At 43.5% G+C, this 57,671-nt stretch carries 50 protein-coding genes, 1 pseudogene and 1 other annotated feature (2 of these 52 cut by a window edge); of the genes and pseudogenes, 42 read left to right on the forward strand and 9 right to left on the reverse strand.

Annotated features, from left to right (window positions below; all coding sequences use genetic code 11):
• The 7 genes from GM612_RS07980 to GM612_RS08010 all read left to right on the forward strand — a co-directional run.
• Positions 1–42 carry the 3' end of an ABC transporter ATP-binding protein gene (locus tag GM612_RS07980; RefSeq protein WP_155431856.1) on the forward strand. Its footprint begins 1,065 nt before the window's first position, so 42 of the gene's 1,107 nt are visible here — the last part of the coding sequence; its start codon lies beyond the left edge, outside the window; it ends in the stop codon at positions 40–42.
• Positions 14–964: a carbohydrate ABC transporter permease gene (locus GM612_RS07985; protein WP_155431857.1), complete on the forward strand. Its 951-nt coding sequence runs from the start codon at positions 14–16 to the stop codon at positions 962–964. The genes GM612_RS07980 and GM612_RS07985 overlap by 29 nt, the downstream gene beginning before the upstream one ends.
• 5 nt (positions 965–969) lie before the next feature.
• On the forward strand, positions 970–1,812 hold the full coding sequence (locus GM612_RS07990; RefSeq protein WP_155431919.1) for a carbohydrate ABC transporter permease: 843 nt from the start codon (positions 970–972) through the stop codon (positions 1,810–1,812).
• Positions 1,812–3,149: an extracellular solute-binding protein gene (locus GM612_RS07995; protein ID WP_155431858.1), complete on the forward strand. Its 1,338-nt coding sequence runs from the start codon at positions 1,812–1,814 to the stop codon at positions 3,147–3,149. The genes GM612_RS07990 and GM612_RS07995 overlap by 1 nt, the downstream gene beginning before the upstream one ends.
• Positions 3,150–3,161: 12 nt before the next feature.
• A complete protein-coding gene (locus tag GM612_RS08000) occupies positions 3,162–3,851 on the forward strand; it encodes a glycerophosphodiester phosphodiesterase (RefSeq protein WP_155431859.1) in 690 nt (229 codons plus the stop codon).
• 190 nt (positions 3,852–4,041) lie between these two features.
• A complete protein-coding gene (locus GM612_RS08005; protein ID WP_155431860.1) occupies positions 4,042–5,184 on the forward strand; it encodes an exonuclease SbcCD subunit D in 1,143 nt (380 codons plus the stop codon).
• Entirely contained in the window at positions 5,181–8,279 is a 3,099-nt protein-coding gene (locus GM612_RS08010; RefSeq protein WP_155431861.1) for an AAA family ATPase, read from the forward strand. Before GM612_RS08005 ends, GM612_RS08010 begins: the two co-directional genes overlap by 4 nt.
• Here GM612_RS08010 and GM612_RS08015 read toward each other — a convergent pair.
• Genes GM612_RS08015 through GM612_RS08030 form a run of 4 tightly spaced genes read right to left on the reverse strand, consistent with a single transcriptional unit; the run spans position 8,243 to position 11,658 of the window.
• Entirely contained in the window at positions 8,243–9,118 is an 876-nt protein-coding gene (locus GM612_RS08015) for a lysophospholipid acyltransferase family protein (RefSeq protein WP_155431862.1), read from the reverse strand. The genes GM612_RS08010 and GM612_RS08015 overlap by 37 nt on opposite strands.
• Positions 9,119–9,130: 12 nt before the next feature.
• A complete protein-coding gene (locus GM612_RS08020; RefSeq protein WP_155431863.1) occupies positions 9,131–10,057 on the reverse strand; it encodes a glycosyltransferase family 8 protein in 927 nt (308 codons plus the stop codon).
• Positions 10,058–10,079: 22 nt separating this feature from the next.
• Positions 10,080–10,895 (reverse strand): glycosyltransferase, encoded by an 816-nt coding sequence (locus tag GM612_RS08025; RefSeq protein WP_155431864.1) that lies wholly within the window; start codon positions 10,893–10,895, stop codon positions 10,080–10,082.
• A gap of 1 nt (position 10,896) precedes the next feature.
• Complete coding sequence (locus GM612_RS08030; protein ID WP_155431865.1) at positions 10,897–11,658, reverse strand: lysophospholipid acyltransferase family protein; 762 nt, start codon at positions 11,656–11,658, stop codon at positions 10,897–10,899.
• A 194-nt stretch (positions 11,659–11,852) separates the two neighbouring features.
• On the opposite strand from GM612_RS08030, the gene GM612_RS08035 reads away from it, so the two are divergent.
• From GM612_RS08035 to GM612_RS08085, 11 genes are all read left to right on the forward strand, one after another.
• On the forward strand, positions 11,853–12,401 hold the full coding sequence (locus tag GM612_RS08035) for a TetR/AcrR family transcriptional regulator (RefSeq protein WP_155431866.1): 549 nt from the start codon (positions 11,853–11,855) through the stop codon (positions 12,399–12,401).
• A gap of 9 nt (positions 12,402–12,410) precedes the next feature.
• The gene (map, locus tag GM612_RS08040) at positions 12,411–13,202 is read left to right on the forward strand and encodes a type I methionyl aminopeptidase (RefSeq protein ID WP_155431867.1); all 792 of its coding nucleotides are present in this window, start codon (positions 12,411–12,413) and stop codon (positions 13,200–13,202) included.
• 80 nt (positions 13,203–13,282) lie between these two features.
• A complete protein-coding gene (locus tag GM612_RS08045; protein WP_155431868.1) occupies positions 13,283–15,271 on the forward strand; it encodes a cation:proton antiporter in 1,989 nt (662 codons plus the stop codon).
• 177 nt (positions 15,272–15,448) lie between these two features.
• Complete coding sequence (locus GM612_RS08050; protein ID WP_155431869.1) at positions 15,449–15,841, forward strand: hypothetical protein; 393 nt, start codon at positions 15,449–15,451, stop codon at positions 15,839–15,841.
• A gap of 678 nt (positions 15,842–16,519) precedes the next feature.
• Entirely contained in the window at positions 16,520–17,704 is a 1,185-nt protein-coding gene (locus GM612_RS08055; RefSeq protein WP_155431870.1) for a hypothetical protein, read from the forward strand.
• Between the two features lie 67 nt (positions 17,705–17,771).
• Positions 17,772–18,224: an NEAT domain-containing protein gene (locus GM612_RS08060; RefSeq protein WP_155431871.1), complete on the forward strand. Its 453-nt coding sequence runs from the start codon at positions 17,772–17,774 to the stop codon at positions 18,222–18,224.
• 136 nt (positions 18,225–18,360) lie between these two features.
• The gene (locus GM612_RS08065; RefSeq protein WP_173021251.1) at positions 18,361–19,773 is read left to right on the forward strand and encodes an NEAT domain-containing protein; all 1,413 of its coding nucleotides are present in this window, start codon (positions 18,361–18,363) and stop codon (positions 19,771–19,773) included.
• 58 nt (positions 19,774–19,831) lie between these two features.
• Positions 19,832–20,644: an NEAT domain-containing protein gene (locus GM612_RS08070; protein ID WP_246147664.1), complete on the forward strand. Its 813-nt coding sequence runs from the start codon at positions 19,832–19,834 to the stop codon at positions 20,642–20,644.
• An 11-nt stretch (positions 20,645–20,655) separates the two neighbouring features.
• On the forward strand, positions 20,656–21,543 hold the full coding sequence (gene isdE / locus GM612_RS08075) for a heme ABC transporter substrate-binding protein IsdE (protein WP_155431874.1): 888 nt from the start codon (positions 20,656–20,658) through the stop codon (positions 21,541–21,543).
• A 1-nt stretch (position 21,544) separates the two neighbouring features.
• Entirely contained in the window at positions 21,545–22,507 is a 963-nt protein-coding gene (locus tag GM612_RS08080) for a FecCD family ABC transporter permease (RefSeq protein ID WP_155431875.1), read from the forward strand.
• On the forward strand, positions 22,488–23,249 hold the full coding sequence (locus GM612_RS08085) for an ABC transporter ATP-binding protein (RefSeq protein WP_155431876.1): 762 nt from the start codon (positions 22,488–22,490) through the stop codon (positions 23,247–23,249). Before GM612_RS08080 ends, GM612_RS08085 begins: the two co-directional genes overlap by 20 nt.
• Before the next feature lie 243 nt (positions 23,250–23,492).
• Here the strand turns inward: GM612_RS08085 and GM612_RS08090 are convergent, their stop codons facing one another.
• On the reverse strand, positions 23,493–24,923 hold the full coding sequence (locus GM612_RS08090; protein ID WP_155431877.1) for an APC family permease: 1,431 nt from the start codon (positions 24,921–24,923) through the stop codon (positions 23,493–23,495).
• 465 nt (positions 24,924–25,388) lie between these two features.
• Here GM612_RS08090 and argS point away from each other — a divergent pair, with 465 nt between their 5' ends.
• From argS to GM612_RS08125, 7 genes are all read left to right on the forward strand, one after another.
• Positions 25,389–27,080 carry an arginine--tRNA ligase gene (argS, locus tag GM612_RS08095; protein WP_155431878.1) on the forward strand — a complete coding sequence of 564 codons (1,692 nt, stop codon included), beginning with the start codon at positions 25,389–25,391 and terminating at the stop codon, positions 27,078–27,080.
• A 539-nt stretch (positions 27,081–27,619) separates the two neighbouring features.
• Positions 27,620–28,087 (forward strand): arginine repressor, encoded by a 468-nt coding sequence (argR, locus tag GM612_RS08100; protein ID WP_155431879.1) that lies wholly within the window; start codon positions 27,620–27,622, stop codon positions 28,085–28,087.
• 140 nt (positions 28,088–28,227) lie between these two features.
• On the forward strand, positions 28,228–30,345 hold the full coding sequence (locus tag GM612_RS08105) for a PBP1A family penicillin-binding protein (RefSeq protein WP_425500342.1): 2,118 nt from the start codon (positions 28,228–28,230) through the stop codon (positions 30,343–30,345).
• 206 nt (positions 30,346–30,551) lie between these two features.
• A complete protein-coding gene (locus GM612_RS08110) occupies positions 30,552–30,893 on the forward strand; it encodes a YlbF family regulator (RefSeq protein WP_155431880.1) in 342 nt (113 codons plus the stop codon).
• Positions 30,894–30,970: 77 nt separating this feature from the next.
• Positions 30,971–32,200 (forward strand): metallophosphoesterase family protein, encoded by a 1,230-nt coding sequence (locus tag GM612_RS08115; protein WP_155431881.1) that lies wholly within the window; start codon positions 30,971–30,973, stop codon positions 32,198–32,200.
• A complete protein-coding gene (locus tag GM612_RS08120) occupies positions 32,181–34,838 on the forward strand; it encodes an ATP-binding protein (RefSeq protein ID WP_155431882.1) in 2,658 nt (885 codons plus the stop codon). The genes GM612_RS08115 and GM612_RS08120 overlap by 20 nt, the downstream gene beginning before the upstream one ends.
• Before the next feature lie 36 nt (positions 34,839–34,874).
• Positions 34,875–35,849: a 3'-5' exoribonuclease YhaM family protein gene (locus tag GM612_RS08125; protein WP_155431883.1), complete on the forward strand. Its 975-nt coding sequence runs from the start codon at positions 34,875–34,877 to the stop codon at positions 35,847–35,849.
• Positions 35,850–36,089: 240 nt separating this feature from the next.
• On the opposite strand, the gene GM612_RS08130 is transcribed toward GM612_RS08125, so the two are convergent.
• The 3 genes from GM612_RS08130 to GM612_RS08140 all read right to left on the reverse strand — a co-directional run bounded on the left by GM612_RS08130 (position 36,090) and on the right by GM612_RS08140 (position 37,880).
• On the reverse strand, positions 36,090–36,980 hold the full coding sequence (locus tag GM612_RS08130; RefSeq protein ID WP_155431884.1) for a peptidylprolyl isomerase PrsA: 891 nt from the start codon (positions 36,978–36,980) through the stop codon (positions 36,090–36,092).
• 121 nt (positions 36,981–37,101) lie between these two features.
• Positions 37,102–37,428, reverse strand: coding sequence for a hypothetical protein (locus GM612_RS08135; RefSeq protein ID WP_155431885.1), 327 nt, complete (start codon positions 37,426–37,428; stop codon positions 37,102–37,104).
• A 14-nt stretch (positions 37,429–37,442) separates the two neighbouring features.
• A complete protein-coding gene (locus GM612_RS08140; RefSeq protein ID WP_155431886.1) occupies positions 37,443–37,880 on the reverse strand; it encodes an HIT family protein in 438 nt (145 codons plus the stop codon).
• A 126-nt stretch (positions 37,881–38,006) separates the two neighbouring features.
• On the opposite strand from GM612_RS08140, the gene GM612_RS08145 reads away from it, so the two are divergent.
• From GM612_RS08145 to trmB, 3 genes are all read left to right on the forward strand, one after another.
• Complete coding sequence (locus GM612_RS08145) at positions 38,007–38,744, forward strand: ABC transporter ATP-binding protein (RefSeq protein ID WP_155431887.1); 738 nt, start codon at positions 38,007–38,009, stop codon at positions 38,742–38,744.
• Complete coding sequence (locus GM612_RS08150) at positions 38,737–39,948, forward strand: ABC transporter permease (RefSeq protein WP_155431888.1); 1,212 nt, start codon at positions 38,737–38,739, stop codon at positions 39,946–39,948. Before GM612_RS08145 ends, GM612_RS08150 begins: the two co-directional genes overlap by 8 nt.
• A 103-nt stretch (positions 39,949–40,051) precedes the next feature.
• Positions 40,052–40,690 (forward strand): tRNA (guanosine(46)-N7)-methyltransferase TrmB, encoded by a 639-nt coding sequence (gene trmB, locus GM612_RS08155; protein ID WP_155431889.1) that lies wholly within the window; start codon positions 40,052–40,054, stop codon positions 40,688–40,690.
• Positions 40,691–40,756: 66 nt separating this feature from the next.
• Here trmB and GM612_RS08160 read toward each other — a convergent pair whose 3' ends face one another.
• The gene (locus tag GM612_RS08160) at positions 40,757–41,089 is read right to left on the reverse strand and encodes a hypothetical protein (RefSeq protein WP_155431890.1); all 333 of its coding nucleotides are present in this window, start codon (positions 41,087–41,089) and stop codon (positions 40,757–40,759) included.
• 129 nt (positions 41,090–41,218) lie between these two features.
• On the opposite strand from GM612_RS08160, the gene GM612_RS08165 reads away from it, so the two are divergent.
• The 14 genes and pseudogenes from GM612_RS08165 to rpmI form a co-directional block, all read left to right on the forward strand.
• Positions 41,219–41,536 (forward strand): thioredoxin family protein, encoded by a 318-nt coding sequence (locus tag GM612_RS08165; RefSeq protein ID WP_155431891.1) that lies wholly within the window; start codon positions 41,219–41,221, stop codon positions 41,534–41,536.
• A 26-nt stretch (positions 41,537–41,562) separates the two neighbouring features.
• On the forward strand, positions 41,563–42,198 hold the full coding sequence (gene ytpR, locus GM612_RS08170) for a YtpR family tRNA-binding protein (RefSeq protein WP_155431892.1): 636 nt from the start codon (positions 41,563–41,565) through the stop codon (positions 42,196–42,198).
• 97 nt (positions 42,199–42,295) lie between these two features.
• Positions 42,296–45,046, forward strand: a complete 2,751-nt coding sequence (locus tag GM612_RS12595) for a DNA translocase FtsK (protein ID WP_155431893.1) — start codon at positions 42,296–42,298, stop codon at positions 45,044–45,046.
• 149 nt (positions 45,047–45,195) lie between these two features.
• Entirely contained in the window at positions 45,196–46,527 is a 1,332-nt protein-coding gene (gene murC, locus GM612_RS08180) for a UDP-N-acetylmuramate--L-alanine ligase (RefSeq protein WP_155431894.1), read from the forward strand.
• A 123-nt stretch (positions 46,528–46,650) separates the two neighbouring features.
• Positions 46,651–47,355, forward strand: coding sequence for a Bax inhibitor-1/YccA family protein (locus tag GM612_RS08185; RefSeq protein ID WP_155431895.1), 705 nt, complete (start codon positions 46,651–46,653; stop codon positions 47,353–47,355).
• Positions 47,356–47,487: 132 nt separating this feature from the next.
• Positions 47,488–50,145, forward strand: coding sequence for a DNA polymerase I (gene polA, locus GM612_RS08190; protein WP_155431896.1), 2,658 nt, complete (start codon positions 47,488–47,490; stop codon positions 50,143–50,145).
• A 31-nt stretch (positions 50,146–50,176) separates the two neighbouring features.
• Positions 50,177–51,001 (forward strand): annotated as a pseudogene (gene mutM / locus GM612_RS12470) (bifunctional DNA-formamidopyrimidine glycosylase/DNA-(apurinic or apyrimidinic site) lyase); the annotation flags it as partial.
• Positions 51,002–51,022: 21 nt separating this feature from the next.
• Complete coding sequence (coaE, locus tag GM612_RS12475; protein WP_173021253.1) at positions 51,023–51,634, forward strand: dephospho-CoA kinase; 612 nt, start codon at positions 51,023–51,025, stop codon at positions 51,632–51,634.
• 40 nt (positions 51,635–51,674) lie between these two features.
• Positions 51,675–52,169 (forward strand): transcriptional regulator NrdR, encoded by a 495-nt coding sequence (gene nrdR / locus GM612_RS08200; RefSeq protein ID WP_155431897.1) that lies wholly within the window; start codon positions 51,675–51,677, stop codon positions 52,167–52,169.
• Between the two features lie 14 nt (positions 52,170–52,183).
• Positions 52,184–53,563 carry a DnaD domain protein gene (locus GM612_RS08205; protein WP_155431898.1) on the forward strand — a complete coding sequence of 460 codons (1,380 nt, stop codon included), beginning with the start codon at positions 52,184–52,186 and terminating at the stop codon, positions 53,561–53,563.
• A complete protein-coding gene (gene dnaI / locus GM612_RS08210; protein WP_155431899.1) occupies positions 53,556–54,482 on the forward strand; it encodes a primosomal protein DnaI in 927 nt (308 codons plus the stop codon). The genes GM612_RS08205 and dnaI overlap by 8 nt, the downstream gene beginning before the upstream one ends.
• A gap of 356 nt (positions 54,483–54,838) precedes the next feature.
• Positions 54,839–56,776, forward strand: a complete 1,938-nt coding sequence (gene thrS, locus GM612_RS08215) for a threonine--tRNA ligase (protein ID WP_155431900.1) — start codon at positions 54,839–54,841, stop codon at positions 56,774–56,776.
• 114 nt (positions 56,777–56,890) lie between these two features.
• Positions 56,891–57,020, forward strand: a sequence feature (ribosomal protein L20 leader region).
• A 41-nt stretch (positions 57,021–57,061) separates the two neighbouring features.
• On the forward strand, positions 57,062–57,583 hold the full coding sequence (gene infC / locus GM612_RS08220) for a translation initiation factor IF-3 (protein WP_155431901.1): 522 nt from the start codon (positions 57,062–57,064) through the stop codon (positions 57,581–57,583).
• Positions 57,584–57,614: 31 nt separating this feature from the next.
• On the forward strand, positions 57,615–57,671 hold the beginning of the coding sequence (gene rpmI, locus GM612_RS08225) for a 50S ribosomal protein L35 (RefSeq protein ID WP_054699968.1). Its footprint extends 141 nt past the window's final position; only the first 57 of its 198 coding nucleotides appear in the window; it begins with the start codon at positions 57,615–57,617; the stop codon falls past the right edge of the window.

Consider the following 57,671-nt stretch of genomic DNA (forward strand, 5'->3'; position numbering starts at 1 on the left):
GGGGATTTACAGCATGCTAGAATCACTTCCCAAGCATACTAACCCAGAAGAACCAAGTAAAGAACTAGTTCCAGTTGGGCTGAACTCAGCAACAGAATGGCGAAAGGACCGTTTGTACGTTGCCTTATTTTTGGGCCCGTCCTTGCTGATCCTATCAGTGTTTGTCTTCTGGCCAATGCTGAAGACGATGTACCTAAGCCTGTTTCTAACTGATAATTTTGGTCATGCCAGTGTATTCGTTGGCTTTAGTAACTATCTGAATTTATTTAAGAATCCAGCCTATTTATCTAGTTTAGGTGCCACGTTCGTTTATGTCATTGCCGTCTCCATTCTTACGATTATTTTAGGAATGGTTTTAGCAGTCGTAGCCCAACAACATTTGAAGGGCATTCGCTTTTTTCGGACTCTATTTTCGTCAACTATGGGTATTTCAGTATCGGTTGCTGCAATCTTTTGGTTATTTGCCTTCAATCCATCGGTAGGGGTTTTTGCTCAGATTTCTCAAGCACTCCATTTACCGGAGATCAACTGGCTGGCTGATCCTCACTTTGCGCTATTAGCGATCATCATGACCACGGTTTGGATGAACTTAGGCTTTACCTTTTTGATTTTATTTGGTGCTTTGCAACAGTTACCCAGCAGTTTATTTGAAGCCGCTGAAATTGCAGGCGTTAGCAAAACAGCTCAATTCTTTAAGATCTCACTACCACTCATTTCACCCACTTTATTTTTTGTCTTGATTGTCACCTTAATTGAAGCCTTTAAGAGTTTTGGCTTAATTGATCTGATGACGGTTGGTGGGCCAAACAATGCGACTAATCTTCTGGTTTACCGGGTTTATCAAGATGCCTTCTTAAATGGTAATTATGGTCTTGCTAGTACTGAGTCAGTTATTTTGACAGCCATTATCGCAGCGATTACGCTGATTCAATTTAAATTATTAGGGAAGCGGGTGTCTTACTGATGGAAATGAATCGGCCAGTTACTTCTGAAACAAACCATGGCAATTTGAAGCGCTGGGGGCAATACGCACTTTTACTGGTGCTAACAGTGATTGTTTTGGGACCATTTCTGTTGGGCCTATGGACTAGCGTAATGCCGACAGCCGAGATTTCTAAAGGGGCCCTTTGGAGTACCCACATTTCCTTAGATAATTACATCACTGCGATAACCACGACGCCAATATTGAGATACCTGCTGAACAGCCTTGTCATTTCAACCGTCACCATGCTGTTTCAGGTTTTACTTTGCTCAATGTCAGCCTATGCGTTCGTCTTTTTAAAGTTTCGCTATCGAAAGCAGCTTTTTATGGTTTTTCTGATCACAATGATGCTGCCATTTGAAGCTGAAGTAATTCCTAACTTTAGTACCGTGCGAAATATGGGGCTCTTGAATCACTATGCTGCCATGATCATACCGTTTTTAACCGCTGCATTTGGCACCTTTATGCTTCGGCAAACCTTTATGCAAATGCCAGTTGAATTAAAAGAAGCTGCTGATATTGAAGGCCTATCTCACTGGCAATTTTACTCTCAATTGGCGGTGCCATATGCCAAGATCAGTCTGATGACCTTAGCTGCATACAGCTTTTTGAGTAGCTGGAATCAATATCTTTGGCCGATGCTGACAACTTTTAGTGATAATTTTCGACCAGTCCAAGATGGTCTTCGTCAGCTTCAAGGTCAAGAAAGTTTTAATAACTGGGGCATGATTCAAGCCAGTGCAGCAATTGTTGTGATTCCAACGTTAATTATTCTGTTTATTGGTCAGCATTACTTCAAGGCGGGGTTAAATGAGGGGGCAGTAAAATAATGAAAATCAGATATCAACGTTGGTGGCTTGGTTTAGCATTGTTACTGATTGTCTTACCACTCGGCGCGTGTGCTCGAACTCAGGCTGCCAGCCGGACTCAAATTGTATTTTGGCACGAAATGACGGGTCCTGGTCAAGATCAATTGAAACAGTTTGCTAAGGAATTTAATGCCAGTCAAGATAAATATCAAGTTGTGCCCCAGTATGAAGGTTCATATAACGAGGCAGTGCAGAAAATTTTGCATACCCACGGTACTTCAGCTTCACCAGCCGTCTTTCAGTCGATGGATGTTTCAACCAGTCAGCTGTATCACGCGCACGTTGCAACTCCAATGCAAAAGTTTATTGATAAAGATAACTTTGATGTGAATCAAATTTCCCCAGTGGCTCGGGCATTTTACTCTCAGGGTGGAAAGCAGATCTCAATGCCATTTAATACGTCACAACCGGTGCTTTATTACAATGCCTCTGTACTGAAACGTCTAGGCATCAAGGCACCACCAGTTGATCCTTCCTACAGTGATATTACTCGTGTCGCCAAGGCAATTTCTACCAAATCTCACGGAAAGATCAAGGGACTGACGGTTGAAGAGTATGGCTGGTTATTCGAGCAATTCATGGCTAATAGCGATGAACATCTGGCTAATCATGAAGATGGACGTACCGGCATTCCCACAAAAGTGCATCTGAATACACCTGGCACCCAAGAAGCAATGAAGTGGGTCAAATCAAATATCAAGTCTGGTGATTTCATCGATTACGGTGCTGGAGGTCAGGCCGAATCCAATGAAATCGCGGCGTTCTTAGCAGGCAAACTTGGTATCTTCATTCAATCGTCCGCTTATATTAGTCAGTTGTTGGCTGGTACTAAGGATCAGCTCGGCATTACCTATTATCCTCATCGGAATGGCAAACCAGCTAATGGGGTTGCCATTGGGGGCGCCTCACTTTGGATCGGCAACGATAAGCCAAAGGATGTTCAACAAGGAGCATGGAAATTCGTTCAATTTGTCATGTCTGCTAAAGCGCAGGCGCAGTGGCAAGCCGCCACGGGATATTTAGCGCTTAATAAGGATTCTCAAGCGCAGCCAATCCTTCAAAAGCTCTATCAAAAATATCCGGCTGCACAAGTTCCCAGTCAACAATTAGCACGAATCAAAGCCAATACCGCTAACTCAGGGGTCTTCATGGAAGGCGTTATCCAGGAACGAAATCTTACGCAAACCGCGATGGCACAGATTTACAACGGTACTCCGATTGATAAAGCGCTAGCCATTGCGGAAAAGGGATTAAACGATGCGGTTGCGAATACTAATCGAGCTAACCATTACAAATAGGGGGATTTTGTCATGTCGACTTTAATTTTTGGTCACCGTGGTATTCCGGTTAAGTTTCCTGAAAATTCACTGCAAGGTTTTCGGTATGCTATTGAACACAATGTGGAAGGTCTCGAGTTTGACGTTCACTTAACTCGTGATCAGGTGCCTGTAATTATCCATGATGAGAAAATTAATCGAACCACAAATGGAAAGGGTCGGGTTTGTGATTTTGATTACGAAGAGCTGGCAACATTTAGTCTGAGTAACGGTGAGTCAGTTCCCAAATTGGACGACTTCTTAACGTTGGTGGGGAAGGCTGATATCATTTTAAATTTAGAATTCAAAACGGATCAGATCCATTATCCTGGAATTGAGCAGATTGTCTTGGCCCAGGTTAGTCGGTTTAATCTTCGTCATCCGGTTATTTATTCCTCGTTTAACTTGGAAAGTCTGCGTATTTGTCAACTAATCGATGATAGTCAGAACTATTGTTACTTAGCTGACCATTCAATTCGCCACCCGTTGCAGTTTTTGCAAGAAGAACATCTCAATGGCTTGCACCTTCATCGCGCTCAAAATGAAGATGGTCTGGTTGAACGTATTTGGACCGTGAATAATGAAAAAAGAATGCTCAAACTATTCTCCCGAAAAGTTGACGGTATCTTTACAGATGATTTTGAAAAGGCAATGATGACACGTGATCAATTGATGGTTATTTAGAGAAGTTTTATCTGAATAAAACACAAGCACGACTAATTCCAGTGGCGGAAATTAGTCGTGTTTGGTATTCATTTAATCAGTTAGGAAGAAAAAACTGAATAAATCGAAAATATGTTCCCCTAAAGACTATCGAAGTGAGCATAATTTTGGTAAACTATTATCAATACTTTTGGAACGGAGATCGATTATTTTGAAATTACTACATACAGCTGACTGGCACATCGGCAGACGACTTCACGGATTTGATTTAACAGATGAACAAGGAAATGCCTTCGAACAAATTGAAGCTATTGCCAAGAAAGAACAGGTTGATGGCATTATTATTGCGGGTGATTTGTACGATCGGCGGCTTCCGGCTGAATCCTCAGTGGCCATGGTCAACCAGATGCTGCAACGATTAAACTTAACCGATCACTTTCCCGTTTATGCGATTTCAGGCAACCATGATAGCGCCACACGATTGGCGACTGGTACGCCATGGTTTAAGCAGACAGACCTGTTTTTACATACGGCTCTCAGTCAGGCGTTTAAACCCGTGGAGTTAGCGGACACTCAGATTTTTCTCTGTCCATACTTTGAACCTTTTGATGCTCAGCAATATTTCGATGACGATAGTTTACAGCATCTTGACCAAGCATTTGCGAGAGTCGTCGATGAAATGAAGAAAGCATTTGATCCAAGCAAAAAGCATTTATTAGCCGCACATTTCTTTGCAGCGGGCAGTTCCACAACGGACTCGGAGACCAACTTAACAGTTGGCGGTCTTGCAGCAGTACCAACGGATCTTCTAGCCGATTTTGATTACGTTGCGTTGGGTCATTTGCATGGTAAGAATGCCTTACATATGCGCCAAGCAAGATATAGTGGTTCACCAGTCAAGTTTTCGCTTTCAGAAGCGGCACAGGAAAAAGGGGTTTGGATCGTGGATACTGATCAAACGCCAGTAAAACTGACTTTTAAAACGCTGACCCCAATTCATGATGTGAAGTTGCTTACAGACAGTTTTGATCACTTGATTCATTCCACGGACGATCCTGCCATCGATCATGATGATTATTTTGGCATCACGTTAACCGATACTCAGCCGATTCCAAATGTAATGGCACGTTTACGAGAAGTTTTTCCGAAAATTGTCACGCTAAGCCGTCAAGATGGTTTTTCGACCCAAGTACGGTACCAAGGCGAAAGTGGTCAGCAAATTAGGCAAAAAGCGCCCATGACGCTTCTTAAGGACTTTTACGAGCAAGTGGCTAAGGAGCCACTCACACCACAACAAGAAAAATGGGCTAAAACAACTCTCAAACAAGCGAGTGAAGGAGGTCAGCCATCTTGAAACCAATTAAATTAACCATGAATAACTTTGGCCCCTATAGTCAACAGACAGTTGATTTTACACTACTTAAAGATGCTTCAATTTTTTTGATTTCAGGGCCAACTGGCAGTGGCAAAACCACCTTGTTTGATGCCATGACCTTCGCATTGTACGGCGAAAGTGCCAGTGAAGATCGGGATCCAGCATCATTTCGTTCAGACTTTGCTGCACCGGATGAACCAACTGAAGTTACACTTAGATTTGAACACCAAGGTGTCGAATACGAGATTACTCGACGACCAAAACAAACTTTAAATAAAAAACGCGGTTCAGGTACTCGGGAATACACAAGTAGTGGACGATTGAAAATTTTTCAGGCCGGTGAAAAAGTTGATGAAGTAACCCGCCTTCAAGAAATTAACCTTAAATTATCGGATGTTCTTCAAATCAGTCGGAAGCAGTTTGTTCAGATCGTGTTACTTCCACAAGGCGAATTTCGTCGTTTTCTTGTTTCAGACAGTGCAGCAAAGGAAACCATCTTACGGAAGGTATTCGGCACTCAGCTTTTCCAAAAATGGGCTAACGCACTGAAGGTGGAGTTAAACCAACAACGAGATAAGGTAAAATCTTGGCAATCAGTAATCGATAACGGCTTAAAACGAGTGCGCTGGATTGATGAAAATGGTAATCACGATATTGCACAGCTTGAGGAACAACAGGGCATCGCTGAGAGAAAGTTGATGGTGGCTAAGAAGGCTTTCACCCAAGCACAGCAAAGGGTCACCGCGACACAGCATAAACTGGATTTGGATCAAAAAATGAACCAAAACATTAAAGATTTAACCGAAAAGAAGCACTTAGTGACTCAACTGCAAGGTGAGTCGCCTAAAATTAAAAAACTGCAAGAACAACTTGAAACGCTAAATTGGGTTCGAGAAGAGCGGGCAACCTACCAAAGATTGCAAGAGCTAAAAGCACAAACTGACCAGTTAGAAAAGCAAAAAGTTACTTTAACTCACAACCTCAACAATCAAAAACAAGCAGCTAAGAAAATTGAGAACGCTAAACTTAATCTGGAAGCGCAGGCATCCACAATCGACCAGATCCAGTCCAAAGTTACTTTATTGACTGCACAGCGACCGTTATTTGAACAAGTTAACCATTTAAAGGAACAGTATCAACAAACGGTCGAACAACGAACGAAGATAGCCAATAAATTAAAAAGTGAACAGGAGCAAGACACTAAGCTGACCAAGACCTTACAGTCGCTAAATGAAACTATTTTGCATCAATCTGAATTTCTGAAACAGCAATCAGCACTTTTGAGTGAACAAGTTGAACAACGGGCTTCCATGACACGCTTAACAAGCCTTAAACAGCAGGCGCAACAAATTACTGATCTGACTAGTGAGGAGGCCCAAAGCTTAAAATCACTAACAAAAGTTTCTCAACGGGTCGAGACTACGTCAAAAGTCTACGCTCAATTACGTAATCAATGGTTGGAGGGCCAAATTGCAGTGTTGGCCAGTCAACTTAAGCCCGGTACGCCATGTCCCGTCTGCGGTAGTGTTGAACACCCAATGCCTCATCAAGTGGTCAGTGATAAAGTAGTGGATGACCAAACTGTTAAGGATTCAGAGCAACAATTGCAAGAGGTGCGTGGCATACAAACAAAACTGCAGGCTCAACTAGATAATCAGCGTCAATCACTAAGCCAGCAGCAAGGGGATTTCCACAAAAAATTTGCCGATTTTGCCAAACAAACTGGTTTTGGCACTGATTTATCACTAATGGAGATTGAACAACGGCTTAACGACGCACAAGCTAAAACAACAGCGGATTTGACTAAATTGCAGAGAAACCTGTCTGATATTGATACAGCCATTATGAAACGCGAGAAATTGAATGTTAATTTGACTTCGTTGCAAAAAGAAATTCGGCAGATTCAAACTGACGTACAGGATGCTACGGTAACAGAACAGAAAAAGAAAACAGAATTAGCCAGTGCAGAAAAAGGTTTGCCAGACCGTTTTGATGATTTAGAAAGCCTTGATAGTTATTTAAAAACTAAAAGAAAACAAATTTCTGATTACCACGATCAGGTCAAAAGTTTGACGGAGCAATTACAGGAGACAATTGAAGCAATTACGACTGGCAAAGCTAATTTATCCAGTAATCTAGCACAATTGCATGATACAAACAATCAATTAACCACGCTTGATTCGCAGTTTATACAAACTCTAAGTCAACGTTTAGGTGAGGATGCTAAGCAACAATATCAAACTTTACTAGCACAACTTGAAAAGACTACTGGAATTGAAAAATCAATCAAGGCTTATCAAGATCAACTGACTGCTGCTAAGGCGGATGTTAAAGCCTTTTCAGAGTTAGTTGGCACACATCAGATGGTTGATATTTCACTTGTTCAAACAGAACTAAAAGATTTAAATGATCAGTTAAATGAAAAGCGGCAAATGATGGACGATCAACAAGAAGACGTCACGGTTAACGGCGATATTTTCAGGCAGTTGACGGATGCCACTAAGAAGGTCAAAACTCAGATAAATGACATCAATGAATTGCAACTGTTAGTTGAAACGGTGGCTGGCGGTGGTGATAATAAGCTCGGGTTAGAACGTTATGTATTAAGGGCTCAATTAGTCGAAATTCTGTCAATTGCAAATGAACATCTCAAACAACTCAGTTCAGGGCGGTATTCATTACAGCTCCATATGGAGGCTGGTGCCTATCAAAAAAACACCGGTCTTGAGATCGATGTTTATGATGATAATGTTGGTCAGGTGCGAAGTGTGCACACCCTTTCTGGGGGTGAGAGTTTTATTGCAGCTCTTAGTTTAGCGTTAGCACTTGGTGAGATTATTCAAAATGAATCTGGTGGGATTAGTATCGATGCCTTATTTGTGGATGAAGGCTTTGGCTCACTTGATCAAGAATCACTGTCAACAGCAATGAAAGCTTTAGAAAATGTTGAAAGCAGTCACCGCATGATTGGTATTATTAGTCACGTAGCATTATTACAGGAAACGATTCCTTATCAGATTCAGGTTCACGTGGTGGGTCAAGGTAAATCGGAAGCCAAGGTTGTCTTGCCATAATTCCAACCAATGATATCTGCTGGTTCAAATTGATAAGTCAGAGGTTCATGATAAGCTAGTTCGTAAGCTGCTTTCTTTTGTGCCTGATCCTGCTTGAGCATCATTTCGCTATTTTCGTGTTCGTTTAATTGTGGATCAGGATAAATTGGTCTAAGAATGTGAACGACGTATTTCATTGGTGTCACACCCTGAACCGGAGCTTGATCTAATAATTGCATTTCAGTAAAACACGAGATGATTGGCACGTTAAATTTTGCGGCGTAGTGGTATGCGCCAGGCATAAATGGACGTGGTTTGCGATAGTGCCACCACATTTCTTGTTCTGGATAAATTAAAATGGGCGTGTTTTTTGAGAGCGTCTCGCCAATTAAATTTGGTAGAACGCGCCCCAAGTAATGAAGGTTAGTGCTGACCGGTATTGTGTCGGCGTTGCGCATTAAAAAGCCCAAGACACCAGACATCTTGTAGTTAGCAACTTGGGATAAGACCGCCATTTTTGGATAGCCTAATTTTTGCATTGAAAACCGAATTGCAGTATTTTCTGTGGGGCTAAAATGGTTGCTGGTAATGATGGCTGAGCCGAGATTTTGAATGTTTTCGATGCCAATAACACTTGTTGAACGATTTTCGTAGTTGGTAATTGCTCGCATTAATAATCTTGCCAAAAACGTTCGGCTTCGTTGTGAGATTGTGTTGCGATGGGATAAAAACCAATTTAATAACTGCCCTTCCTCGCCAACTGATAAGTTAGGATCATTGATCTCAACTTTACGGTGAAAATCTTCTGCATGAACAGCGGAAATAATATTTTCAACTACCTGACTAGTATCATTGGACATTTATGACGCCCCCTAGGCTAGAACTGTTTTTAGAGTGACCTGGTCTCTTTGCAAAGACTGAGCAGTCGACACAATTGCTTCACGTTTGTTATTGTCCAACTTGGTTTCCTGCTGTGTATACTGACTAAGCGTTTGCTTCAACTGGCTTGCATAAGCGGTCCGACTTGCAGTTTCCCAAAATTGCTGAGCAAAGGGAACGTTGACGTAGTGCCAAGGCTTTTTCAGTAAGTTATAGTGGACAATGACAACATTCTCGGTTTCTTTGACAGGCATTGCCGTTTGCGTGTTCCATTTTACTGGCAAAAGAAGCATCTTATCCTTTGCCAATGCATTGATATAATCTTGATCAGCTGCTATTAATTTAAAGTGGTAACGCTGAAGCAGATCTAAAAATTGGGTTGTAAAATGATGATTTCGTAATGCAACTAAATTCATTAAGAGCACACCAGAATTAACGTACTGGTGGCTAGGCACACCGATGATTTGCTCAGAATATTTCGATAATTCCGGGTCGTTGGCGATAAATTGATCCACAATCGCACCAAAAAGATGGTCGCCAATTGGCTGTTGATAAAGGGTTGCAATGTCATCCAATATCAATGTATCTGCATCAAGGTAGATTGCCTTAGCCATAGCTGGAAACATATCCGCAATAAATATGCGGTAGTAAATCGTTAAAGTTCGAAAGTCAGCAAAGAGTAAATTGTGATCGTTCTTAAAAAGTGTCTCAAATTGATGATTGATCTCACTAAATGAAATTTTGACGTTATTGGTTGCTAATAATCTGATTGCTTGCTGATTTTCGGCGGATAATTGCTGATATAAAATAGTGATTTTATACTGATTTTTGGGATCAGCATGTTCAATCAATGATTGAATGCTGACAGCAAGTAATGGTGCATAGTTATCGTTAACCCCATAGAAAATTGGAATTTGCATTGTACCCCTCCAAAATTGATAATTATTTTTTTAAAGCTTCGTATTCGGCAAGAATATCATCGTATTCATAGAGTCGAAGTTCATGGTGCACTTTGTCAACCTCCCATGGCTTGACAGTCAAAGTATGAATCCACGGAAACATTCGGAAACTGGTCGTGAAATGTTGAAATACAGTTGAGTTGTGCAAGCGGCGTTGTTCATTGTATCTTCGTGGCGCAATTTTTCTCTCCGACATCAAGCTATTAATGGCAGTTTGATCGGGCATGAACATTCGATTGGTTTGGCATAACTTGAGTGCGTCAGCAAAAAGGCCGGTCGTACGAATCTCTGGCATGTTTAATAGCAAAATACCTGAATTAAGATAATGAAATTTACCAAAGATTCGACGGAAGACCCATTTACCATAATAATCAAGTACACCCACTAATTGAAGGTGATCAAGTGACTGATGATAGAAAGTACTGCAATCCTTGCGACAAATGACATCAGTATCTAAATACAATAAACGGTCTGGTAATTCTGAAACTTGATCAGCATAGAGCCGCAACATACAATTTGGTGTAAAAATTGAATTCATATTTGCCACTGGCGGCTGTTTGGCAACTAAGTTAGAAATATCAATTCTGTGAACGCCATTTTTAACATTTTTTTCTTTAACTAAGTTTGCTAGTTTTTGTGTCGTCTTTTTAGGCAGTGGAAAATAATCTTTGCTGGCAGTATGGATGCTGGCAGTTAAAACATAGATATTTAATGGTTCCGAAACGTTTTTTAACAATGATATTGTAGAAATCAGCAATCCGTCTCCCATTTTTTGGTCCCCACAGTATAAAATGTTCATTTTACAACCTCCTCTCGTAATTGAGATACGCATAAGAGCTATTCTGACTGCGTTTCTCAAATTGTAACATTACTTTGTCATGAAGGTCTTTTTGACGTTGCTTCGCAGGTAAAGAAGTATCAACGAAAAAGGGTCCGTCAAGATAGACGGTAATGTTAGGTTTTTGGTGCCATTTCGAGGCTTGGTAAGTTGTTGTCATCGTATAGACCGGAGCGGGATGATAACTGGGATAATGAAAGCTCGTTTCATTAAATGGCCTGATTCTAGTCGCAAAAGGCCAGACGTGTGCTTCTGGATAAATGACAACCGTATGATTCTGATCAACTTGTTGGTAAACTGCCTCAGTAAAACGGTGCATATCACGAATGTTATTAGGAATTGGTAACCCACCCCCTAAAGGAATCAACCGACCGATGATAGGGATGCCCAAGTTAGCCGGAGAAACGATGACTGCTGGATGATGGATGACACAAAAGGGACTAAAAACATCGCCCTGAGGTTGAGTGTGATTCGCGTAAAGATATGCGCCACTGTGTAACTGTTTAAGCAGGTTTCCATTAACATAACGAATGTGTAGCCACCAGTGGCAATAAAAATAGGCAAAACCGCTGATCAACCACTGAAATACCTGTTGTATGCAGATATAAACACTATTTTTTTGCCATTTATAGGATTTGGGCAGTTGATAATCCTGCTGGTGACTTTTTATAACGTCGTCAGTCAGTGATTGATAGAATATGGTTTGACCATTTTTGAATTTCAAAAGATCGCCTCTTTCCTATTGTAAGTGAGCACTCACTTTCTTTGATTCACCTTGAGTATATGAAATTGGCACTGATTACACAACCCTTACTTCGATAGAATTTGATGGTTAAACGACAATTTATGGACAAATTGTCGTTTAACAGTACAAAATCTTTTGATTTGATGATAAGTTAGTTTCGGGAGGAAACTGAAATGACAGATTTGAGAGTTGTTAAAACCAAGCAAGCCATCGAGTCCGCTTTCGTTAGCTTAGTTCTTGAGGAGGGATTTGACCGAATAACGGTGAGTGAACTTGCTGCCAAGGCAATGATCAACAGACAAACGTTCTATCAACATTATCTTGATAAGTTTGATTTGGCAGAGCAAATGGGCCAAGAGGTTTTAAAAATGTATGATAAGCTCGGCGAACAACGCATCAGCTTGAGTCGTCAAAATAAAAACGTGATTCAAATTGTTGATGAGGTTCGACCGACTTTGCGAGAAGTTTTTCATAATCACCGTCAGGAAATTACCGCTTTGTTTAAGATTCATATGAATAATTTTGATCTGAGAATTGAGCTCACCAAACGCGTTCAAGGCGTGATTAGTCAGTTACTCTCAGGCCAAGCTTCAGAGTTTGAACTAGCAATTTTGACAGGGATCATTTCAAGTATGATTACTTATTTATTGACGCATGATGACCTGCCAAGCGATGAAGAAATTGCCGAAGACTTAGTCCGTATCAAGCGTTTGTTTAGTTAGGAGAAAAATTTGATTACTATAAAATCCGCCCGTGAGATTGAAAAGATGCGTGCATCCGGTGCCGTCTTAGCTGGCGTCTTGAATGGGTTACTTGACGTTATTGAGCCGGGGATCTCAACATGGGAGATTGAAAAATTTGCGACGACTTACATTGCAAAACATGGCGCGACTGCCGAGGAAAAAGGTTTTGAAGGCTATCAATACGCAACGTGCGTGAACGTGAATGATGAAGTTGCCCACGCGACACCCCGTAAAAAGCTTATTTTAAAATCAGGCGATGTGGTGGCCGTTGACCTAGTTGTTAACTTAGACGGATATTTGAGTGATGGCTGCCGCACTTATGCTGTTGGAAAAGTTACCGCCAACGAGCAGCGATTACTGGACGTCACCAGAAAAGCGCTTTACCGTGGCATTGATCAGGCTATAATCGGTAATCGGCTGGGAGATATTGGAGCTGCTATCCAAAATTTTGTGGAAAACGAAAACCATATGGGTGACGTCCGTGAATTAATTGGTCATGGCATTCAACCAACCATGCATGAACAGCCAGATGTACCTGCATATGGTGAAGCTGGCAAGGGTTTACGTCTGCGTGAAGGAATGACGATTACGATCGAGCCGATGGTCAATTTAGGAACCAGAAAAATTCGAGCTCAGGAAACTGCCGACCATTCGTGGGAATATTACGTTACTGCCGATGGTTTACCTTCCGCGCAGTTCGAACATACGTTAGCAATTACCAAGGATGGGCCAAAGATTTTGACGTCTCAAGATCCTACTCGGGATGCTAAATACCTTTAGCTTGTTAAAATCAAAATTTAAGGCAAATCTCCCAAATACAGCTATACTGTGGTTATTAGGCATAGAGGGAGAGAAGAATTATGGATCAAGTACTTTTATTAGTGATTATTTTAGCCGTAGTTGTGTTAGCTAATATTTTAGCTCGGCACGTCATGGTTATCCCGCTACCCTTCTTTTTAATTGTTCTTGGACTTGTGTTGGCACTTTTACCGGTGTACGACGGGTTTCATTTAAACCCGTCAATGTTTTCATTTGCGATTATTGCACCTTTACTATTTAACGAAGCACAGAACAGCTCCCGATTTTGGATCGGCAGGTCAATCACTAATATTTTGTCTCTGGCAGTTGGTTTGGTGGTTGTGACCGTTCTAGCTGTTGGGTTAAGTATTCACGCACTTTATACGATTTTGCCTCTTAGCTTAAGCTTTGCTTTAGTGGCAATTGTGGCGCCTACGGATGCGTCCGCGGTCAATTCTATTTTTGAAGCCAACCCGATTGCTGAAGAGCAATCCGCAACGCTACAACACGAGTCGTTATTTAATGATGCAGCTGGAATCGTTATTTTTGACATGGCATTAGCTGCCTACATTTCTGGTACCTTTTCGCTTGAGGGCGCGATTGGGACGTTCATGTGGGAGTTCCTGGGTGGCCTGCTATTCGGTGGTTTAATTGGTGTCATTGTGGTCAGCACACGCTTATTTTTGATTCGTCACAACGATGATACGCCGTTGATCATGGTACTCATTCAGCTACTGACGCCATTTCTGGTGTATTTACTGGCTGAGAAACTTGAACTTTCAGGCATTTTAGCCGTGGTGGCAGCGGGGTTAGTTCAGGGGTCGGAAAGGGATAAGCTTCGGCTGACTTCCTCTCGTATGCAGATCGTCACTAGCAACGTTTGGGAGATCGTCAGCGGTGTTTTGTCAGGTACTGTCTTTGTTTTACTGGGTCTATCATTACCAGATGTCATTAATATTTTAAATGAGCACGTAGATCCAAATATCACGATTATTCGGCTATTTTTCATCGGGTTATTCTTATACGCGGTCAAAGGTGCGATTCGATTAATCTGGACGCGGTACTTACTTAAACGGCGAACTAAGACCGACCACGTATGGCGAGATAGCCTTGTCATGGCGTTGAGTGGCGCTAATGGGACCATCACGCTCTCACTTGCGTTTTCGATTCCTAATCAGGTCAACGGGCATCCCTTTATGTTGCGGGGGCCGCTGATTTTTGTGGCAGCAGTTGTTATTTTAACCAGTTTGATTTTACCGACGATCTTTGTGCCACTGCTTTTACCCGCGCAAGAAGAGTCACAGCCGCGTTTCAAATGGGTACGGCGAATGATCCAAGCAGGGATTAGTGATCTAGTAGCTGAAAAGCAACATCCTGGCGAAGCTCAAATTGTGATTGATTCGTTGCAACAACAGTTGATTTTGGACAGTACACCTAAATTACGGATCGAGCGTCAGATCATGCGGCAAACCCATGATGTGGAGCGTAAAAAGGTTCAAGAAATGTATCAAAATGGTGATATCACTGAAGATGAGATGGTTTACTACAATAAGTTTCTGGAATTAAATCACTTTTCTTCTGATGAAAAAGTTTGGAAAAACGTTTTGTTGAGGATCCGGTTTAGCTTGCATATTGGGACGCTTTATAAGGATCTGCACCGGGCTCAAGAGGCGTTCTTAACTGCCCCGGTTGCCTTGGAAGAGGTTTATTGGCGTGAGCAGTTTGAAAAACATGGTGAGGACATTTTACCGATTGAAGAAGCTGGATTTAATGCAGTCATGGACTTTTTGAAGCAAAATAGCGGCGCAAACGGTGTTGAAACCAACATGGTACGTCGCTTCTACCGAACTCGTCACCGTCGTATTCGCAGTGGCGACGTTGATCCTGACATTGTTTACCAGTTGTTTATGCGGGCCTTCCACGCGGAATATGAACTGATTCAAAGAGCAATTGCCAATGGCGATATCAACGCGGATCTAGCCGAAAAGTTACAGCAACGAATCTCATTTGATGAGATCACTTATATTCAAAATAGTGAATCGTATCAATAAGAAAATAATGCTTGTGTTTCTTGTGTGAAATTAGTAACATAGTATATAGTAGGAATGGTTTTGTAAGCTTTGGGGATAAAGTTGCGTTGCGCATTGGCAGGTATTACTACTGCTACGATGTGGACTAGCGCTGATAATGAACAACCAATATTCAGAACTAAAAAGGGAGATGACGTGATGATCGATTACACACTCAAAATTCGTAATAAGGTGACTTCTAGAGACATTGTGGTTTCCTATCGGGCAACGGTTGATAATGACCAAAAGGATCTGACGACCGGTGAAATGAAGTTTGACCTTGGAGCCGCCAATGTTGACTATCTTACGCACAGTCAATTTGTTCTTGGAATTGTTGAAACTGTCATTTTAAGGTTGAATCCCAGTTGTGTGCTTGACCGGATCGAAGTTGACCAATCGGCCAATCGACTGAAACTACAAATCCCCAATACGCAAGAATTTCGAAATTATATTCAAGAGCATCACTTATTGAAAAATGTCGCACAAACTGCCGTAGCAAATGGACATCGGGCAATAAACGTCTCAATTTCAACTCCTTTTAAGTTGGGTTAGATTGGGAACTAAATACAGACAAGCACTTCTAAATATTGAAGTGCTTTTTTTATGCAAAGCCTGTAAAGTCACTAAGCCCATGCTAAAAAATAATCCAAATATTTATAATAATTAGGTTTCCAATCAAATTATTTGTAGAATTTTTGGCTGTTGTAAAAGTCTGAGATGACTTGGTTTGCCGGTGAGTGAGCCAATTTTATCACTAGACTCTTTTTTGAATGGTAATTTTCAGAGGGTAAAACAATCATTCAAGAAAAGCACTCATTTCACGCAGGTAATTTCTAAATGATAAAGGTGATCCCAGAAATTGTTAGAATTAGACAATCCTAAATTAACAGTTCGATGTGGGACTTTAAATAGTGTAGTTGATAGGCAAAAATTAATGGGAATTTATATAATTTTATTGAGGAGCTTGTTAATGATTTTATTCATTAATTAACAGCTTAATCCATAGTAGCACCGCTTTATCAGGTGATAATTAAGTTTCTATTTATCAATAGATTGGTGAAAAACTTAGTAATTTTGCAGTTTTTGGTTTTCTTCAAGTGGGAATTGGTTGTATAATTATTTTTATAGAAGTTATTTATAGGCATTCTAATTTGCAAACGATCTTTCGGTTTTTTGATAATCAGTTGATCGCGTTTACAAATGTTGATTTATTTTATTGGAGGAATTGATATGGATAATAATTGGGCGAAACGGTTGCTCGGGGGATTATTATTGCTGTTTAGCTTGTTGTTAAGTGTAACCGCTTTAAACGTTAGTCAGGCATTTGCGGCGGACTACTCGAATGGCTCATATACTGTGAGTGTTCAATCATCGACTACAGCACCTCAATCTACTTCAGCATTGACTTTTGAAAATGGTCAAGCTTTAGTGAAGAATAATGAGGCCACGGTTGAGTTGAAGGCTTCGCAAATCGATGGTCATGGTATTAAGAGTGCGATTGTGAATGGCAAAAAAGCTGAGATCAAAAAGCCATCGACAATTCAGTTTAGATTGCAGGCGGGGGTGCCCACGTTAGAAATCAAGGTACTTGAAAATGGTTCCACAAAGGTAATGGCCTATAAACTGACTTTGAAATGGCAGAAGTCTAGTTCGGCTAAAACAATCAAGGCTTCAACGCCTTCAAAATCGGCAACTGCTGCAAGGGCTGATGCGTCCTCAAACGCGACGGCAAATAAAACAGCGACGAATGGTTCCGCAGTTACTGCTGACACGGCAACATCCGGTTCACAGATCAAGCCCCTTAATTCGTCAGTCACTGAAATGACATATCGGGTTTTGCAGGCAAATGGCAAGTCAACTTCTGAAGCTAATAAATATTATACGCATAAGGCTGATGTGCAGAAACTGGCTGATGGCAGCTACAAAGTCACGATGCATGTTGATTATGGCAAGAACTCTGGGATGACTGCAAAGGGATTTGTACCCTTAACAGTTAACGGTAAAAAAGTTAGTGACGTTAAGTATGGGTCAACAGCTAAGGATTACACAGCTAGTTTTAGTTTTACTGTTTCCAGTTTAGCTGCACTAACAAAATCACCGCTTAAAGGTACGATTCACGTGACAGTTTCCCTTGTAAATATCAGTTCTAATTTCGTGATTTATTATCAGTTCAATGGTGCGGCAGGGAACACGAGTAGCGTTTCAAGCTCAGCTAGTTCTTCGAATTCGGCCAGTAATGGTTCACCAGCGAAGGTTCTGATCAAGCGTCAAAAAGCCAATCGGCCATCTCAAACAAGTAGTCGCCGGTTGCCACAGACTACTGAAGCCAAAACAACTTTAGCATCATTTGCGGGCATTTTGATATTGGTAGCATCGTTTAGTGCCGTTATATTCAAGAAAATTAACGTTCTTTAAAATATAATTTGGTGTCTAAAATAACTTTCTAGATGATATAACATTTTTCAGAAAGGCAGGTTCAGAAATGAAAAGAATCAAATGGTTTTTAGGATTGCTAGTGATTGCTGCTGTTGGATTTATATTTGCATCGGTGCCAACCAATGCCAGTGCTAAGTCGATCAACTTTCAAGCATTAGCCTATGGCACGAACAAGACATCAATGGCAAGTCAGTATTTCGTTAAACCGGCATCAGTTAAGGTTTCGCACCATAAATACGTGGTCACAATGCGAGTTAAGACTAAAAAAGCCTTGTCATCATTTCCGGTCAAGATGATTTCAGTCAATGGCAAAAAGCCGCAACACGTCCGCAAGGTGAAGGATCACGCCGGAAATTCTAATTTGTATTATTCGTTTACAACTACTAATTTAAAAAAGCGCGTTCACGCTAAGCTTCACGTCAGCATTCCAAAAGTTTATACCGCTACGCATATGATTACTTTTAAATTCAGTACTAAAGGACTCCCAAAATTAAAATAGTAAACGAATTACGTTAACGTTTTGGTATTTTTGCCTGATGTCGAATCGACGGCTTCAGATCTGATTTAGAACGAATATCTTAATTTAAACAAATGCAATTATTTCTATAATGATACTTAAAATGGAGGAGTTAGTTATGAAATTATACGGATTGAAAAAGGTTGTTGGGGAAGGCTTAGTCACTGTTTCTGTGATTTTAGGTGTTGGGGTGATTGGGCAAATCAATGCGGATGCTTCTAAGTATCAAGATGGTACTTATCAAGTTCCCGTTCATATATTAAAAAAGGGGACAAGTGAGTCTTCTTTAGCCCAACAATTTTTTAATAGCTCAGCTAGTGCAACCGTTGCAAATGATGATGCCAATATGTCACTGGGAGTCAATGCTTCTGGGCAACCTTACATGAAGGGCACTCAAGTTGACGGTCAAAACGCTTTAAGCGCCGACAGTAGCTCGTTAAATTACCAAGTACCAGTTGGCACTGATAAGAGTAATGTTGACTTCGAGCTTAATACACCAATAGGTTCAATGAACCAGTCTGCTGATTTCCAGTATGATTGGTCTGGGGTTCCATTAGCAACCCAAACAACACAGACTACCACAACGGGTACCAACAATGTTGATACGGGAAATCAGACTCAGACTAATGGTCAAGGCAGTACAACGAGTACCGGGCAGCAAAATGTGACCACTTCATCAACTTCCACAGCAGCATCGTCAGCGACATCCACACCAACGGCGACTACCGTGGCGGGCTCAACTTCTCAAAAGAAACAATCAACGTCTCAGAATGTTTCACACGTCAATTACCAAGTCCTGCAGGCGGACGGTTCATCAAAATCGGAAGCATCTCAATACTATACGCACATTGCTGACATTCAAAAGTTAAGCAATGGGACTTACAAGGTCACGATGCACGTTTCATACGGTAAAAACACCGGTATGGATCCCAAGGGATTTGTTCCACTAACGGTTAATGGGGTCAATGTCAGTGATGTGCAATATGGCTCAACGTCCAGCAATTATACGAATAGTTTTAGTTTTGTTGTGCCAAGTTTGAAAGCACTCAATCAAGGCTTAGTTAAGGGTACCATTCATGTGAGTGTGCCATTTATGCATATCAGTCAAGACTTTACCGTTAACTATGCTTTTGCAGCTACTAGTGATACTGGCGCATCGAATCAAAATCAAGGTCAGAGTTCAGCCACACCAACTGCGACAAGTCAGAAGAAGACCGCCGAGAATCAAAAGCCTTCAGTCGCAACAAAATTGAGTAGCGGGGCTAAAAAAGTGACTGCAGCCAAAACCGCATATCCAACCGCTCAAAACAACGGTTCGGCTAATTCAAGTGTTACTACCCAAGGTACTGGTGTTAATGCTTATGAGTCCGCAACTACTAACGGGCTTAAGACACCTGCAACTCATTCAAAATATGCTACTGGTAAATTGCCACAAACAAGTGAGAACGAATCAATCAGTGCTGTGGCCGTTGGCTTGACCAGTCTTTCATTATTACTCGGGACTCTCATTTTGAAGAAAAAAGAATCTTAATGTTGAGTAGCGATGCATTTCAGAAAAATTTTAAATTTTAATGAAAGCGGGTTTGATAATGAAACGACTCAAATGGTTGATTGGCACAATTGCCTTAGTGTTACTAGGTTTCTTGTTTACGCTACCCATGACTGCTCATGCACAATCCATTAATTATCGTTCTTTAGTTTATGGCACGAACAAGAATTCAATGGCTAGTCCGTACTTTGTTAAACCAGCTAGTGTCAAAGTTGTTAACCATAAATACGTTGTGACGATGCATATTAGGACTGCAAAGAAGCTTCACTCCTTTCCAGTCAAGATGATTTGGGTCGACGGGGAAACACCACAAAATGTTCGCCGAGTCAAAGATCGTTCTGGGAATTCCAATTTATTCTATTCTTTTTCAACTAGGAATTTGAACAAACGAGTCAATGCCAAGCTTGCTGTTGATGTGCCAGGTGTTTACAAAGCGAAACATTTGATCACCTTTAAGTTTAGTACGGTGGGGTTACCTAGTTTACAAAGTAATTCAGCAACTAAGCAGACCACCACGCAAAGTAAAGGAAATCGGACAGCTGGCAACAAGGTTAAAGCCAAGTCTCCGTCAGTAATCAAAAAACAGGCTAATAAGCAAAAGAATCGTCAATCAAAACCAAATCAAGCTTCAAAGGCAACCAATAAGCCAGCAAAAAAAGCCTCTTCTTCAAGTAATGCTTCCAAGACGAGTTCTAATTCTGCTCAACCTTCATCGAGTACTAAAACGAATTCTGCTGATAACAAAGACCACAGTAACAATCATTCACGAGTAGCTTTCTTAATTGTCGGTGTTGTCGTTATCGTTGCCGTTGTTATTGGCGGTAGTTTAGTAGTCATGAGAAGAAAGCATTAGGAGGAGTTAATTTGAAATCGCCGAGAAGAACCGCTTTGATCGTAATCTTGGTCATTTTGGTTGTGGGTGTTGTTGGCGGTTTGTTTGCCAACCATCAATTAGCTAAGAAACGGCATCAAGAGCGGATCGTTGCCACTACTTATGCAGTGGTTCAGATTGCAGATAAGTTGAAACTCCCACTGGTTGGGGTCCCCACGACGGCTAATAAAATGCCAGCACGTTACAAAAACGTGACGCGTGTCGGTAATCCGATGAGTCCTAGTGCGGAAAAGATTGCCTCAACGAAGCCAACGGTGGTCTACAGTGTGACGACCCTTAAAGACCAATTCGGAAAATCCTTTAAGCAGCAACATATCAAACCGTACTTTTTGAACCTACAAAGCGTTAGTTCACTTCAAAAAGTTGTTTCGCAAATGGGTCAAAAATACGACCGACAATCCGAAGCAAAAGCCGCTAACAACCAGATCAATCAGGCGAAAAAGAGGGCTAAACAACGGGCCAATGGTCATCAGCAGCCAAGAGTATTAGTATTAATGGGACTTCCTGGAGCTGGCTACATGGTTGCGACGAACCAGTCTTACGTGGGCAACCTCGTAAAATTAGCGGGTGGCAAAAACGTCTTTAGCTCAAAGTCCCAAGAGTACATGCAACCAAGTGATGAAGCCATTGAAAAGGCGCGGCCACAAGTTATTTTGCGGCTTGCTCACGCGATGCCTAATATGGTCATCCCAGAATTTAACCAAGAATTCAAATCCCAGTCATTCTGGAAACAAACACCGGCCGTTCAGGACAAACGGGTCTATGACCTAACTGAACCCAACTTTGACGCCACGGCTAATATGCGTGCTGCCAAAGCTTTAGGTGAAGTCTCAAAATGGCTGTATCCAGGGAGTAATTAGTATGAGAAAGGAACGGCTCGCCTACGGAATAATTTGTCTCGCCATTCTTGTGACGGTCATCGTGTCACTAATGCTTGGTACACAATTATTTTCACTTTCAGAGCTGTGGCAGGCTTTCACCGGTAATCGTCCGGCAGTTTTAAATACCGTTTTGACGTTCCGATTACCACGGATCGTTGCAGCTTTAGTCGTTGGCGGCATGCTAGCCACGGCTGGTGCTATTAGTCAGTCAGTCTTTCGTAATCGTCTGGCAGACCCAACGATTCTTGGTGTCACTTCAGCTGGTGAACTATTCATGTTATTGGGTGGCTTTTTCCTGCCGGCCTTCGGCTTACAAAAGTTGATCTTGGCATTTTTGGGTGGTTTGGTGGCATTTGCCTTGCTTGCTAACCGAAAAACACTCCGTCATCCCTACCAGTTAATCATCGTTGGGGTGGCCTTGAACCTGACCTTTACGGGGCTTAAACAGTTATTTACCCAGGGTATCGACGTTGGTAATTCACTGGGCTTCAACGGGATGACTTGGTCATCAGCTACCGGACTGGTAATTGCTGGCTGCATTGGTTTGATTCTGGCACTTCTTGTGGCGCCATGGGCTAATGATTTGAAGCTGCCAGATGAGCAGTTAGCGATGGTTGGCGTGCCGGTAATTGCAATTCGGTTAAGTTTGTTAGCGCTAGTTGTGTATTTGTCAGCCGACGTAACTTCGGTTGTGGGCACCATTCCGTTTATTGGTATTATTGTGCCCAATATTGCCCGCTACTTTGTCGGCCATGACTATCAGACCATTTTACCGTTTTCAATGCTTAGTGGTGCTTGGCTGCTTTTATTAGTAGACACCGTGGGACGAGTTGTGATCCTTCCCAGCGAGATCTCAGCTGCCACGCTTATGGCAGTCATTGGTGGTCCGTTTCTGGTTATCCTGGTCCAAAGAGGGGGATTCAATGGAATTAAAACAGGTTAGATACAGCTATCCCGGTTCTGAACCATTGATTGTTAATTTTACGGCTAGTGTGCCACAAGGCAAGATTCTTTCGATTATTGGTCCTAACGGTGCTGGTAAGTCAACGCTATTAAAGCTGCTGATGGGTCGGATCAGCCCTGATTCAGGTGAAGTATTGCTCGATGGGAAATCAATAGCTGCTTATTCTAACCGTGAACGGGCGGCTAAAATTGCTTTGGTCAGTCAACAGCATCAAGTGTTTGATGAAATGGCTGTTAAAGAAGTTGTTAAAACGGGTCGATTACCTTTTCACTCGCTGTTAGCGACCATCGCTGATGAAGAGATTTTACCTTTTTTAAAGGCGGTCGATTTGGACTGGGCAATTGATCGACCATTAAGTTCTTTATCGGGTGGTCAGCAGCAACGCGTCTGGCTTGCCTCTGCGTTGGCGCAGGAGCCAAGTTACCTGTTTTTAGATGAGCCCACAACCTACTTGGACATTCGCTACCAGCAGGAACTGATGAGTTTGATTGACAAGTTGAATGCTGAACAGCACATTACGATTGTTTTAGTGCTGCATGACATCAATCAGGCACTGAAAATAAGTGATCAAGTGTGGCTGCTCAAGCAGGGTCAATTAGTGAAAGAAGGGGCGCCAGATTCAATTCTTGATCAGGATCTGTTGAGTGACACGTTTGAAATGCCAGTCAAGATTGTAAATCTGGAAACTTTTGGACCTTATGTAATTCAATTGACCGCGTAACATCCGGAGTCAAATTAGCTGCTAAATACGGTATTTCAAGCTTTAAAACGCTGCAATTTCACGTTTAAGGATGCTTAAATGTCAATCATCCTGAGCTCCGGGAGAACCTAATCATTATTGGTTTCTGCGTGGTTGGAAGACTATGAATTTTGGATGGCACTGTTAATTTTTAGACACTCAAAAACGCGGGTAGATTCGATAACGAACCTATCCGCGTTTTTGTGTGAGTAAATTTAAAAATGATTAAGATCGTTCTTGTTTATACTTCAGTCTGACTGCGCTGTGGCGATAACCATAACTAAAGTAAAAAATCAGGCCGATCGCCAACCAGATAAAGAAGGCGATCCACGTAAAACGCTTTAGTTCCAGCATTAAAGTTACGCAAAGAATAAATGAAATAATTGGTAAAACTGGGTAGAACGGCACTCGGAACGCGGAATCTAACTTATTGAACTCCGCATTTCGACGCAGAAAAACAATGCCAATGGAGACCATGGCAAAGGCGAATAGTGTTCCGATGTTGACCAGTTCAGTGATCTTATCAATGGGGATCACGCAGGCAAAAAAGCTCCCTAAGATACCAAAGACCCAAGTGTTTGTGACTGGCACGTGAGTCTTGGGATTCAGCCTGCTGAATAGTTTTGGCAACAGACCATCCCGGCTAATGGCAAACACCAGTCGAGTGCCACCATACAAGAAGACGATCAGCACAGTGGTCATACCGATTACAGCCCCCAGTGAGACAATGCCTGAGACCCAATCTTGGTGAATAAAGTGCAGAGCGAAGGCAACGGGATCGGCCACGTCCAGTTTCGTATATTTAACAATTCCCACCAACACGACCGAAAGTGCAATGTAGAGTGCCGTCGCAATCAGTAACGAACCAATGATACCGATCGGCACGTTTTTTTGTGGATTCTTAACCTCTTCGGCAGCCGTGGAGACGGCGTCAAACCCGATGTAGGCGTAGAAGGCAACCGCCGCACCGGAAACGATGCCCTTCATGCCAAACGGCAGGAACGGATTAAAGTTTGCTGGCCGTACGTAAAATGCTCCCACAATAATGAACAAGATGATCACAACGATTTTTAAAATCACCATGATGGCATTGATGCGGGCAGATTCCCGAACCCCGCCGACAAGTAAGAATGAGATGATCATAATGATAATAAATGCAGGAAGGTCAAATATTGCATGAGGCATGCCTGCAGTTCCATAAGCCGCTCGTAAAGCTTCTGGCAAATACCAGTGGAACCCTGCTAAAATATTTTGAAAGTACGACGACCAGCTAGCGGCCACTGCTGAGACGGAGAAGAGATATTCCGAAACGAGAGCCCAGCCCAGGATCCAAGCGATAAATTCGCCGAAAACGGCATAGATGTAAGTGTAGGCACTGCCTGCTAAGGGAATGGTGGAGGAGAACTCAGAGTAGCACAGCGCTGCTAACGAGCAAACGACTGCTGCCAAAACAAATGATAGAAAAGCGCTGGGCCCCGTGTATTTGGCCGCAATGATTCCTGGTGTAATGAAGATTCCGGCACCAACAATTGCGCCCACTCCCATGGTTGTCAGACTAAACGCCGTCAGTGATTTTTCCAAACCGGTCTTTTTAAAAATATCGGTTTTAATATCCTTTCGAAGAAAGAGCGTATGGGCTTTCTTCCTTTCAGCCATTATCAAGATTCCCTTCAAATAATTAGTGATTAATAATAGTATACATCGACTTTTAATCAAATGACACGGCCATGTGAAAATTTACCTTGGACTTTTCAGCGAATTTGTCAGGAATGGTGTTTGCAGAAAAAGTGCTATTTCACTTGTGATTTAAGGCTGGATGTTATAGAATGCTACAAGTGAGGTTACCTCGGTGGCCCCGTTCAGTGATAAAAGAAGAGTAGTTATGAAACAGTCGTCAAGCGAGTCCGGAACGGTGGAAGCCGGGTGCCTGTCATAACGAAGCGCGCTTTTTAGAACGCTAGTTTAATATTCGAGTGGATAGTAATATCAACAAGAGTGGTACCGCGGGTAGTCTCGTCTCTTACAATGTCGATTGTAGGGGAAGGGACTTTTTTTATGGCCTGCGACCTTCAATCACGTTAAGTATAAATTTAAATTCAATAGATCGGAGTTAATTGCTTTATGGACTATAAACAAGTTGTTGCTGATGCGCTAGCTCCCGCTTTAACGGGGACGTTGTCAGCAGAAGATATCTACGCCAAAATTGAACGGCCTAAAGACGTTAACAAGGGCGACTATGCCTTTCCAGCCTTCACCCTTGCCAAAACTTTTAAGAAAGCCCCACAACAGATTGCCACAGACTTGGTCAAACAGATCGATACAAGTCAATTCGACAAAGTTGAAGTGGTCGGCCCCTACTTGAATTTCTTTCTCGACAAGGCGGCTTTTAGCGCTCAGATTTTGGGGCAAGTTCTGACCGAGGGTGCTGATTACGGGCAAAATCAGTCCGGTAAAAACGGAAATGTACCGATCGACATGTCCTCACCTAACATTGCAAAGCCAATTTCGATGGGACATTTGCGTTCAACTGTGATCGGTAATTCAATCGCGGAAATTCTCAAGAAAAATGGTTATCACCCAATTAAGGATAATCATTTAGGCGATTGGGGCACCCAATTTGGGAAACTGATCACCGCATATCTGAAGTGGGGTAACGAAGACGATGTCAAGAAGGACCCCATTACAAATTTAGTGAAGTATTACGTGAAGTTCCATAAGGAAGATGTCGCACACCCGGAACTTGATGATGAAGCCCGTGAGTGGTTTAAGAAGCTTGAGGACGGTGACAAACAAGCTCAGCAACTGTGGTCATGGTTCCGTGAAGAATCATTGAAGGCCTTTAAAGCCATTTATGATAAGTTAGGCGTTCAGTTCGATACTTATAATGGTGAAGCCTTCTATAATGATAAGATGCAAGCGGTCGTTGATGAATTGAAAGCTAAGGGCCTGCTGCAGGAATCCCAGGGGGCTCAAGTAGTCAACCTTGAAAAGTACGATTTGAACCCAGCGTTAATTCTTAAAAGTGATGGCGCATCGCTATATATTACACGTGATATTGCGACTGCCATGTACCGTGAAAAAACCTATCATCCAGCAATGAACCTGTACGTTGTCGGTTCTGAGCAAATTTATTATTTCAAGCAGCTCAAGGCGGTTTTGACTGAAATGGGTCTGCCGTCAGCCAAGAATCTCCACCACATTCCGTTTGGGTTGATCACCGTTAACGGTAAGAAGCTATCTACCCGTTCTGGTCGAATTATTTTACTGGATGCCGTTTTGGATGATGCCATTGAAATGGCTCAAAAGCAGATTGCCGAGAAGAATCCCGATTTGCCTAATAAGGCCGAAGTTGCGCAACAGGTTGGTGTTGGCGCGATTATCTTTGGCGATTTAAAGAACGAACGGATGAATTCGATTGACTTTAACTTGGCTGAACAATTGAAATTTGAGGGCGAAACGGGCCCGTACGTTCAATACGCTCACGCACGTGCCGAAAGTATTTTACGCAAGGCAAGTGGCGTTGACGTTCCAACCAGCGGTGCTAAGATTTCAGATCCAGAAGCCTGGGAGACGTTGAAGGCGTTAGCTGACTTCCCAGATGTCGTTGTTGAAGCACTGAAGGAGTTTGAACCATCTGACGTTGCCAAGTATGCCATTCGGTTAGCAAAGTCCTTTAACAAGTATTATGCGCATTCAAAGATCTTAGCTGAGGATGCCGAAAAAACAGCTCGTTTAGCACTGGTCAAGAGTGTTTCAACGGTACTAAAAGAAGCCTTGCGACTGTTAGGTGTTCAGGCACCAGACGAAATGTAACCGCTAAATGAAAATACTAGCGAGTGGTACAAGCTCCCTTAGGCATCAAAATGTGAGCAAATAGCGTCGTGGATTCCTTTTTTGAGGGATCTGCGGCGCTATATTTGTTTAGTTGACTTGAATTCGCGTTTTAGACGCACATTGGAGCTCGTTGACGGTCTTGAGCAAATTGAAAATTAAGGTTGGTTATGGTGCGAAGAAACTAGTCGCATTTTTAACAATCGTGTTTTGTCACAGCTTTTTGATCTTTTGCGGTAATCGTGTTCTGTAAATAGACAGCGCTTTCAAATAGGCGTAAGATTAGAAAATAATGAGTTTAATGCCCAGAGGTTACCTCAAGTGGCTAAGTAAACATGGATTTATATTAATTTTTCATTTTAGTGGTTCTCCGTTTTAAGACGGATTTTAAAATTTTATTGGATAAAGCAAAATACCGATTTATACTACCTTTGAATACTTATTTAAAATCGAGCTTTCTTTTCGTTTTTCATTTTGTTATAATAATTTCAGTGTTAGTACAGTAAGGGGGCTGCATTAGGATGAAAAAAAGTATTCGTCAATCACGGATTGAACAACTGATCAATCAGTATCCGATTGGGACGCAAGAAGACCTAATGCGTCATCTAAAAGAAATTGGGATAAAGGCGACGCAAGCAACTATCTCACGTGACATTCGTGAGATGCAGGTAGTCAAAGCCCAGGATGGCCATGGACACTTGCGTTATACGATCTTTAAACCCGGTAATAAATCAGAAGAAGAACACCTTCGTGAGACCATCAATGAAGTGGTGATCGGCTTAACGCGGATCGAATTTATGAACGTGATCAAGACGTTACCAAGCAATGGTAATTTGCTAGCTGCGATTTTAGATGATTTAAAATTACCTGAAGTTGTGGGGACTCTCGCCGGGCATGACACGATCTTAGTTATCAGTCCAAACGCTGAAGTTGCTCAGCAACTGAATGATGAAATCGCTGAAAATATGAATCCTGATATTGTACACTAATCGATATTGGGACTAAAACACGCCATGAGTGGCGTGTTTTTTATTTAAGAGCCGGTAAAGTTTGCACTGAAAATCGGTTGCGTTATAAGAATATGATAGAATTGAATGTGCAAAATCTTTTTACATGTTGAGGAATACGAATGAATAATAATCGGGGAAATCGATCAGAGCGTGGTTTTCGAGCAATGATGTCACCCTATTATCAGGCCTTCAAACAGCATTTTGGCCGTTTTTGGCACCGTTATCAGTTAACACGATGGCTTATTGTGGCGGTACTGGCATTAATCTTTGTGGTCAGCGCAACGTTGACTTTTCAGGCCAAAACCGCAAATGTTGGGGACTTGAAGGCTCAGCTTGAAAAAACCACATATATTTATGACAAGAATAATAAACGTGCAGGGTCACTATATGCGCAAAAGGGCACCTACGTACCGTTGAGTAAGATCTCGCCAAACGTTCAAAAAGCGGTGATCTCGACAGAGGACCGTAATTTCTACCACGAGCATGGCTTTTCCGTCAAAGGTATTGCGCGAGCGTTTTTCTTATTGGCCAAAAATAAGCTGTTGCACCGTGACTATATCAGTGGTGGCGGTAGTACTTTGACGCAGCAATTGGTCAAAAATGCTTTTTTGACGCAAGAACAAACGATGACGCGGAAGCTGAAGGAAATTTTCTTGGCAGTGGAAGTTGAGAACGTTTATTCAAAACAGGATATCCTGTCGATGTATCTTAATAATGCCTACTTTGGTAATGGTGTCTGGGGCGTTCATGACGCGGCTGAAAGGTATTTTGGGACCACTTCAGAAAACCTGACAGTTCCCCAGGCAGCTGTTTTGGCAGGGATGCTGACCTCACCAAGTGGCTATAATCCGATTGACCATCCCCAGGCTTCTAAAGACCGGCGGAACGTGGTGCTGGGACTAATGGCAGAAACCGGAGCAATCACTAAGTCACAGGCGGCAGCTTATCAGAAGACGCCAATTGTGACCAGTGATACGTATCAGTCTAAAGATTCTTACCGTTACCCGTACTATTTTGATGCGGTGATCAATGAGGCAATTTCAAAATATGGGCTGACTGAATCTGAAATCTTGAATCATGGTTATAAAATATACACGTATCTGGACCAGAATTATCAGTCCAGTTTGCAAACTAACTTTAAAAACAGCACGTTGTTCCCACAAAATGCCAGTGACGGGACAAAAGTTCAGGCGGCCTCAGTCGCTGTTAATCCAAAAAATGGTGGTGTGATGGCGGTCGTTGGCGGTCGTGGTAAGCACGTTTTTCGTGGTTATAACCGTGCGACGCAGATCACCAGACAGCCAGGGTCGACGATTAAGCCCTTAGCAGTGTATACTCCGGCTTTGGAAAATGGTTATTTCTATGATTCTGAACTGCAAAATAAAAAGACTTCATACGGTTCAAATCACTACACACCTAAGAACTACGACAACGTTTATACCGGTAAGATGCCAATGTATGAAGCGCTGGCGCAAAGTGTGAACGCACCCGCAGTTTGGTTACTGAATAAAATTGGCGTCAATAAGGGCTATGATTCGGTTAAGAAGTTTGGTTTACCTGTGACCAACTCAGACCGTAACTTGGCGCTAGCTTTGGGCGGTTTGAGCAAGGGCATTTCACCGCAGCAACTGGCAGAAGCCTACACTGCATTTGCCAATGATGGTACTCGAACGGATACACATTATATTCGAAAGATCGTTGATGCGTCAGGTAACGTGATCGTCAATAATCCTGATGTCAGGACTCATAAGGTGATGTCACCAAAGGTTTCAAAGCAAATGACCAGCATGATGCTGGGCGTCTTCAACAGCGGAACGGGTGTCACTGCAAAGCCGTATGGGTACTCAGTAGCCGGAAAGACTGGCAGTACGGAAGCTGATGCGACTGGTGATGGCGATGCGACGCGGGATAAATGGATCGTGGGCTATACACCAGACGTGGTATTAGCGACTTGGGAAGGCTTTGATAACACGAACTCAACCCATCACTTGGAAAACTTGAGTGGAACGGGTGTTGGGCCACTCTTTAAGACGGAGATGGAAGAGATCTTGCCGTACACTAAACAGACACCATTTAATACCCAGGATGCCTCAACCTTAGCAAAGGCGTCTAAATCGTCGAACAGCTTCTGGAGTAATGTCCAAAAGGGCGCCGGAAACGTGGGCGACCAGATCCAGCAGGGTGCTAATAACGCGGTGGATAGCGTTAAGAAGTGGTGGCAGCGGTCATTCGGATAGCGTTCAAGCTGTTATTTTAGCTCTACACATGGAAATAAGTTTAAGGTGAAATAGCTTTTTTATGGCAAACGCATAATCTTTGAATTAAATTTAATTTCTACATTTATGTGATGTAAATAACTCATCCTGTTGTCACCCGAACGCCCTTTCGCCTATGCCAGTTTCATGATACAATGTGATGGTATTTAAGACAGGAGGACGTCTCAATGGCAGACATTTTGAAAACTGCTGGGGAACTGCGCGATGCGTTAGTTGCTTCAGATGAATTCACGGCACTTCAAGAGGCTTATTCAACGATGAAGGCTGACCAAGAAGCATTCGACCTTTTTAAGGACTTTCAGGAGTTACAAATGAAGTTGCAGCAAAAGCAGATGCAGGGCCAGCAACTGGAGCAAGACGAGATGAAAAAAGCTCAGGAATTGGCCCAAAAAGTCGGCGATAAACAGGTTATTAAAGCCCTGATGGATAAAGAAAAGGCTGTGAATGATCTATTGGCGAAATTGAACAATGAAATTACAAAACCAATTCAAGATTTATACCGGAACTAATTAGAATCTTTGAATTGAATTTTAATCGATCAAAAACGCCGAAGTGACAGCTTCGACGTTTTTTTAGGAGTGATATTTTGAAGTTTATTCACGCAGCTGACCTGCATCTGGACAGCCCATTTCAAGGACTTCAGCAGTTACCTAAAACCCTGTGGGCAAAGGTCCATAATGCGCCGTTTCAGGCCACCAAACAGCTTGTTCATGATGCGATTACACAGCAGGTTGATTTTGTCCTGCTGGTGGGCGACCTTTTTGACCGTGAAACACAAAGTATTCAAGCCCAAACCTTTTTAAATGACGAATTGCAGCAATTGTTAGATGCTGGTATTCAAGTCATTGTTAGTTATGGTAACCATGATTACATGACGAAGGACCAGCAGCTGCATTTACCAGCCGGCGTGATTATTTTTGGACCAGAAGTCACCACACAAACGATCACTACCGCTGACCGTCAACGAGTCGCTATCAGTGGTTTTAGTTATGCTGACAGATGGATCGACACGGATATGGTACCACAATTTCCAGAGCACCTTGACGCCGATTTTCAGATTGGCATGTTGCATGGGGCAGTTCAGCAGACTGGCGACAATCACTACGCGCCGTTTACACTTTCAGAAATGGCCGCTAAACATTATGATTACTGGGCACTTGGGCACATTCATAAACCTAATCTACTAGCTCAACAGCCGCCAATCGTCTATGCAGGAACGATCCAAGGCCGGCATAAAAATGAACCAGGCGCGCATGGTTACCAGCTAGTGACCTCTGCAGAACATCAGCTAAAGCGGCAATTTGTTGCAGCCGATCAGATTCGTTGGCAAACACTGACGTTAATGGTTGATGAGCAGACGACCGACACCAGTTTGATCAGGCAAGTTCAAAAGAGCTTAAAGGGGCTGCATCCACAGGTATTCGCCTTAGTTGAGCTCCAACTTAATGGCATCGAAAAACTGTCAACTGGCTTGCTTACAAGGCTGACGGATGGCACGTGGCAAGCACGTTTTGACCAGGAACAACAGCGAAACTACGAGCACACCCATTGCTGGGTCTACGAAGTGACTTTGAAAGCGGCCCAGGCTCAGATTCAGTATGCGAAACTAGACGCTGATTTTTGGCAACAAGCTCAGACGGCCGTTTTTACGCAGGAAAACATTGAGTTAACGGCGGGTAAGCTGATGCAGTATCCCTTTTTGGCAGACCATCTACAAGCACCAAAAACGACTGCAGCAATTACGGCCCGAGCTAAAAATGAATTGTTAGCGCAATCACGGCTGGAGGTGGATCAAGATGCGGATCACAAAGCTTAAAATATACGGCTTTGGCCAGTTTAACGACACGGTACTTGATCTAGCCGATGATTTTCAAGTAATTTACGGTGAAAATGAAGCGGGAAAGTCGACGTTGGTAGCCTTCATTACGAGTCTGCTCTTTGGCTTTGCGACTGGAAAACATCGTTACGAGATGTATCAACCAAAACGCGGTTCGCAGTACGGTGGCGAAGTGAGCTTTACCCATGCCGGCACTCATTACTGGCTTAAAAGGGTCGCTGGAACCCATGGTGGTGAGGTGACCTTTCGAAATATTGATACTAATGCTGGACTGGGAAAGGCTGATTTGGAGGCACTGCTTCAGCCCATGAACAGGGAATTATTCCAACAAATATTTTGCTTTGGCGAACGGCAGTTACAAGCCGTTTTTAACCTTAATCGATTTGATTTGGTACAACGAATCCAACGGGTAGGTGCCATTGGCAGTGAGAGCTGGATCGGTTTGACGAAAACATTGACCAGTGAAGCCGGGGAGCTGTATAAGCCCCGTGGCAGGGTTCAGCCATTGGTTCGGTTGCTGCATGAATACGATTCAATTAATGAGAAAGTGGCCTCTGTCAAAGGTCAGTTTCAGCAGTATCAAAGCCTTCAAAGTGAGGCTCAAAAAACGCGGCTGGAATTAAACCAAATTCAGCGAGAGCTCAACCAGCTTAATCAGCAGATTAATCAGTATCAACGTTTGTTACCCATATACGAAAGGTATCAGGCATTAAACAGTGATCCTAAGCAGGCTGCAAATGAGGCAGTGATTTCGGCTGATGATTGGCGTGAAGTGACGCAATTATCCATAGCAATAAAGCAGGCCCAGTCTGAACTGTCGGCGTTGCAGCAACGAATCAAGCAGCAGACTGCAGACCAGGAAGTGACTGCTGACCAGCAATTTTACAGGGATCATCGAGAACGGATCGATAAGTTGGCTACCCAGCTTGCGCCGATGACCGAGTTGCAGCAGCAACAAACCCGACGACAAGCTCAGATGAACAGTGGTCAGCAGGAACTAGCAGAATTGTCAAAACAGTATGGCAGTTCACTGCCACAAGCCGCGGTTCTAAACGATTCGGAATCCCAATCTTTGCAAGTTTTATTTGATCAGCAACAGCATTTGATCATTGAACGGGAGGCTCGAGCAAAGCAGCGTCAAGAACATCAGGCAACCTTTCAAGCATTGACGGATAAAGCGAATTCCGATGCACCCTCTGGTATCGATTTGAAATGGTTGATTGGTGGGGTGGCTGTCATTATCATCGCCTTGTTTGGCTTGAGTGGTATTTTAAGGACTGTGGGCGGTGTAGTTGGACTGTTTGTTGCGGGCTACGGTATTTTCAAACAAACTATTTTTGGTGGTAATCAGTCGGATACAGATTCTCAGTTAGCATTGCTATCGAGCCAACTTGACCAAGATCGTAATCAGCTGACTAAACTTGATCAGCAACTGGTGGAAATTGAAAGTCAAATTACTCAGTTTGGTACTGCTCATCAACTGACTGGTTTTGACACGGCAGACTGGTTGGCTATCCAACCAGATCTTCGCACCTATCAAACGCTTCAAAAACAAGTCGCTGCCCAACAAGATCAGCTAACCCAAGATACGCGAACGCTCCGAACTTATTTGGTTCAATGGCAATTTGCTGGTGATGTTATTGGCTTAGGTGGCAGTGACGACTACCAGTTGCAGTTAATTGGTCAATTTTTATCCGAGAGGCGTGATGAGTCGCAACGCCTGTCCTGGGCTGGAGAAACACTCAAGGCTAATGCAGAACGGCAATCGATGCTTCAAAAGCAACTTCGTGACCAGCAATCCCAATTACAGCAGCGATTATCTCAATACCAAGTAGCAACCGTTGAAGCTTTTGAATCCCGGTATCAGGCTGAGCAGACGCTGACCAAGCAATCGGAACAGCGAAACGCATTGAATGCACAGTTAACAAGCGCTGACCGACAATTGCTTCGCAAAACCGCTTCTAAAGATGACTTGGTCGCTTCAGAGAAGGTAGCCCAGGTAAAACTTAACCAGTTTAAGCAGCAGCAGGGAACTTTGCTGGAACAAGCTTCACGTCAGAATTATCAACTAGAACGGTTAGCGACCAGTGACCGATACCAAAAATTATTACAGCAGCGAGCCGACCTTCAAAGTGAAATTATTTCATTGACGGATGAGTGGCTAACCAAACAATTATTGATCAAATGGATCGATCAAACACTGATGACGGCTTCCCAAGGGAGGCAGCCGCAGATCATTGCGACCGCAGAAACGTTTTTTAAGACGTTGACTGGTGAGCGCTATGACCAGATTATTTTTACGGATCAAACCGTTCAAGTTGAAAGAACCGATGGTCTCAAATTTGATGTCGGCGAGCTTTCCAGTGGCACCGCCGAACAATTATACGTGGCGTTACGGTTTGCCTTTACCAAGGTCATGGCAGATGCGGTTGCCATGCCGATTATTATTGATGATGCCTTTGTTAATTTTGACCGGGATCGCACGAAACGGGCACTTTCAATGCTTCAAAAACTGGCGTCTTCCAGTCAAGTACTGTATTTTACCGCTAACCGCGACAATTTGAGCTTAGTTGCTTCAGATCAGGTTTATCACCTGGAAGCTGGAAAGTCCGAATAAAAAAATGTAGACTGAACTTATTAAGGGGGACTAGCCATGGCAGACAAACAATTAATGACCTACGAAGTCGGCGAACAGATGAATCTGATGGCACTGTTAAAAAACGTCACGGTTCGCGTCGCCAAAAATGGTAAACAGTATCTTGACCTGACATTTGAGGATCAGTCCGGTGAGATCTCAGGCAAATTCTGGGATGCCAGTGCAGCTGATATCGATCGTTTTCAGGCTGGACGCGTCGTTCGTCTAGCAGGTAAGCGCGAGACGTATCAGGGGTCCCCGCAGGTCAGAATCGCCGGACTAAGGTTAGCTAATGCTGATGAGCCGCATCAGCCCGGGGACTTTGTCGTTCATGCGCCAATGAAAGCAAGTGATATGGAAGAGCAGATCAACCAAGTGGTCTTTGAAATCACCAATCAAGTCTGGAACCGCATCGTGCGCTTTTTATTAGCAAAGCACCGAAAGGCTTTCTTTTCTTACCCGGCGGCTAAGCATAACCACCACGCTTTTGAGGGTGGACTGGCGTTTCATACCTTGTCGATCCTTCGGTTAGCTCACAGTGTTGTTCAGCAGTATTCTTCTATTGATGCACCGCTCCTGTACGCAGGTGCCATTCTGCACGATTTAGGTAAAGTGATCGAACTGTCCGGTCCAGTTTCTACTCAGTACACCGTAGAGGGTAATTTACTTGGCCATATCAGTATTGTTGACGGCGAGATCGTCTCTGCTTGCAACGAGTTGAAATTTGACCTCAATAGTGAAAACGTTGTCTTGCTGCGGCACATGATTCTAGCTCACCACGGATTGATGGAGTACGGTTCGCCAGTTCGGCCACGTTTATTAGAAGCTGAAGTTTTACACCAGCTTGACGAACTGGATGCGTCGATCATGATGATGACGACTGCGGTTGAAAAGACGTCACCTGGTGAATTTGGCGAACGGCTCTTTGCTATGGATGGCCGGTCATTCTATCGTCCTAATGAACCGCAGGCTGGTGGTCCAGCCGTTAAATAGTCAAGTTTTTAAATCAGTAAATGATGACACAAAAAAGCTCTGAGCATTTTGCCAGAGCTTTTTGTGGTGCAAATATTTAAACGAGTCAAGTGATGAGAATTTCAATGATTTAAAACGTGAGTCGTTCAGCAAAGACTGTTTCAGGTCTGAGCAGGTTCCGAAATTCCGATATTAAACGTTTTACGCCCGCTAAAAAAAGGAATTTCCCAAATAGGAAATTCCTTTTTGTGCAACAATTAATTACTTACTTGTCTTTGATGAACTGCTTGAGGTCAGGTAGTCAGCTAAGACATTTTGTAATTGACTATCCTTGATTGAAACGTTACCCTTCTTGAGAACTTTAGAAACGACGCTCTTCAAAGTGGCACTGTCGTTCATCCGGTTGTCATAGATTTGAGCTTTGAGTTCTTTTTCGTGTTGCTTGTAAGTCCCTTTACCAGGATTGTTGTCCATCTTGATCACGTGGTAGCCATACGAAGTCTTGACTGGAGTTGTGGTGTATTGACCAGTCTTTAACTTGAAGGCAGCCTTCTTAAAGGATGAGTCAAGCGAAGTGTCAGTGTTATCAAATGGTGATAACTTACCACCCTTGTTCTTAGTGGCACTGTCAGTCGAGTACTTCTTAGCTAAGGAAGCAAAACTCTTGCCGGCCTTTAATTGCTTGATTACATTCTCAGCCGTTGACTTCTTTGAAACTAAGATGTGAGAAACCGTCACCTTTGGTTCATAACTCTTAAACTGCTTCTTAAGCTGTGCATCAGTAACCGTGGTGTTGGCTTCAACCGCTTGCTTCAATAAAAGATTACTACGGATCTGCTGCTTCAATTGAGAAGCCGTCATGCCACTTTGTGAAAGGACACTGCTAAATTCTGAACCATACTGTTTCTTGTAGGCGTTGTACTGCTTAGTAACAGCTGAGCTCTTAACCTTGCTACCGTACTGCTTTTCGAGCACCTTGTTCAAGATCATTTGCTGTAAGACTTGCTTACCACTCGAAGTGTTCTTCAGACTGCTGTAAAATTGGCTCTCAGTAATTTTACCGCCGGAAGTTGTCGCAACAGTTTTGCTGCCACAAGCTGCAAGTGTCAAACTTAGCATGATACCTGCAAGTGCAATGAACCATTTTTTCATAACCGAAAACACATCCATTTCTTTAAATTGGTTTCATCCCTATGGGACATCCTCCTTAATATAACATAAACTGAAAATAAATTTCAGGGGTTATGAGAACTTAAGGAAAAATTGAAGACTTCTAATCATTCGCATGAGTTTTGCCGACGTTTTCCAGCCGATCGCTGAGTTTGTCCAGATGTGGTTGGATCTTAAATTGAAATTGATCTACTGATTTTGTGAGATCATCGATTACCGGCTGAGCCTTGGCCAGTTCCCTTTGAAAGGCAACCAGTCGGTGTCGGACGGCTGCTTGCTGATGTTCAACCTCGGTCAAGGCCTGCTTTTTGGTCTGGACGTTATTGACAACCTCCCTTGCGAAACTGAGCGGAGTCTGTTTTTTCTGATACAAGTGAAGAGCTAGTGAGGCGCCAGCAGTAAGCAGTACACTGGTCAAAAATCGTTTCATTTTAATATCCCGCCTTAGAATTGAGCCTTAATTGCATTTTGAATTTCAGTATAAGACTTTTCATCATAGTTACCGGAATTATCTTTAAAAATCATGGCAAAGTCATCGTGGTCAGTGTACCGCGGTACCAAGTGGATATGTGAATGGAAGACGGATTGGTAAGCGACTTTTCCGTTGTTGTTTAGGATGTTCATACCCTTAATGTCGGGATTAGAATTTTTAACTGCGGTCGCGATGGCTGGGATTTTACTAAAGACCGTTGCAGCAAGTTCAGGATCGTAGGCAAAAATATCAGGCACGTGGGTCTTCGGCACGACCAAAGTATGGCCAGGCGTCCCTTGAGAAATATCGAGGAAGGCCTTAACGTCGTCGTCTTCATAAACGGTATAACTTGGGACCTCTCCCTTGATTATTTTACAAAAAAGGCAGTCATCATCATAGTTATGAGTCATTTTATTTCCTCCTTTAAAATTGAAAAGATTAAGTTTAGTATACCTCATAATTACCAAATTCTACACATGGTCGTATGATATAATGGATTGCATTAGTTAAAATCCAACGGAAATGAAGGGATGTTCATGACACTTCAAGTCACGAAGGTCGTTGGCGGTTATTCTCAGATACCCGTCTTAAAAGAAGTGACGTTTGATGTTCAAGATGGTGAACTAGTCGGTCTGATCGGGTTAAATGGTGCCGGTAAATCGACAACGATCAACCATATCATCGGTTTGTTAACACCATTTAAGGGTGAAATTAAAATTAACGGTATCACATTGAAATCTGATAAGGACGCCTATAAAAAACAAATTGCCTACATTCCAGAAACGCCAATCTTATATCAGGAGTTAACGCTAAAAGAGCACTTGGAAATGACAATGATGGCCTATCATCTGGATCCTGAAAAGACATGGGAACGGGCCAATCATTTGCTCAGTATTTTTCGCCTTGATAATAAGTTGGATTGGTTTCCGGCTAACTTTTCAAAGGGGATGAAGCAAAAGGTCATGATCGTGTGTGCTTTTATTACCGATGCGCCACTCTTTATCATTGATGAACCGTTCTTAGGACTGGATCCGTTAGCGGTCCATGATCTGTTAAACTTGATTGATGAGCAAAAAAAGAAGGGCGCCAGCGTTTTGATGTCGACCCACGTGCTGGATACCGCTGAAAAATACTGTGACCGTTTTGTGCTCTTACATGATGGGACAGTTAAGACGGAGGGAACCTTGCCTGAACTGCGGGCGGCACTTCCCGATGCGGGAGAATCACTGGACGACATCTACATGTCGATGACGAAGGCGGATCAACATGAATAATTTATACCGTCAGCGATTGTCCAGTCACCTAAAAGAGATGTTTAAATATTTACGACTGGTATTTAACGACCACTTTGTTTTTGCACTGCTGATTTTTATTGGCGGCTTAGGGTTGGCCTATTCTAACGGGTTAAAAGAGTTACAGGCTGGTCTTTGGTGGGCTAAACCGGTCATCTTCATTGTCCTTTTGGTCGTCTTGCAATTGGGTCGTTTTGCCACTTTGCTCCAGGATGCCGATGTGGTCTTCTTGCTGCCACGGGAAGCTGATATGCGTCGGTATCTGACTGGTGCGCGTTGGTACAGTGAAAGTCTGGGCATGCTCTACCAGTTATTTTTCATGTTTATCCTACTGCCCTTTATCCAGGTAACTGATGGGATGCCGGTGCTCTCGCTAGCTCTGATTGCCTTAACACAGTTACTACTAAAAGACGCCGCGTTTAGCGTTACTATTTTGAGGCGTTTTCAGCTTCGTTCCCGGTGGTTGAACGAGTCGTTTTGGTTGAATTGGCTGGTTCCATTAGTTGTTTTGGTCTGCAGTATTTACATCTTGCCAGTGGCTGGTTTGGTTTTAGCATTAGCGTTAATGATTGGTTTAAGGGTCGTCGATGCCCGTGTTAACCAAATACCGTTTGACTGGTGGAAGGCGATTGCACTTGAAAATAACCGGATGTTAGGCGTTTACCGATTCTTTAACCTATTTACCACCGTACCAATGTTAAAGGGCGTGGCTAAGCGTCGACGTTATTTGGATTGGCTGTTGAACATGGTCAAAGCGGTTCCACACAATACGTACTTATACCTTTATAGCCGTGGGATCGTGCGCAGTGGTGAATTTAGTGGGCTATATCTGCGGTTAACGATTCTTGGCATGATCTTGCTGTACTTTGTTCACGGTACTTGGTTGCCGGTACTGCTAGCCGCTTTGTTCTTGTATTTGATCGGTTTTCAATTAATTCCGTTTTACTGGCAGTTTGATGACATTGTGTTTACCCATTTATATCCGATTGCGGAGTCCGAACGAGTACGCAGTTTTAAACGGCTGATGTATTCTCTACTCACTCTAACCGCCGTTTTATTTGTGATTATGATTGTGATCGCTAATCTAAACTGGCAGCTCAGCCTGACGTTACTAGTCGTGGAAGCCGTAGAAGTCTTCTTAATGGTCCAGTATTACTTACCGCTGCGACTTCGGCGAAAAGCGTAAAAATTGGTTGACGCCAATTCGATGTTTGCCTAAAATAAACAGTAATCTTGAACGACGAGCTGATGTGAAGGTCGTCGTTTTATTTTGAAATCGGAGGAACAGTATGCGGGTACGAAAAAAACCGTGGGCAGCACAGTACATTAAGGATCATGCCGATCAGATCGTGACCGATCCCGAGACGCAGTTAGGCCATTGGCAGGACCGCTTTCCAAGTGAACAACCGTTACAAGTGGAAATTGGTATAGGTAAGGGTCAGTTCATTGTCGAAATGGCTCGGCAACATCCAGATATCAACTTTTTAGGGATTGAAATCCAGGAGTCGGTCATTGCAACGGCACTGCGGAAATTAGTCGAAAGTGGTCTGGCTAACGTCCAGCTGGTGGAGACGGATGGCGCTAACGTTGATACGCTGTTTGCGCCGGCTGAAGTTGATCAGCTCTTTTTAAACTTTTCTGATCCTTGGCCCAAGAAACGGCACGCTAAGCGGCGACTGACATCACCCAATTTTTTAAGTCATTACCAAAACGTGCTTAAGAAGAACGGTCGAATCCAGTTTAAAACTGACAATCGTGGCCTGTTTGAATATTCGCTAATGAGTTTTAATCATTTTGGCCTGGAATTTGACCGAGTTTGGCTTGACTTACACAATAGTGATGGCAACGTGGGTAACGTGCAAACGGAATACGAAGAAAAGTTCAGTTCCAAGGGCCCAATTTATGAACTGATCGCGCATTTTAAATGACGTGTGTGACCAAAAAAATCTCACTCAACCTGCTATTAACCGGTCAAGTGAGATATAATTTGGTGCTTATTTGGACATGCGCTTGATTTTGAGGATACTACCGGTCTTAGCATCGGCGGTAAACTGATACTGGACTAGTTTTTGATCTTCTAGCCGGGAAATACCACCGGTATACACCATGGTATGAACGGCAAATTGCGCGTGCTGATGCGGATGCTCATTGATCCAGGCACCTTCAATTGCGGATTCCTTTCTAAAGGCTTGCTTTACACGCTCTAAAATATCGCTGGCGGTTAGATACTGTCGCCGTTTTAAAGACTTGCCCATCAGGAAACCTAGAAGAATGCTGAGGGTTGATAATAAGCTAAGTTGTTGATAATTTTTTAAGTTGAGTTCCATAGGCGATTTCTCCTCCAAGTAATTGCATCTATCGTAGCTCAAAATATCGCAAAGTGCCACATTAATGATTTTTTTCTGAAAACGAGGTATAATCATTTTACTGAAAAAAAGTAAGTAAGGAGTGATTTCATGGAAGCTTTACCAAAAGTAACTCGCGACCAACTGAATGACAAAATTAAGGACGGCAAGTACATGCTGTTTTTCTCGGCAACTTGGTGCCCTGACTGCGCCTTTATTAAGCCTGCGATGCCAGCTATTGAAGCTGAGTATCCCAACTTTAAGTTTCTTGCCGTTGACCGGGATGAAAACACGGATCTAGCAATCGATTTAAATGTGTTAGGCATTCCGAGCTTTATTGCGTATAATAATGGTGAAGAGATTGGTCGGTTCGTTAACAAGGACCGTAAAACAAAACAACAAGTTGAAGAATTTATTAACGCACTTTAATTCTGATACGACTGAAAGGATGCTCCATGTTAATTTCTAGTTATAATCAAGCTGCGTTGGGTGACGTTTTAATTATGTATCTGGCACCTGATGCACCGTCGCAATCCGTTGTCACTAAGGGTGCTTTCACCCGTATTTTTAACCCGGAAACCAATACCACTTTGGGCTACAACGTTGACCACGTTTCTAAGATCTTAGGTCCAATTAAAAAAAACGGCCAGGTCTTTTTAACTGCTCAACAAGTAGCAAAACTTAATGCAGCATTGAGTGCCGCTGGTTTTCAGCCAGAGCTGGAACCTGACCTAGATTCTAAGTTCTTTGTGGGCTACGTTGAAAGTGCTGAGCCTCATCCTAAATCTGATCATTTGTTAGTGACCCAAACCCGTGTGCAAGATGGTCAAGTTTTGCAGATTGTTTCCGGCTCGCCAAATATGCGTGCTGAAATCAAGGTCGTGGTTGCAGAGATTGGGGCTATGATGCCCAACGGCGAGATTATTTGGCCTGGTAAATTGCGTGGTGTTGAAAGTGATGGTATGATTTCATCAGGAAGAGAATTACAGATTCCGGGTGCACCCGATCGGCCGGGCGCGTTGATTTTACCTGATGACTACGAAGTTGGAGCGCCATTTGATTTTGAAAGGGCACAGACTTTATTCAGCTAAATGAACGACGTGAAAGGGGCCTCGGCTCCTTTTTATTTTGCCCTCAACCGATTTGATTTATGACCCGATTAATATGATATTGAATGGATGACTATAAATGAACCATTACGACGGACCAGCCTTTTTTCGTAAATATCGTCGACCTGAAAAGTCGAATCAAAAACCGGAACGCCCACAACTGAGGGTCCCAGATGTCAAAAAAGACCATCGATCTCAGCAGCCGGCAATCGTGACCAAAAAAGCTAGAAAACAAGTGACGCCTGAGCCAGTAAAAACGCCGGTCGAGCCAAAAAAGCCGATTAAAGAAAACTGGCGGACAGCGGTGCCTTTTCGGCCTTCAGCAGTTCCCAAGCAGTTATATTATCAGCCTCAAAGTAGGGAGCGTACTGATTTTTCAGCCTTGATCCAGAAGTATTTTGACAAACCAGACACTGATGTGCTGTTATTTGACCAGGGCAATCAGACCAAGATGCAAACGGACAGGTCGCAATTTACGTTTGAAAGTAATGCGGCTGCTGCTGCGGTGGAAGACACTGCAGTTCAGGCCGTGGATGACGACTCGGACAAAGCGGTTACCGACCCAAGCGAATATTCCAGTGAAATTAACACTATCAGTGAAACTCCTAATTTTTCAGAAAAGGTGGAGACCAGCACTTTAGATGGTTCAGAAGTAACTGGAATGACTGATAAAGCAACGACAGATTCTGACCAGACTGGTAGTGCATTTGCTCGCCCAACAGCAGTGAGTGATTCTAGCTTGAACAAAGCTGTCAATAACGTTTCAAACGAACAACCAGGTTCCGTTTCGCATTTGCAAAATATTGTCAGTGACGCCGATACAAGTAAAGGTGTTGCCGAAAACCCCGAAAATGTTAACAACAGGGCTCAAACTGAATTTCCGGCAAGCAATACTACGCATAAAATTGACAGTCAAGCGTCGACTTTGTCTGATGAAATGGTGTCTAAAAGTGTCGCCAGTTTATCAAATGACGATCAACACACTAAAACTGGCACAAACTCATTCGCCAATGTTAGTTCTGAAGCTGGCAGCGATTCAAGACCCCGTTCATCAGGTTCTACTGCTTTGGCACCAAACCAGGATTCCGTTATCCATCAACAACCTGTTGAAGATTCTGCAATTCCAGAAAATGAAGCGCAAGTTTTACAGCCCGACTCAGCTATTTCCGTGGTACACGACCCAAATAATCTTTCATTGGCGGGCGAGTCAAGCAAGCAAGTGGGACCTGCCAACCATTCCGAGAAAAACAAGTCTGAGGAGAACAAGCCTGCTCAATCGGATCGCGGTCTTGGTCATTCGTTAGGCGATATTTTGAGTGAGGAAAATACCAGTTCACAACTAAGTGAATTGGCCCTATTCCACGATCAACCAGACGTTCAAAATGATCAGCACCAGTCAACTCGCGGCTATCAATTTCCGTCAACTGCTTTGCTGACACCTCCTGTGCTACCAGATGAAAGCCAATTAGATGAATGGATCGAGCATCAAGGCGAGGTACTGGATGAAACGTTAAAAGCCTTTCACGTGGATGCTCACGTGGTCGATTGGACGGTTGGTCCCACGGTCACCCAATTCCAAGTGCACCTCGCTTTGGGTGTTAAAGTGAATAAGATTACGAATTTAACGGATGATTTGAAACTGGCTTTGGCTGCAAAAGACATTCGGATTGAAGCGCCAATTCCCGGTAAAACAACGGTCGGTATTGAAATTCCTAATCCCCAAACGCGTCCTGTGATGCTGTCTGAGGTGCTGGAGTCAGACGCCTTTAAGACTAGTCAATCACCATTGACCGTCGCGTTGGGCGTTGATCTATTTGGGCAGCCCAAAGTAACTGATTTACGTAAAATGCCTCACGGTCTAATTGCCGGTGCCACGGGTTCGGGTAAATCAGTCTTTATCAATAGTTTGTTGATTTCGTTACTGTATAAGGCCACACCAGCAGAATTGCGTCTGATTCTGATTGATCCCAAAGCCGTTGAATTAGCACCTTATGATGGTCTACCGCACCTGTTGTCACCCGTGATTTCTGATCCGAAAGCCGCCGCTGCTGCGCTTAAGTGGGCGGTTGGCGAAATGGACGACCGTTATGAGCGTTTAGCTGCTGCGGGGGTTCGAAACATTGAACAGTATAATGAACGCGCTGAGCTCACTGAAGATTACGGGCAAAAGCTGCCCTACATCGTGATTGTGATCGATGAACTTGCTGACCTGATGATGATGGCGTCCAGTGAGGTTCAGGATTACATTGTGCGGATTACTCAAAAGGCTCGGGCAGCAGGGATTCACCTATTGATTGCTACTCAACGGCCGAGTGTGGATATCGTGACCGGTGTGATCAAGAATAATATCCCAACTCGGGTAGCCTTCATGGTCTCCTCACAAGTTGATTCCAGAACGATTCTGGATACTTCCGGAGCGGAACGTTTACTAGGAAAGGGCGACATGCTGTTTCTCGGTAACGGCGCTTCCCAGCCAGTCAGGCTTCAAGGAACCTTTGTGGACGAAGAAGTGGATCGCGTAACTGACTTTGTGCGTGATCAGGGTGAACCCCACTATGAATTTAACCCGGACGGTCTGCTTAAGAAGCAGCAGGTTCAAGAGAGCCAAGATGAACTGCTACCCGAGGTTTTAGACTACATTGTTCAGGAAAAAACGGTCTCAACCTCGAAGCTCCAGCGAGTCTTTTCCATTGGCTATAACCGGGCCGCTAACTTGATCGATACGCTTGAGGACAAGCAGTATATTTCCGGTCAAAACGGTTCAAAGCCACGCGACGTTTTTCTAACTGAAAAGCAGTTAGCAGAGATCCGGGCACCCAGAACGGACTGAAAGGTGAAATGCAGTCATGCTGACGTGCATAATCTGCACTGTTAAATCGGTGGTAGCTCTGCTAAAATATTGATATGGACCAATGATGGTTGACTGACCGGCAGTGGCCAACCTGAAAAAATCATTTAAGTGATGAAAAGAGGATTTTCATGGACAACACAACCACGTACTATTTTGTTGGAATTAAGGGTTCAGGAATGAGCTCATTAGCACTCATTTTGCATGACAAGGGGTTTAAAGTTGCTGGTTCAGATATTACTCAGTACACGTTTACGCAACGTGGCCTTGAACAAGCTAAGATTCCAGTTTACCCATTTGATGCAGCTAATATTCATGAGGGGTTAACGGTGATCGCTGGTAATTCCTTTACCGATGACCATCCCGAAATTAAAAAAGCCCGTGAAATGGGGCTGCCGGTCTACCGGTACCATGAATTTTTAGGCAAACTGATTGAGGGCTATACCAGTATCGGGGTTGCAGGTGCGCATGGTAAGACCAGTACGACCGGTTTACTCTCACACGTGTTGTCAGGAATCGCACCAACTAGTTATCTAATTGGCGACGGGACCGGTAAGGGGACACCTAACGCTCGGTTCTTCGTTTATGAAGCCGATGAGTACCGGCGTCACTTTTTAGCCACGAAACCTGACTATGCCATCATGACTAACATTGACTTTGATCATCCTGACTATTACAAGGATATCAACGATGTTTTTGACGCTTTCCAAACGTTTGCAAACCAAGTTTCTAAGGGAATTTTCGCTTGGGGTGACGATAAAAATCTACGCCGCTTAAAAGCCGATGTACCGATCTACTATTATGGGACAGGTGACCAGGATGATTTTCAGGCCCGCAATATTAAACGGACGACTAAGGGGTCACAATTTGACGTCTATTACCATGATAAATTCTTGGGTAATTACCATGTACCGTTGTTTGGCGAACACAACGTTTTAAATAGTTTAGCCGTGATTGCAGTGGCATACTTTGAAGAAGTAGACCTCGATGCGATCAGGGAGGAACTGCTGAGCTTCAAAGGGGTCAAGCGTCGTTTTGCTGAACGAAAAGTTGCCGATATGACGATTATTGACGACTATGCTCACCATCCATCAGAGATTCGTGCAACCCTGGACGCAGCACGCCAGAAGTATCCTGACAAGCAGGTTATCGCCGTGTTTCAGCCCCACACCTTTACTCGGGTGATTGCGCTAATGGACGACTTTGCGAAGGCTTTAAATAACGCTGATGTGGTTTATTTAACAGACATTTTTAGTTCTGCTCGTGAAAGTAACGGTAAGGTTTCGAGTCAAGACCTGGCTAAAAAGATCGTTAAAGGCGGCGAGATCCTCAAACTGGAGAACATGTCACCATTACTGGATTATCACGATGCCGTAGTCGTCTTCATGGGTGCCGGTGACGTTCAGAAGTACGAACGGGCTTATGAGGACCTATTAAGTCACTTGTCATTGAAAGATAATTAAACTTTTTGTTAAGGAATACTTAAAGATAATGTTAAACTGATACTGACAGTTATTTTTAATTGCATTTTACTGTAGGATTGGTACAATTTATTGATAATAAAGATCTTTAAGGAGGAACCTTGATTGAACAATTATGACGAACAGCCACGGCGCGTGGTCAACGCTGACGTGGGCTTGAACAGCTTTTTGACCAAGATGTATGGCTGGATGGGACTGGCAGTCTTACTTTCAGCCGTTTCAGCGTACTTTTTCGCAACTTCGCCGGCTTTGATGTCAAGTTTTGCGGGTCCTTCAAGATGGATCATTCTCATTGTTTGGTTTGCATTTCCATTTATTGTTAGTGGTCAAGCCTTGAAACGGCCAGCATTAAGTTTTGTGCTACTGATGGTTTACGCTCTGATAACGGGGGCGATGTTTTCGGGATTTGCACTCATTTACACGGGTGCCACGATTACAACAGCCTTTGTTTCAAGTGCGACCGTCTTCATTGTCATGGCTCTTTATGGGACTGTGACCAAACGTAGTCTAGCAAAAGTTGGTGCACAGGCAACTGCTGCACTGATTGCTTTGATTGTTGCGATGGTCATCAACATGTTTCTGCAGAGTCCAATGATCTCATACATTTTCTCGTTCGTTGGTGTGATTATTTTCACTGCTTTGACGGCTTCAGATAGTCAAAAGCTAAAACAGCTCTATTTGAACAGCGATGGTAGTGGCACTGCCAGCACGGGGATCGCGATCATTGGTGCGATGCAGCTTTACCTTGATTTTGTTAACTTGTTCTTGTTCCTGCTAGAAATCTTTGGTGGCGGAAACAGTCGGAACTAATTAAAAATTTAATTAAAACGCGTTTTCCCGGTCGGAAATGACTGGAAAACGCGTTTTTATTGCTGTCCTGGTTTGTATCTATCGATTTCTTTGGTAAACTGGAAGTAATGAAAAAATGTGGAGGCCCTTTCAATGGCAGAATCTAAACGATTATTACTCATCGATGGCAACAGTGTGGCGTTTCGGGCTTTTTACGCGCTGTACACGTCATTGAATAGTTTCACCAATTCTGACGGACTGCATACGAACGCCATTTTTGGCTTTAACAGAATGTTGGATATTATGTTGGAACAGGTCAAACCTACCGATGCTTTAGTCGCCTTTGACGCCGGTAAAGTGACCTTTCGAACGAAAAAGTATGCTGACTACAAGGGCGGACGAGCTAAGACACCACCGGAATTGTCAGAACAGATGCCATACTTAAGAAAACTACTGCAGGCTCGCGGTATCAAATCGTATGAGCTTCCTAATTATGAAGCCGATGATATCATTGGTACCATGGCTAAAGAAGCCGAAAAAGCCGGTTATGAGACGACCATTTTTACCGGGGATCGAGATTTAACGCAACTGACTTCAGATGCAACCAGCGTTGCTGTGTCGAAAAAAGGTGTGACCGAGGTTGAAACGTATACCCCTGAACATGTCGAAGAAAAGCTTGGTGTTCGCCCAAACCAAATTATTGAGATCAAGGGTCTCCAAGGCGATACTTCGGATAACTATCCTGGAGTGGCAGGGGTTGGACCGAAGACAGCTGTCAATTTGATTCAAAAGTACGATACGATCGACGGCGTCTATGACCACCTCGATGATATTTCGGCCAAGAAAATGAAAGCACACTTGATCGAAGATAAAGATTCTGCATTTCAATCCCGCGACCTGGCGACGATTCGCCGGGATGCACCACTTGAAATCAAACTTTCAGATTTAAAGTATGAAGGCGACCAGCGTGATGAACTAGTAGCCTTTTACCAAGAAATGAACTTCCAGTCGTTTTTAAATAAGATGAACGCTGATTCAGACGACGACGTTCTAGGGTTAAAACCCGTTCATTTCACCGTTCTTACCCAATCAAATTTAGATGTCCTTTCACAATTTGATGATCATCTGTCATTCTATCTTGAAATGCCAGAAGAAAACTACCATACGTCAACATTTGCGGGTTTTGCGCTGGGTAAAGATCAGCAGTGGTATGTCAGTCGAGACGTTGAACTGCTCCAGACACAGCAAGTTAAGCATCTGCTGGAATCTGACGAGGTCCAAAAGGATGTTTTTGACGTCAAACGCACGTATGTTGGCCTAAATCGGTTAGGTATCAAGTTAAGCGGTGTCGATTTTGATTTATTGCTAGCATCATATTTACTGGACACCAACGAAAATAGTAACGACCTGGGCCGGCTTGCTTTTCAGCACGGCTATCATCAGATCCAGTCTGATGAAGAGGTTTACGGCAAGGGCGCAAAACGTTCGATTCCAAACGATGATCAAATCTTTTTTGAGCATCTGACCCGGAAAGGTATCGCGATTCAATCGTTAAAATCACCGTTATTTAAACAACTTAAAGTCAACGAACAAAACGACCTTTATCGAAACATGGAACTACCAATGGCCTTTGTGCTAGCACACATGGAGATTGCTGGTATTATGGTTGATACTGACCGTTTAACAGCGATGCAAAGCGAGTTTACCGAACTCTTAGCCCAGACTCAGCAGACCATTTTCCAAGAGGCTGGCGAGGACTTTAACATTGGTTCACCAAAACAATTGTCACATATTTTGTTTGAAAAGCTAGGGCTGACGCCAATCAAGAAGACCAAGACGGGGTACTCGACATCGGTTGACGTTTTGGAAAAATTAGCCCCAGAAGCACCGATTGTTGAAAATATTTTAAAATACCGGCAAATTGCAAAAATCCAATCGACTTACGTGGAGGGCTTGCTCAAAGTGGTCCACAGTACGGATCAAAAAGTGCATACACGGTATTTGCAGACTCTGACGCAGACTGGGCGGCTGTCTTCAGTTGACCCTAATTTGCAAAATATTCCGATTCGAACTGAAGAAGGACGTCGGATTCGTCAAGCTTTCATTCCGAGCCACAATGGCTGGCAGATCTTTTCGTCCGATTATTCTCAGATTGAACTGCGAGTACTTGCCCACATTACGCACGATAAGAATCTTCAGGCCGCTTTTATTAATAACGAGGATATTCACGCCTCAACTGCCCGACGGATCTTTCGGTTGAGTCCCGATGCTGAGGTGACTCCCAACATGCGTCGGCAAGCTAAAGCGGTCAACTTTGGAATCGTTTATGGCATCAGTGATTATGGGTTGTCACAAAACATTGGCATTACCCGTAAGCAGGCTCGTCAATTTATCGACACTTATTTCCAGGAGTTTCCTGGGGTTAAGCAGTACATGACAGATATTGTGGCTTCTGCAAAGGATAAGGGGTATGTCGAAACGATTGCCCACCGGCGTCGCTATTTGCCTGATATTAACGCCCGAAACTTTAACCAGCGTTCGTTTGCCGAACGAACGGCGATGAACACGCCAATTCAGGGTAGTGCGGCAGATATTATTAAAATTGCCATGATTCAAATGGAAGATGCCCTGAAAGATCTGCAGGCAACGATGCTGCTTCAAGTCCATGATGAACTGATCTTTGAGGCGCCTGCTTCTGAAATACCAACGCTGGAGAAATTAGTTCCAAGCGTGATGGATTCAGCCGTTAAACTAGAAATTCCTTTAAAGGTAGAATCGCACTATGGCGATACATGGTACGAAGCAAAGTAAGTTTAAAAATAAACGTAGGGAGGCGTGCTAGTTGCCTGAATTACCAGAAGTTGAAACGGTGCGACGTGGATTGACCCGTCTTGTTCAGCACGCTCGGATTACATCAGTTGATGTATATTATGAAAAAATGGTGTCACCAGAACCGGAAAAGTTTAAACAGATGTTAGCCGGAAAAACGATTGAAAAAATTGACCGTCGTGGTAAATACCTGCTGTTTCGATTCAACGATAATTTAACGATGGTGTCCCATCTGCGGATGGAAGGAAAATATGACGTACAGCCCGCTGGCAACGAAATCACTAAGCATACGCACGTGGTCTTTCATCTGGCAGACGGGCGCGATCTGCGTTATACCGACACTCGTAAATTTGGCCGGATGCACCTAATGGCTACCGGAGAAGAGACTCAAAAGGTTTCCGGGATAGCTAAGATGGGACCTGAACCAACAGCTGAAGCGTTGACGTTTGACTACATGAAGCGGATCTTTAGCAAAAGTCGAAAAGCAATCAAGCCATTGTTGCTGGATCAAAGTGAAATTGCTGGTATCGGCAATATTTATGCTGATGAAACCCTTTGGCTCAGTCGCATTCACCCGTTGCAGCCAGCTAACACGATTCCAGATTTTCAGATTCGACAACTGCGCGCTAATATCATTGATGAAATTAGTCGGGCAATTCAGGGTCACGGCACAACTGTGCATTCTTTTTCAACCGCGTTTGGCGAAGCCGGCGAATTTCAAAATCACCTGATGGTTTATGGCCGAAAGGGTGAGAAATGCCTGCGTTGCGGCGGCGAGATCAAAAAAATCAAAGTGGCTCAACGGGGCACGCATTTTTGCCCAGAATGCCAAAAATTACGGGAGAATCCTGGAGTGACTATGGTTCTTGGCCTCACCGGTGGCATTGCTACTGGTAAATCGACGGTCAGTGATATTTTTAAGGGTTATCAAGTCCCCATCATTGATGCTGATAAAGTGGCTAGAGACGTAGTCAAACCAGGGACTAAGGGACTGACAGCCATTAAGGATACTTTTGGCTGGCAAATGCTGACGCCGGATGGTACACTAGATCGTCACGCGTTGGGCACCCTGGTCTTTAGTCAGGCAGAAGCATTAGCCAAGCTAAATACCATCATGGGACCGTTGATCAAAACGGCAGTTGTGCGAAAGATTCAAGGTTTTCGAAGACGAAAAGTTCCGTTAGTCATTTACGATGCGCCGACGCTTTTCGAAGCTCATGGGGCGGCTGGTGTTAACGAGATCATGGTAGTCACCATACCAGAGAAGATGCAATTGACCCGGTTGATGACGCGTGATAATCTTTCCAAAGAAGCTGCTAAAGATCGAATCAAGTCGCAGTTACCCTTAGCTGAAAAAGTAAAACGTGCTGACGTTGTGATTGATAATAGTGGCTCGGTTGATAAAACAAAAGCCCAAGTGTTAGAATGGCTTGATGGAGCTGGCTTTGGCTCTTTAACTAATGAGAATTAAAAACGATTAAACGCTATTTTAAAAAATAAGAGGTGAGACTATGCACTGTCCACACTGTCACCATAATGGTTCACGGGTCGTTGATAGCCGGCCAACCGATGAAGGCCGGGTTATTCGGCGACGCCGGGAATGCGAAAATTGCGGTTTTCGGTTCACGACCTTTGAGCGAATCGAAGCGACACCGTTACTTGTAATCAAGAAAAATGGCACCCGCGAGGAATTTAACCGTGAGAAAATTTTGCGCGGTATTATTCGTTCTGCCGAAAAACGACCAGTTGGCATGGATGTCATGACTAAGCTGGTCGATGACGTTGAAAATGAAATTCGAGCACTGGGTGAAAATGAAGTCTCCAGTCAGCTGATTGGTGAATACGTCATGAAGCGCTTGGCGGATATTGATGAGATCTCCTACATTCGCTTTGCGAGTGTCTACCGTCAATTCAAAGATATGAGTGTTTTCTTGGAAGAACTTAAGGACGTCATGAAAAAGGATAAACAAAAGGGTCACGAAGATCCTTCTGAAACTAAAAAGTGAAACGGGGCTTGAACATGGCGGAAACTAAGCGGCCAATGATGCCGAAAACTTCAGTTGCCGTTGTGGCAACTACGAAGCTGTCTGATGCACGACGCAGAGTTCTAGATCAGCTGTATGAGCCGATTCTGGGGGTCACAGCGTACAGTCTGGCAACTGTTATGTGGCGTCAAGTCACGCTTGCTGTGGATTTAAAAGCAGAACTGACTCAGACTGATTTATTGACGCTTTTAAACGTCGGCTTACCGACCCTAATCAGCGCTCGGGAACGACTTGAAGGCGCTGGGTTGTTACGGACTTACGAGAATCAGCCTGACCGTTTGCCAGACCTGATCTATGAATTACAGCAGCCAGTCAGCGGAGAAATGTTTTTTAAGGATGACCTCTTAAGTGTTTTACTGCTTGAAGTTGTCGGTGAACGGCAATTCGACCGGCTACGGCGAGCTTTTTTGCCACGCGCTCTAAAGCGTGATCAGTGGCATGAGATTTCTAAGTCGTTCCTAGACGTTTTTTCCGTAGATGAACGGATGATTGCTGAACCACCCAAAATGATTGAAACCACGAAGGCGGCTTTTAAGGCCGGTGCGTCAAACGCCCAGTCTATCACGCCCGAGGCCGATGATTTTGACTTTGAGTTGCTGGCGGATCTTTTAAAGCGGTCATACGTTGATTTGACTGATCTGCGGCAGTATCGGCAACTGATTATCAATGAGCACTTACTGTATGGCATTGATGAACCTGAAATGGCTAGACTGATTGGTGAAACGACCAATCTAACTGATAATAAGCTTGATTCATCGGCGTTCAAGCGACTCATTGCAAACACTTACCGACAGGAAAGCAGTGCAGTGGTCGCAGACAAAACCGTCAGCGAATCTAAGGGCTCACAAAGTCCCAGTGAAAAACAGCAGGAAGCTGCGCTAATTCGCACTGCTAAACAGTATGACCCGATGTCGTTTTTAGCTCAGGTACGTCAGCAGCAAGGCGGGTACGTGGCTAGTGGTGAACAACGAATTGTGGAGCAGATTGCTAACAAGCAGATTTTTTCACCGGCTGTGATCAATATTTTGATCTATGAGGTTCTGATCGATCTTGGTAACTCGACCGTTACTCAACGACTGACCGATACGATTGCCAACCGTTGGGCGCAAGATGGCGTCAAAACACCAGAGGATGCACTAGCTAGCATTCATAAATTTAAGACAGCACGGGATCAACCCCGAACTGCCCGGCGCCGTGGGACAACCCAAAACGTTAAGGAGACGTTACCTGATTGGGCAAAGTCCGATTATCAGTCCAAGCGTAAAAAGGCCATGACGGAATCAGAAAAACAAACTTTTAACGCCCAACTGAATGAACTCAAGAAACTTCGGAATGGAGGGGATCAGCATGGATAACATTAGCGAGTCTATGAAGCGGTACATGGATCAACATCAGCTGAATGCTAATTACCAAAAGCTAATGAACCAAGTTTACCAAGACCCAGATGTGCGGGCATTTTTAGACGCGCATGCTGATCAACTAAATGCTGAACAGATTAACCGTTCGTCAGCTAATTTGTACGAATACGTCAATGAGCGCAATAAAGTAGCCGCGGGGAAAACCACGTTTGCTCCGGGATACGAGCCCAAGTTAGTCCTGAATGATCACCTCGTAGAAGTGACCTATCAACCGACCAATGCTCAGAAAAAAAAGCTGAGGCAACAGGCGTTACATCGTCGTGTCAGTGCGATTATGATGCCGAAACTGGTGAAGGAAGCAACCTTTGATAATTTTATCACTGATCCAGACCGGCAAGCTGCACTGAACGCTGCTGTCGCCTTTATCAAGGCCTATTCTGCTGATCCAAAGCACTTCCATCAGGGGCTGTATCTATACGGCAGTTTTGGGGTGGGCAAGACCTACCTATTGGGTGCCATTGCTAATCAACTGGCCGATATGGGTATCAAATCGACACTGGTGCATTTTCCAAGCTTTGCAGTGGAAATGAAAAACGCAATTGGCAATAATCAGGTTGCAGGACGCTTGGAAGACGTAAAGCGCGCCCCCATCTTAATGATTGATGATATCGGTGCTGATGCCATGTCAGCATGGGTTCGTGATGATATTTTGGGTGTGATCTTAGAGTTTCGAATGCAAAATGAATTGCCAACTTTTTTCAGTTCTAATTTTTCGATGCAACAGTTGGAGACTGAACACTTAGCGCAGACCCAAAGAGGCGACGTTGAGCCCTTGAAAGCCAAGCGGCTGATGGAGCGTATTCGCTTTTTAGCTCAGGAAATTGAAATGATTGGCGAGAATCGGCGTCAAAAATAATATTGACAGTGTTTTTTGAAAGTGGTTTAATGTGAATTGTAATCAATTTCAAAGAATTTAAATGTTTGAAAGACACGACTTATTTGAACTCTCCAAGAGAGAAGCACCTATTCTGGAAGTGCTTTGTGAGTAATCTTAAGTTACCACTTTCTCGGATGTGCGGTGGAGAATACCGCATCGGTTGTCCCGTTATCACTTAATGAAGGTTTGGTTCGTAGTTTGAGCCAGACGAATTTCGGGTGGAACCGCGTAGAGACGTCCCGGTATGTACAGTAATGTGCATGCCGGGATTTTTTATTTTCCGGGAAAAAAGATTTCAGCATTTGAAACTAAAATTATTGAAGGAGCAGAGTAGAATGGCAGATATTACGTTACAATTTCCAGATGGCAAGCAACGACAGTTTGATGCCAATGCAACAACTAAAGACGTTGCACAGTCGATTGCGATCAGTTTAGCAAAGAAGGCCGTTGCCGGTAAATTAGACGGCAAGTTAATCGATTTAAACGCACCGTTGAAGCATGACGGCAAAATTGAGATCGTCACTTCCGACAGCGAGGACGGCTTATCAGTTTTACGTCAGTCCGTAGCCTTACTGACTAAAGTAGCTTTGAAAGAGACTTTTCCAGAGATTCAATTTGGTGCCGAAGTTGGTGACCAAGATGGTTTCTACGTCGATACCGACAAGCAAGACGGTCAGGTCAGTGTAGATTCCTTGCCAGCAATTTCTGATAAGGTTCAGGCTTTGGTCAATCAAAAATTGGCAATTAAGCACGTTCGGTTGAGTAAGGACGAGGCTTTGAAAAAGCTCGAGGGTACTTCATACGAACAAAAGCTGGTCAAAGATAGTGATGACGAAGAATTTCCATTCTACGAAATTGACGGTGTTTCCGTATTAGCCAGTGGCGTTAGTTTTGATAACACCGGTGCAATCAAGTTCTTCCGCCTGTTATCAGTGGCTGGGGCCTACTTTGAAGGCAAGTCATCCAATCCAATGCTGCAACGAATCTACGGAACTGCATTTTATAAGCAAGCCGACCTTGACGCTGACTTACAGGCACGCCAAGAAGCCCGCGAACATGATCACCGGGTCATCGGTAATGATTTAGACTTGTTCTTTGTTGATCCTAAAGTTGGTGCTGGGTTACCATACTGGATGCCAAATGGTGCAACGATTCGTCGGACAATTGAACGTTACATTATTGATAAGGAAGTTGCTGATGGCTACAAACACGTGTACACCCCAGTACTAGCTAACCTGGACCTCTACAAGACTTCTGGTCACTGGGATCACTACCGTGAAGACATGTTCCCACCAATGGACATGGGTGATGGCGAAATGCTTGAACTGCGGCCAATGAACTGCCCAAGCCACATTCAAATTTATAACCACCACATCCGTTCATACCGTGAATTACCACTGCGGATCGCTGAACTTGGGATGATGCATCGTTACGAAAAGTCTGGTGCCTTAAGCGGGTTACAACGTGTTCGTGAAATGACGTTGAATGATGGTCACACGTTCGTTGCTTTGGATCAAGTGCAAGACGAATTTAAGAAGATCCTCCGTTTGATCATGGACGTTTATAAAGACTTCAATATCGACGATTACAGTTTCCGTCTTTCATACCGTGACCCTGAAAACACCGAAAAGTACTTCGATGATGACGAGATGTGGAACCGCAGTCAAACGATGCTGAAGGGTGCCATGGATGACCTTGGTCTGGACTACTACGAAGCTGAAGGGGAAGCCGCATTCTACGGTCCTAAGCTCGATATTCAAACCAAGACCGCACTCGGCAATGACGAAACGATGTCGACCATTCAACTGGACTTCATGCTGCCAGACCGGTTCGACTTGACCTACGTCGGTGCTGATGGTGAAAACCATCGTCCAGTGATGATCCACCGTGGGATCGTTGGAACGATGGAACGGTTCATTGCTTACTTGACTGAGATCTACAAGGGTGCCTTCCCAACTTGGTTAGCGCCTAAACAGGTCACGATTATTCCCGTCAGCGATGATAAGCATGGCGACTACGCTGAAAAGCTGCGTAAGCAATACGCGACTGCTGGCGTCCGTGCCGAGGTCGATCACCGTGGTGAAAAAATGAACTACTTGATTCGGGATGCTCAGACGCATAAGATTCCATACACGCTAGTTGTTGGTGATAAGGAAATGGCTGACAACGCCGTCAGTGTTCGTAAATATGGAGAAGAAAACAGTGAGTCCATGGGTGCTGACGATTTCCAGACAGCCATTTTAAAGGACATTGCTAATTATAGTAATAACTAATTTATAAAATACCGCTTGACAGCTCATGATAAGACGTTATAATTATAACTCGTGAGCTTAAAGCAAAGTTATTTGACAGATATGACCTATCATGGTATATTTATCAGGTTGAAAAAATGTAAGTAGAAGCACCCGCTTCTCGCCTCGTGGTTCACGCTGCCTGGCTGATACGTAAATAAACCGAACCTTAGCTGGTTTGGGTATTTAACGGGTGCGCATTGCGTGCCCGTTATTTATTTGGGCAAGACTTACGTTTGATGTTTTCTCTAACTCACTCGGAGGTGAATGACCATAGCAAACGATATGATGGTTAACGAAGGAATCCGTGCTCGGGAAGTTCGGTTGATCGGCAACGATGGCGAACAACTTGGCATTAAGAGTAAAAAGGATGCGCTTCAACTGGCTGAAGATGCTAATTTGGATCTAGTTTTAGTTGCTGCTAAGGCAAAACCACCGGTAGCCCGGATCATGGATTACGGCAAGTACCGGTTTGAGATGCAAAAGAAGCAACGGGAAGCTCGAAAGAAGCAAAAGGTCGTTAGCGTTAAAGAAGTTCGCTTAAGTCCATCAATTGATACGAATGATTTCAACACCAAGTTGAAGAACGCTAAGAAGTTCTTGGCTAAGGGCGAAAAAGTTCGGGTTTCAATTCGATTCAAGGGTCGTGCCATTACCCATAAGGATATTGGTCGAGATGTTTTGAACCGGATGGCAGCAGAAACAAGCGATGTTGCAACCGTTGAGCAACGTCCGAAAATGGACGGACGGAGCATGTTTTTGATGCTGACACCAAAGCAAGATAACTAGATTTAAAAGTATTTGAGGAGGATTTTCGATTATGCCAAAGATGAAGACTAACCGTGCTGCTGCCAAGCGTTTCAAAGTTTCTGCCAAG

Source organism: Secundilactobacillus folii (assembly GCF_009720675.1).
Lineage (GTDB): Bacteria > Bacillota > Bacilli > Lactobacillales > Lactobacillaceae > Secundilactobacillus > Secundilactobacillus folii.

Coding starts and splice junctions, on each gene's coding strand:
- GM612_RS07985 (WP_155431857.1), top strand. CDS start 14: ATGCTAGAATCACTTCCCAAGCATACTAACCCAGAAGAACCAAGTAAA.
- GM612_RS07990 (WP_155431919.1), top strand. CDS start 970: ATGAATCGGCCAGTTACTTCTGAAACAAACCATGGCAATTTGAAGCGC.
- GM612_RS07995 (WP_155431858.1), top strand. CDS start 1,812: ATGAAAATCAGATATCAACGTTGGTGGCTTGGTTTAGCATTGTTACTG.
- GM612_RS08000 (WP_155431859.1), top strand. CDS start 3,162: ATGTCGACTTTAATTTTTGGTCACCGTGGTATTCCGGTTAAGTTTCCT.
- GM612_RS08015 (WP_155431862.1), bottom strand. CDS start 9,118: ATGTCCAATGATACTAGTCAGGTAGTTGAAAATATTATTTCCGCTGTT.
- GM612_RS08020 (WP_155431863.1), bottom strand. CDS start 10,057: ATGCAAATTCCAATTTTCTATGGGGTTAACGATAACTATGCACCATTA.
- GM612_RS08025 (WP_155431864.1), bottom strand. CDS start 10,895: ATGAACATTTTATACTGTGGGGACCAAAAAATGGGAGACGGATTGCTG.
- GM612_RS08035 (WP_155431866.1), top strand. CDS start 11,853: ATGACAGATTTGAGAGTTGTTAAAACCAAGCAAGCCATCGAGTCCGCT.
- GM612_RS08045 (WP_155431868.1), top strand. CDS start 13,283: ATGGATCAAGTACTTTTATTAGTGATTATTTTAGCCGTAGTTGTGTTA.
- GM612_RS08050 (WP_155431869.1), top strand. CDS start 15,449: ATGATCGATTACACACTCAAAATTCGTAATAAGGTGACTTCTAGAGAC.
- GM612_RS08055 (WP_155431870.1), top strand. CDS start 16,520: ATGGATAATAATTGGGCGAAACGGTTGCTCGGGGGATTATTATTGCTG.
- GM612_RS08060 (WP_155431871.1), top strand. CDS start 17,772: ATGAAAAGAATCAAATGGTTTTTAGGATTGCTAGTGATTGCTGCTGTT.
- GM612_RS08065 (WP_173021251.1), top strand. CDS start 18,361: ATGAAATTATACGGATTGAAAAAGGTTGTTGGGGAAGGCTTAGTCACT.
- GM612_RS08070 (WP_246147664.1), top strand. CDS start 19,832: ATGAAACGACTCAAATGGTTGATTGGCACAATTGCCTTAGTGTTACTA.
- GM612_RS08080 (WP_155431875.1), top strand. CDS start 21,545: ATGAGAAAGGAACGGCTCGCCTACGGAATAATTTGTCTCGCCATTCTT.
- GM612_RS08085 (WP_155431876.1), top strand. CDS start 22,488: ATGGAATTAAAACAGGTTAGATACAGCTATCCCGGTTCTGAACCATTG.
- GM612_RS08090 (WP_155431877.1), bottom strand. CDS start 24,923: ATGGCTGAAAGGAAGAAAGCCCATACGCTCTTTCTTCGAAAGGATATT.
- argS (WP_155431878.1), top strand. CDS start 25,389: ATGGACTATAAACAAGTTGTTGCTGATGCGCTAGCTCCCGCTTTAACG.
- argR (WP_155431879.1), top strand. CDS start 27,620: ATGAAAAAAAGTATTCGTCAATCACGGATTGAACAACTGATCAATCAG.
- GM612_RS08105 (WP_425500342.1), top strand. CDS start 28,228: ATGAATAATAATCGGGGAAATCGATCAGAGCGTGGTTTTCGAGCAATG.
- GM612_RS08110 (WP_155431880.1), top strand. CDS start 30,552: ATGGCAGACATTTTGAAAACTGCTGGGGAACTGCGCGATGCGTTAGTT.
- GM612_RS08120 (WP_155431882.1), top strand. CDS start 32,181: ATGCGGATCACAAAGCTTAAAATATACGGCTTTGGCCAGTTTAACGAC.
- GM612_RS08125 (WP_155431883.1), top strand. CDS start 34,875: ATGGCAGACAAACAATTAATGACCTACGAAGTCGGCGAACAGATGAAT.
- GM612_RS08130 (WP_155431884.1), bottom strand. CDS start 36,980: ATGAAAAAATGGTTCATTGCACTTGCAGGTATCATGCTAAGTTTGACA.
- GM612_RS08135 (WP_155431885.1), bottom strand. CDS start 37,428: ATGAAACGATTTTTGACCAGTGTACTGCTTACTGCTGGCGCCTCACTA.
- GM612_RS08140 (WP_155431886.1), bottom strand. CDS start 37,880: ATGACTCATAACTATGATGATGACTGCCTTTTTTGTAAAATAATCAAG.
- GM612_RS08145 (WP_155431887.1), top strand. CDS start 38,007: ATGACACTTCAAGTCACGAAGGTCGTTGGCGGTTATTCTCAGATACCC.
- GM612_RS08150 (WP_155431888.1), top strand. CDS start 38,737: ATGAATAATTTATACCGTCAGCGATTGTCCAGTCACCTAAAAGAGATG.
- trmB (WP_155431889.1), top strand. CDS start 40,052: ATGCGGGTACGAAAAAAACCGTGGGCAGCACAGTACATTAAGGATCAT.
- GM612_RS08160 (WP_155431890.1), bottom strand. CDS start 41,089: ATGGAACTCAACTTAAAAAATTATCAACAACTTAGCTTATTATCAACC.
- GM612_RS08165 (WP_155431891.1), top strand. CDS start 41,219: ATGGAAGCTTTACCAAAAGTAACTCGCGACCAACTGAATGACAAAATT.
- ytpR (WP_155431892.1), top strand. CDS start 41,563: ATGTTAATTTCTAGTTATAATCAAGCTGCGTTGGGTGACGTTTTAATT.
- GM612_RS12595 (WP_155431893.1), top strand. CDS start 42,296: ATGAACCATTACGACGGACCAGCCTTTTTTCGTAAATATCGTCGACCT.
- murC (WP_155431894.1), top strand. CDS start 45,196: ATGGACAACACAACCACGTACTATTTTGTTGGAATTAAGGGTTCAGGA.
- polA (WP_155431896.1), top strand. CDS start 47,488: ATGGCAGAATCTAAACGATTATTACTCATCGATGGCAACAGTGTGGCG.
- coaE (WP_173021253.1), top strand. CDS start 51,023: ATGGTTCTTGGCCTCACCGGTGGCATTGCTACTGGTAAATCGACGGTC.
- nrdR (WP_155431897.1), top strand. CDS start 51,675: ATGCACTGTCCACACTGTCACCATAATGGTTCACGGGTCGTTGATAGC.
- GM612_RS08205 (WP_155431898.1), top strand. CDS start 52,184: ATGGCGGAAACTAAGCGGCCAATGATGCCGAAAACTTCAGTTGCCGTT.
- dnaI (WP_155431899.1), top strand. CDS start 53,556: ATGGATAACATTAGCGAGTCTATGAAGCGGTACATGGATCAACATCAG.
- thrS (WP_155431900.1), top strand. CDS start 54,839: ATGGCAGATATTACGTTACAATTTCCAGATGGCAAGCAACGACAGTTT.
- infC (WP_155431901.1), top strand. CDS start 57,062: ATGACCATAGCAAACGATATGATGGTTAACGAAGGAATCCGTGCTCGG.